Origin of the sequence: Pedomonas sp. V897, from assembly GCF_051304405.1 — a bacterium.
GTDB lineage: Bacteria > Pseudomonadota > Alphaproteobacteria > Sphingomonadales > Sphingomonadaceae > Pedomonas.
The window spans coordinates 345,477-398,962 of the sequence record NZ_JBPPGG010000003.1; the positions used below are offsets into that span (position 1 = coordinate 345,477).

Genomic DNA, 53,486 nt, shown 5'->3' on the forward strand with positions numbered 1-53,486 from the left:
AACGGTTGCGGATGGCTGCGAAGTCACTGCGCTTTGAGCGAGTGTCTCATGTTCATAAAGAAACCCAAGCCTGAGAATTGTCGTTGTAAAGAGAAATATTTTTGAAGTATTTATTTTTGTAAATATCATTTACATGATTCCTTTTTTATTCTTATTGGGGGCCATTAGACTTTATTAGACCCCAATTAAATGATGCAATATCTACAGATACCTTAATTGGGTTAATATAAAACTACGCCCCCTTCGATTAATCTGAGGAAACATTATTTTTTGAGAGAAAAAGGTGCCCTCACTGAAAATAAAGCAATTCAAGCCACAATTATTAGGCAACGTCGACTGGTGATTCCGCAGGATAATTGACATACACCCAATCGACCCTGAGGGCCGGCAGCCTACAAATATAATATTAGGACGATAAGAATTAAAACAAACATGAATTATAGATCAATGTCTTACAATGCACTGGAGGGATAGGCCAATTATGAATATACCTACATAAAAACGTCAATACCAAAAATTAAACAATAATCCGAAATTAAAATAACAAAATCACATTACATAAATTAATTGATTTGAAGATGAAAATATTCACCCCTCCCATTGCACTAGAATTTATTTAAGAGACATTTGATCGACTGGCAGCCCTTGTAATTTACTCCGCCATTGGATAATATTAATCACGAACACCTATCCGAAGCGCTAATTAAATGACGTTTTACATGACCTTATCTAAGAATCAATTTACATCAATTGAATTGAAAAACCGATCTATTCCGCGAAGAACCCTTCATCGATGGATTTGATCTCCACTACGTCGCGGACGATAACGCCGACGTTGTGGCGGATCATCAGGCCCGCAAGCCGGTCGCCATCCACAAGCACCACATGCAGGTTTGCATTACGGGCGCTATCTTCCGCTTCCCGCGTGAAGGTAGAGGCGGTGACGAACAGCCCCTTGTTGGCGCGGCGGATGTTCAGCGCGCCGATGAAATCACGAATCTGGCTGGCCCCAACCGTATTGCCGTCCTTGTAGCGTTTGGCCTGAATGTAAACCCGGTCAAGGCCAAGGGCATCCTGATTGATCACGCCATCAATGCCGCCATCGCTGGAGCCGCCCAGCGCTTTCGCCATTTCTTCCTTGCCCAAGCCATACCCCATCTTCACCAGCAGGTGGATGATAAGGCTCTCGAAGTCCCCCGGTGGCATGGCGCGGATGCGCTCCAGCAGGTCGGCCTTCAGGCTGGCCTGCAGTTCGCGCTGTGCCTCGCCAATGCGCTCTTCGGGAGTGGCGGCGCTGACAATGAGGGTTTCTTCATGTGTGCGGCTTGCTGAGGCTGCTACAGGGAAGCTGTTGGAGCCGTTGTCCTGTACAAGCGAAGTGCCAGTGACCCAAGCAATGAACTCAGGGAAACGTTTCAGGGTGCCGTTATCAATCCGCTGCGGATTTTCCGCCAGCAAGGCGCGGCCACGTTCCGTGATCTGCTGATGGCCGCGTTTGGGCAGTTCAATCAGCCCTGCTCGGGTCAGGTATGTCTTCGCCCAATGCAGGCGGTTGTGAAACAGGCTCTGGCGGCCGCTCGGCAGCCGCTCGGCCAAGTCATCTTCGGTCATACCGAACTCAGCCGCAATGGCATCCGCAATGTCCCCGATCCGCACCGGCGCGCTCGCGAGCGCGACGTGGCGCAGCACAGGTAGCATCAGTGTTTGGTAGTCGGGAACTGCCATCCTCAAGCCTCCAGTTTCGCCGCCACGCTGCGGAATTTCTCCAACGCCAGTTCCAGACTGTCCACAATCTCGGCGGCGATTTCGGCGGGCGGCGGCAGGCTGTCCGGGTCGGTGGCGCTGTCGTCCTTCAGCCAAAAGATGTCGAGATTGAGCTTGTCGCGCTTCTCCAGCTCGGCATAGGTGAACTTGCGGAAGCGCTCGGTCTCCTCCCGCTCATGCATCGTCGTGCGGGTCTTATAGCAGGAAACGAAGTCATCCAGGTCCGCCCGCCGCAACGGGCGCTCCTTCAGGGTGAAGCGCTGGTTGGTGCGAAGGTCGTAAACCCACAGCGCCTCGGTCGCCACCTGCTCGCCGCCGGGTGCCCTGTCGAAGAACAGCACGTTCGCCTTCACGCCCTGGCTGTAGAAAATGCCGGTGGGCAGGCGCAGCAGGGTGTGGAAGTTGAAGTCCTTCAGCAGTTTCCGGCGCAGGGTCTCGCCTGCCCCTCCCTCGAACAGCACGTTGTCGGGCATCACCACCGCCGCAGAGCCGCCCACGCGGAGGATAGACATGATGTGTTGCAGGAAGTTCAGCTGCTTGTTCCCCGTGGTGACCACGAAGTCGTCACGCACATATTCCTGCCGCTCGGTTTCAATGCCGCCTTCGCTGTTGACGATGCGGAAGGACTGCTTTTTGCCGAACGGCGGGTTGGCCAGCACCAGATCATAGTGCCTTTCATCTTTATTCAGCAGCGCGTCGGCCTGTTTGACGAGAGGTTTGTCTCCGCCAAGACCGTGCAGGTAGAGGTTCATGGCGCACAGGCGCACCACCTCGGCCACGATGTCAGTGCCGAAGAAGCTCTCTTCCCGCATCTTCCTGGACATCTTGATGTCCTGAGCGGTCGCATGCTTGCACATGTGTTCATAGGCAGCCAGCAGGAAGCCGCCGGTGCCAACGGCCGGATCACACACGGTCTCGCCCGGCTGCGGGTCCACCACGTCCACAATGGCCTGAATGACCGGGCGCGGCGTAAAGTACTGGCCCGCGCCGGATTTCACCTCGGCGGCGTTGCGCTCCAGCAGGCCTTCGTAAATGGCCCCCTTCACGTCCACGTTCACACCCATCCAGGTCTCACCGTCGATGAGGGTGACGAGGCGTTGCAGCTTGGCGGGGTCGTTGATCTTGCTTTCCGCCTTCAGGAACAGCGTGCCGATCAGACCCCCTTTGCGGGAGAGCTTGCTGAGGATCTCTTTGTAATGCGCTTCCAGCGCTTCGCCGGTGAGGCGGCGCAGGGAGTCCCACCGGCACTCCTCCGGCAGCATGGACGGCTCGCCCAGATGCTTGGTGCGCTCCTCATCCATCTTGAGGAAGAGCAGGAAGCTGATCTGACCCAGATAATCGCCGTAGGAGACGCCGTCATCCCGCAGCACATGGGCATAGTTCCAGACCTTACCAACGAGTGTCTGTGCGTTCATTGGACCAGTTCACCCTTAAAAGCGGCTGCGAGAATGGATTGGCGGAGGCGTGCCCCTGCGTCGCCACAGCGGGCTAGAATTGCAAGAGTAGTATCTGCCTCGGCTGATAAAGAAGTTATAGTCTCAACTATTTGCTGCATCTCCTCGCGTGGGGGTAGCGGCATGCATATTGACTGGACCCGCTCCTTGTTAAGAGCAGGCTGATTGCCTCCAGACCCATCGGTCCGGGTTCGCTCGTACCGGTGTCGCAAGTAGTTGAAAACAAATTCTGGCGGGACTGGAGTGTCTGGGACACGGATTGATGCACAATTCTGATTATGGGTTGCGGCGATGCGCAAGATGGCAGCCTGCCCACGAGTTTTGCCTTCTCCGATCATCCCGAGCATCACAGTTCCTGGTGGCAATATTCTCTCGTTGCTTCCTTTGATTGCCAGTGGGCTGATGCATTCACGAGTTTCGTAGATATTGTTAAATGCAACTTCCCCGCTGCTCACCCAAGGAATAGATCCTGCCCAGAGTGCTGGATTCTTCCGCGAAGGAGTGGAGCCTACAAAGACTGGAAACAATTGACCCAGGGATGCCCACGTCCAGCCTTCCGGCAGTTCAGGCAGGTCTGATGTGTCCGGGGCGGCGGGTTCCTTGTAACGCTTGCCCTTGTTCTTGGGGTCGGCTTCCCAGCGGGCGCGGCGCTCGGCGAGGATGCGCTGGAGGAGTTGCTCTCCGGTTTCCGTGCAGGGATTGGCGGCGCGCCAGTCCGCCGTCAGCTCGCCGGTTACGGCTGCCTTCAGTAGAGCCTTGCGATAGACCTCCAGATCCTCCCGGGCGCGGGTCAGCGCCGTCTCGCCATCTTCCAGCTCGGAGAACAGCTCATCAATCCGCGCCACAATCCGCCGCTGGGTCTCCAGAGGGGGGACGGGAACCGGGTAAGCAGACATGGTCTTGAAATCGATCCGGGGACGGTCTCCGGTTACCGCGTGGCTTGCAAATGACACAAAACCTGAGTGGTGCAATATCCAGCGCAGGTAAGCGGGTTCAATGTCCGCCGCACAATTCAGTACAATGAACTCGCCTGAGCAGGCTCCGTCGCGGTCAGCCAGCCAAACCTTGTTCAAGTAGGGTCGTAGGCGGCCATAAAGGATTTGCCCGGCCGAGAAGGCGTTGGCGGCGCTTCTCATCTCGCTGAATTGTGAAACTCCCTCCAGTCGGATTGAGTGTGGGGCAATGCTATCAAGGCCCACGAATGGCAGAGAACTCTTCGGGTCGGGTTGGTATTTGCCCTTACTAGGCGTGGCAATGTTCCCAAGCCGCTCCCACCGCCAGCCCTCGGGAAGCTCCCACGGCCCTTCAACCGGCGCATTCAGCACCGCTGCCTTTTCTCGCCCCCGTGCCACTTTGTTTCCTTACGCCACCAGTGCCTGCGTTACGTCGTCAATTACGGCCTTCAGCTGGCCGCCAAAGGCCTTCTGGGCGGCGATGACCCCGCCCCGGCTGGTGAATTGGGGCAATTGCTGCATGTCTGGCAAGCTGATTTCGATATTTGCGGCCAGGTGGTCGCGGATGGCTTCCAGCCAGCCCAGCTGTTCCTGATTGTATTCGCGCCCGGCCTTCTTCTCGCGGCCCAGCCACAGGTTGAAGCGCTGCTGCACTTCCGCCGAGAAGGGGGCCAGGCTGTCCGTCGCGCCGATGGCGAAGCGCACCAGCGCCACAATGTCCGTCAGCACCTTGGCCGGATTGGAGCGAACCTTGTCCCCCTGCAAGCGCTTGTAGGCTGCCCACAGCTGGATCGGCTCCAGCAGCCACGGCGGCTGCATCATCAGCGCTTTCAGCTCCTCAAGGCTTTCGTAGGTCAGCCGCTCCTGAACCTTGGGCTTGCCATAGAGGATGGAGAGGGCAATCACCTCGTCCTGCTTCTCGTCCAGCAACTGCTTGAAGCGATCCACCATCGCTTGCGCCGCCTTCTGGTCAAAGCCGGTGGAGATGACCACATCCTGCGAATACGGGTCGATGACCACTTCGCTGGCCTTCTTCAGCTCCATCAGCAGGTTGCGGAGTTCCGGCGCGTTGAACGGCTCCAGCGCCTCTTCCCGCAGCATCTCGGCGGTGGCGTCTCGCTCCTCCGGCGAGGGGCTGCGCTGGCGGATGATGTCTTCATCCAGCGAGTCCAGCAGCTTGCCCGCCAGCATGTTGAGCGACAGGCCGTGGGTGGCCTCTTCAATCCGCTCCTTCTGCTCGGGAGACAGCTTACGGTCCAGCGCGGCCAGCCGCCCGGCAAGGGTTGAGACAACGTCTTCGTCATTGCGGCCGCTGGCCACCTGCTCCAGCAGCTTGTCGAAGGAGACGGTGCGTTCCCGCTCCAACGGCTTGGCGATGATCTTCTCGCTTTCGGTCACGCCCACCGCGTCGATGAGGATGAAACGCTCCTTGGTGGTGGCGTCCGGCGTCACCTTGCGAAGATCATCAGGGCTGACCGTCCGCACGCCGCGCCCACGCATCTGCTCGAAATACAGCGCAGAGCGCACGTCGCGCATGAAGATCAGCACCTCCAGCGGCTTCACGTCAGTGCCGGTTGCAATCATGTCCACCGTCACCGCAATGCGCGGGTTATAGTCATTGCGGAACTGATTGATGAGCTGCTCGGGGTTCACGCCGCTCACCCGGTAGGTGATCTTCTTGGCGAAGTCGTTGCCCTTGCCGAACACCTCGCGGGCAATCTTCACAATCTCTTCGGCGTGGTTGTCGTCCTTGGCGAAGATGAGCGTTTTCGGCACCTCCTTGCGGCCGGGAAACAGCTCGGTCGAGAGGGTGTCCCGATAGGTCTCCAGCACCGTGCGGATCTGGTTGGGCGCGATAACCGTGCGGTCAAGGTCTGAGCCTGCATAGATCAGGTCATCATCCAGCAGCTCAAGCCGCTCCCGCCGGGTGTGGCGGTCTCGCCGGGGAACGGTAAAGCCGGCAGGCACCTTGCTGCCGTATTCGCCAATCTGGGTGCGGATGCGGAAAATCTCGCCGTCCACGTTCACTCCGTCGATGACGGAGCGCTCATAAGGGTATTCCGCCACCACGTTCTGGTTGAAGAAGCCGTAGGTGTGCGGCGAGGGCGTCGCCGTCAGGCCGATGATGTGGGCGTCGAAGTAATCCAGCACCTGCCGCCAGGTGCCGTAGATGGAGCGGTGGCATTCATCGACAATGACGATGTCGAACGTCTCGGGCGGAAAATCCGGGTTGTAGCTGACCAGCTTGGTGGTGAGCGGCGCTGTGTCCTGCTCGTAGGCGCTGGCTTCCTCGTCCTCCTCGCTCAGTTCCGTGCCGCTCAGCTGGGCGAACACCCGCTGGATGGTGGAGATGACCACCTGTGCATTGGGGTCCAGCCCTGCGGCCCCAAGGCGCTGGGCGTTGTAAATTTCGGTGAACAGGCGGTTGGTGCCGTAGGGGCGGAAGCCCTGAAACTCCTTGAGCGTCTGACGGCCAAGGTTGTTGCGATCCACCAGGAACAGGATGCGGCGGGCCTTGGCATGAGCCAGCAGTCGGTAGCAGATGTTGGCGGCGGTGAAGGTCTTGCCCGCGCCCGTTGCCATATGGATGAGCGAGCGGGGCCGGTCCTCCGCCAGAGACTCTTCCAGCCCGGTGATGGCTTCCACCTGACAGTCGCGCAGCCCCTCGGGATTGAGCGGCGGCGGGGTTTGCAGGCGGGCGCGCAAGGATGAGCCATCCTTTAGCCACCCCAGCAGGGTTTCCGGCCGGTGAAACGAGAACACGCGCCGCGAGCGGGCATCCGGGTCCGCCCGGTCCAGAAACTGGGTTTCCAGCCCGCTGGCCTCGTAAGTGAAGCGCAAGGGTTCGCCCCAGGTCTTGAGCGGGGCGGGAGGGGCCGCGATGTACCGCGCCGATTGCTCGGCCACCCCAACAAGGGGCGTGCCTTGCTTCTTCGCCTCGATAACGCCGCAAGCCTTGCCGTCAATGAACAGCAGGTAATCGCAAGGGCCGGTCGCCATCGGGTATTCCCGAACGGCGACCCCAAGGCCCGCCTTGCGGTTCAGCTCCGCCCGGTCCTGTACGATCCACCCCGCTGCCTCCAGCTGGGCGTCGATCAGGGTCCGGGCGCGTTCTTCTGGCTTGCTCATACAAATGTTATGGCAAGCGGAATGAATCAGGGCAAGCAGGTGCTCTTGCACTGAACACAGCGGATCCAAGGCCGTATTGATTTTGGCGACCGGTGATGCCAATTGCGTGCCCGCAGTTAAGCTGATGCGATGTGGCCAGTCACCCCGGTCCGATGCCAGGTTCCCTCCGCGTTCTTCATCGGCGGCATAAGACCCTTGAGGTGCAGATATTGGGCCTGTGAAGGCTTGCCGCCGACATTACGGGTTGTACCTCGCTCGGCGGTTACCGGATTTCGCCAATGTTGAACAGAGGCCAGGTTTCCGGATCAGCCGGGAGCAAATTTACATTGCACAACGCACAGCTGAAACGGCGGGCTGACGGTCGGTGGTCCATCTGGATATCTAAACGCAGGCGTTGCCTGGATGACAAACGACGGCTGGTGAGCACCTCGGTACGGGCGGCATCCGGGGCGATACAGCGCCTGTCGGGCGCGTGAGCGTCAGTGATTCCTGAAAACGGTGCTGACGCCTCAATAATCGCCACGAAAATCGCCCTCAGTGGTCTCCGTCCTCATCCGGTGACCAGATGGTGTGCGCGTCGATCTGGATCTTGAGCAGGGCGCGGCTGGCGTCTGACCGTGCCATGATTTCAGCCCGGCGGGCGTCGTTGGCGAGGCGGCGGGCGTAGAGCAGATCAGCAAGATCGATCTGGCCCAGTTGATAGCCGCGCTCGGTCCTTCCAACCGCTTCAGCCGCGCTTTGCGCCGCCGCCTGCGCACGCTGCCACGCCTTCAGCCGGGTCCGGGCATTGGAGAGGTCCGCATCGGCAACCGCGGTGACGGAGCGCATGACATTTTCCAGTTCAAGCCGCGCGGCGTTGGCTTCGGCCGACGCCATATCCGCAGCGGCGCGCCGGTGGCCGCCGCCCAGCGGCACGGAGACGACCACACCCGCCCCCTTTTCCATGCCGCTGCGCTCGCTGAACATGCGCACGCCGAACGAGGGATCGGCAAACCTGTCGGCCCCGACCCGCCGGGAGACGACCCCCAGGCGCTCTGCCTCGCGGGCAGCGGCGCGGATCTCGTGACTGTGTTCGATCACAAGCTCCCGCAAGGCTTCCAGACCCTGCGGCGGGGACTCAGGAAGCACCAGCTCGGGCGGCTCCGGCGGCAGCGGAATTTCGGGGAAACTTGCGCTCAAGGTCACGCGCGCTTCCTCCCGCGCCGCGAGCGAGGCGGCGGCCTGGGCCTCGGCCTGCGCCAGCGCGGCCATCGCCTGATCAACCTCAAGCTCGGAGGCATCGCGCAGGGCCACCCGTCGCTGGAGCGAGGACAGCTCGGCTTCCAGCCAGCGCACGGTCTCGAGATCAATGCGATACAGGCTGGCGGCGGTCAGCCAGTCATGCCACAGGCCGGACAAGTCCAGCGCGACCTGGTGCCGAACATCCGCCATCCGGTTTTCCGCCACCTCGATTTCAAGCGCGCCGGCCTTGCGATCGAGCGCGGCCTTGCCCGGCAGCCGGAAGGGACGGGTAATGCTGACGTCAAACTCGTCAAACTCGCCCTCGTAATCCACGCTCCGGCGCACGTAGCCGCCCTCAACCGTCACCTCATGGGGCCCGCGCGCCAGCATGTCGCGGCTGGCGCGGGCCGCCTCGACACGCGCAGCGGCGGCCTTGACGGCGGGGTGATTGTCGAGCACTTCGATCACCGTCTCCGGGGGCGGCAGATCGGCCCGCTGCGCCAGGGCAGGCGCCGCCGCAAGAAACACGGAGAGCATCAGGAGTGGACGAAGCCGCCTCATGCGATCCTCCCGCGGGCGAGGACAGGCACCGCATGCCAGCGCACCGGCAACTGACGGGCGGCCCGGGTGACGGCATCGACCAGTTCCGCCATTTTTGCTTCCTCGACGATCAGTTCGAGCGCATTGCGCTGGAGACGCCCGGCGACCTGTTCGGCCGTGCTGGCGTCGGCGAAATCGATGCCGGAGACCTGTTTCGCCGTAATATGAACGGGCGCGTCCGAAACCGAGCGGATCGCCGCGACAAGGATATCCGTGTCGCGGGCGGCGCAGTGGAAGGTGAGCAGAATATCAGACATTGTCGGCTTCCCCGGCACCTTCCCCGAAGCGCTCGAACAGGATGGGCAGAAGGACCAGCGTCAGCAGCGTCGAGGTGACGAGCCCGCCGATCACCACGATCGCCAGCGGCCGCTGAATCTCCGAGCCGGGCCCGGTGGCGAAGAGCAGCGGAACCAGGCCGAAGGCGGTGATGCTGGCGGTCATCAGCACCGGCCGCAGCCGGCGCTCCGCGCCGAGCCGCACGGCCTCGGCCATGCTGTAGCCTTCGGCGCGCAGCTGCCGGAAGTACGCAACCAGCACCAGTCCGTTGAGGACGGCGATGCCCAGCAGCGCAATGAACCCGACCGAGGCCGGGACCGAGAGATACTGGCCCGACGCCCAGAGCGAGACAATGCCGCCCACCATGGCGAAGGGGATGTTGAGCAGAATGAGAACCGAAGCGCGCAGCGACCGCAGCGTTGCCAGCAGCACGAAGAAGATCAGCACCAGGGCAATCGGAATCACCAGCATCAGCCGGGCCGAGGCCCGCTGCTGGTTCTCGAACTGTCCGCCCCAGACAATGTGATATCCGGCCGGCAGCTTGACGTGCGCCTCGACCGCCGCCCGGGCTTCGTCCACATAGCCCACAAGATCGCGCCCCGAGACAAACGCCTGCACCAGCGCGAAACGGGAGCCGTTTTCGTGCTCCAGTTTCACCGGCCCCTGGGTCCGCTCGACCCGCGCCATGTCGCTGACCCGGGCGAGAATGCCTTCCGGCGTGTGCAGCTGAAGATCGGCGAACCGCGCGGGATCGGCGCGCAGGCTTTCGTCGCCGCGAATGACGATCGGCACCCGCTTCTGGCCATCGGCGACGACGCCGGCCCGGATGCCTTCCACCTGGGCGCGCAGGGCTTCTTCGAGATGGTCAACTGGCATGCCGAACCGGCCGGCCGCAGCGCGATCAATGTCCAGCTGGAGATAGTCCACACTGTCGTTGGCGACCGTGATCACTTCCGTTGCGCCGCGCACGCCGGTCAGAACATGCTGGATCTGCCCGGCAAGGTCGGACAGCATCGCAAGATCCGGTCCGAAGATCTTGACCACGAGATCGCCCCGCGCCCCGGTCAACATCTCGGACACGCGCATCTCGATCGGCTGGGTGAACGTCGGCTGGATGCCGGGCAGGTCGTCGAGCGCCTTGCGGATTTCCTCGACGATGAAATCCTTGTCGCCGCGCCATTCGGAGTGAGGTTTTAGCCTGAGAAAAATGTCTGTCTCGTTCGGCCCCATCGGGTCGAGGCCCAGTTCGTCGGAGCCGACGCGGGCGACCACGTCCTGCACTTCCGGCACGGACAGCATGGCACGCTCCGCCGCCATGTCGCCCTGGATCGACTGCTCCAGGTTGATCGAGGGCAGCTTGGCCAGCTGGACGATCACCGACCCCTCATCCATGGTCGGCATGAACGTCTTGCCGACGGTGGCATAGGCAATCCCGGCGATCAGCAGACCGGCCGCCGACAATCCGTAGACCAGACGCTTGTGTGCGAACGCGCCTGCGAGAAGCCGCTGATAGCGGGGCCCGAGCTGCCGCATGATCCAGGGTTCGCCCTGATGGCCGCCCTTGAGGAAATAGGACGACAGCACCGGCACGAGCGTCAGCGCCAGCAGCAGCGAGCCAATCAGGGCGAAAATGATGGTCAGTGCGACCGGCGAGAACAGCTTGCCCTCCAGCCCCTGCAAGGACAGCAGCGGCAGAAACACCAGCGCGATGATGATGATGCCCGCCGACACCGGCGCGATCACTTCGCCCGCCGCCTGGAACACCAGATTGAGGCGCGGCTGGCCCGCCCCGTGCGCCCGCCCCAGACGCTCGACGATGTTCTCGACCACAACCACAGCGCCATCGACCAGCATACCGATGGCGATCGCAAGCCCGCCCAGGCTCATGAGATTGGCGGAAAGATCCATGCCGCTCATGAAGAGGAAGGTGATGAGCGCCGCCATCGGCAGGGTCACGGCGACAATCGCCGCCGCGCGCCAGTCCCCGAGAAACAGGATCAGCAGCACCACCACGAGGATGGTCGCCTCGAGGAGCGCCTTCTCGACCGTGCCGACCGCACGCTCGATGAGGTCGGACCGGTCGTAGAAAACATCGATATGCGTACCCGCAGGCAGCGTTTTCTCCACATCCGCCAGCCGGGCGCGCACGCCCTCCACCACCTGCCGCGCGTCCGCCCCGCGCAGGGCGATCACCAGACCCTCAACCGCCTCCGCCGTGCCGTTCTTGGTGACGGCGCCATAGCGGGTGAGGCTGCCTGTCCCGACGCTTGCCACATCGCCGAGCCGCACAATGCGGCCATCCCGGCTGGTGATGACCAGGGATTGAAGATCCTCGACGGTGCGAATGGCGCCCACCGCACGCACGATCAGGGCCTCCTCGCCGCTGGTGAGGCGGCCCGCGCCATCGTTGCGGTTGCCGCTCTCGATCGCGTCGCGCAACTCCGCCACGGACAGCCTGGCGCTCGCAAGCGCAACCGGGTCCGGCCGGACCTCGAACGTGCGGACGTAGCCGCCGAGCGCATTGACATCGGCAACGCCCGGCACGGTGCGCAGCGCGGGCCGGATCGTCCAGTCCAGCAGCTCCCGCTTTTCCTGAAGGGAGAGCGGCCCCTCGATCGTGAACATGTAGACATCGGAGAGCGGCGTCGAAATCGGCGCCAGCCCGCCGCTAACCGTGTCCGGCAGCTCGTCCATGACCCCGGACAGGCGCTCCGCCACCTGCTGGCGCGCCCAGTAGATGTCCGTTCCATCGGTGAAGTCGATGGTCACGTCTGCAATCGCGTATTTTGCGGTCGAGCGCAGCACCGTCTGGTTGGGGATGCCGAGCATCTCCATCTCGATCGGCGTGATGACGCGGCTTTCCACTTCCTCGGGCGTCATGCCCGGAGCCTTGAGGATGAGCTTCACCTGCGTCGGCGCGATATTGGGATAGGCATCCACCGGCAGGTTGAGAAAGGCCCAGGCCCCCAGCACGGCGGTGACCAGCGCCAGCGCGAGAACCAGCAGGCGATAGGAAAGCGCCTTGGCGACGAGAGAGCGCAGCATGGGCGTTACTGCGACAAGGCCAGCGCCTTGAGGGCGCTCGTTCCGGCAATCACGACCTGCTCGCCCGGCGTCACGCCCGCCAGCAGCACCGTGCGGTCTCCGCTGCCGTTGGCGCCCGTCACTTCGCGCATGGCAAAGCCGGACCGGACTGCGACGAACACCACGGCCTTGCCGTCGATCATCGTCACGGCCGCCGTCGGCACGCTCACCGCCCCCTCCGGCGCGGGGCCGAAGACGGACAGGCTGGTGGCCTTGCCCGCGATAATGCCCGGCGCAGCGGGGATCTCGGCCTTGAGCGTGGCGGAACGGGTCATCGGATCGATGGCCGCCCCGACCGCCGTCACGCGACCGGCGATGTCAGGGCCCATCCGCACCGCCATGCCGGGCCGGACCATGCCCACCAGACGCTCGGGCAGCTGGCCCTCGACCTCGTACCGGTCGACCGCGTCGATCACATAGGGCGCGGTGGTGCCATCGACCGGGTCCCCCGCCTGAAGGGCCGCGGTCGTCACCCGCCCGGCGATGGGGGCGGTCAGCGTATAGGTGCCGTTTGCACCGTCGGCGTTGGCCATGCGCAGGATGCGCGCCTTCTCGGCAACGTCTGCGCGGGCTTCGGCGGCCAGCGCCTCGGCTTCGTCGGCGCGCGCAGCCGCGATGATGCCCTCGCGGCTGAGCTGCATCATCCGCGCGGCGTTGGCTTCCGCCACATCCCGCCGCGCGCTCGCACGGGCGAGATCCGCGCCGATCGTCAGAACGTCGCGGCTGGATATAACCGCCAGCGGCTGCCCTTTGCGGACGCTGTCACCCTCCACCACCAGCGTCCGCACCACGACGCCGGGAAAGGTTGCCGCCACCGCGACGCGGGCATTGGCAGGCGGCTGGATCAGGGCCGGAATGGTGGCAAGCAATGTTTCGTTTGCCGCCTCGGCGGGCGCAAGGCGGATGCCGAGCTGCTCGGCCTGCTTGCTGTCGACCGGGAGAATGCCCTGCTCCGCCGCCGGTTGGGCGTCAGAGGTTTCCGGGTCAGGCGACGGGGCCGTACCGGGCCCGGCCAGCCACCAGGCAGCGGCAAGCGTCAGCAGAAGGACGGGAACGCCGACAAGGACATGATTTCGCTTCAACACACGCACGGCCCAAACAAATGCGACTGACAGAACTCCGGCGCCGCGCGACAGATGTTCTTGTCTCGGCCCCGTAATCTAGCAGGGGAAAAAGCAATCACAATTCCCATCTGGGAAAATCCGCCTCAAGCAGCCCTGCAAGAATGGTTATAATCCAATACTCATCAGCGTTTTGGATGATCTCTGGACGGGACTCACTCGATGATGCCGGATGGTATGGACCTTGCCCCCGCGCTTTGCAGGAACAATTCAGTCATCGCGTGCGGGTCCACGGCCTTCGAAAACAGATACCCCTGCGCCAGCAAGCCGCCGTAGGCCCGCAACTGCTCCAGTTGGGACGGACGCTCGATGCCTTCGGCCACCACATCAATTCCGAGCTTGCGCGCGATCGCAAGCAGCCCGTCGACGATCACACTGCTTGGCGCTCCGGGTTCCAGACTTCCGATGAAAGACTTGTCGATCTTGATGATGTCGACGGGAACCGTCAGCAGATGGGTCAGCGACGCATATCCCGTACCGAAATCGTCCAGCGCCAGGCGAATGCCGAGCGCGCGCATGGCGGCGACCTCCCGGGCAATCACGTGGTCATGCCGGTCGATATAGACATTCTCGGTGATCTCGATGACCAACCGGTCCAGAGGGACGTTCCCCTTCGCAAACGTGTCGGCAAGACGCGCCCCCAGGTTGCCGCGCTGAATATCAGCGTAGGAGATGTTGATACCCAGGTGCCGGAAGCGGATGCCCATATCGAGCCATTGCCGCATGTCCGAGACAACCTGCGCGAGGACATACTCCGTCAGGGCATAGGCCACATGGGCATCCAGGGTCGCCTCGCAGAATTCGGCAGCGGAGACCACCTCGCCGGTTTCCGTAATCAGCCGGCACAAGGCCTCGGCCCCCACGATGTCGCCTGTGTCGAGCGCCACAACCGGCTGATAGTAGACGCGGATGCGCCCATCGCGCAGCGCTGCGTTGACATCCTTGATCGCGGTCAGACGTTTGGTGATCGCCGTACCGATCCCGGGCTGATAGCGAACGAATCCGCCGCGGCACACTTCCTTGGCATGATAGAGGGCAAAATCCGCCTTCTGCCGAACGCTCTCGGCTGTAGGATCATCGGCGGACAGGATCGCGCCGCCGATGGTCGCACGCGGGTGCACATAGTGTCCGTTGCACGTCACGGGTTGGTCGAGCGAGGCCAGGATGCGCTGGGCAATGGCGTCGAGATCGCCGTGCGGGTCGGGCAGACGGACGATGACCGCGAACTCGTCGCCTCCGAGCCGGAAGGCCATGTCCATGCCGGACATGCGCACCACACGCTTGGCAACCTCCTTCAGAAGCTCGTCGCCAGCCAGATGGCCGAAGGTGTCGTTCGTGACCTTGAGATTGTCGAGATCGATGACGAGAAGCGCCCAGGAGCCGGGGACGCTGCACGGCAAGGTCGCCAGCACCCGGTTGAAGGAGGCGCGATTGCCGAGGCCTGTCAGCGCGTCCTTGTTGGCCAGACGGTCGCTTTCCAGCCCACGTTCATGACGCTCCAGAGCAATCATGCAAAGGTGGACACAGGCGGCGACCGTCGCCTCTTCCTGTTCCGTCGGCCCCCTCTCCTCGCGGAAATAGAATGCGAACGTGCCGAGCACGCGTCCATCCGCGCCCAGGATCGGGCTGGACCAGCAACTGCGCAATCCCAGCGGCACGATATAGTGTTCGAAGCCGGACCATCGCGGGTCCGTCGCCACATCCGTCACGGTCACGGGAATGCGGCGATGGGCGGCGGAACCGCAGGAGCCCACGTTCGGCCCGATGGGCAGGCCATCCAGCGCCTCGCAGTAGGCTTTCGGCAGGCTGGGTGCGGCCAGGGGATGAAGCAATCCCTCCTGGTCTACCCGCAGCACCGAACAGATGACCTCGGGCAGAACGGCCTGCACCTCCCGGCAGAGACGGTCCATCGTCACATCAAGCGGACGACCGGTCGCGACCATCTCCAGAATCAGTTTCTGGAGATGCAGCATGTCCATAATCCGCATGTGAATACCCCTGCCGCTTCGCGGGAAAGCCTAATGAACCGTTAGATGAATGCCAAGTTGAACCTGCCCCGAATCTGCCACAATCACATTGATGCGGCAGAAAACCTCAGGTAAAGTATGGACATATCACAGCGGAACATCACTTTTACTACTCTCTTGCAACTAGTCGATTAGTCCCACAACAGCCAGAAATCTGTGTGCTGCTGATGGAATGCCGCATTTTCGAGAGTATTTTTTTCCCGGACTCAGCGCTTTGACCTGACGCAGTTCGCGTGTCCGTCTTCCAGCCATTTTTATTGAACCACATCCGGGCCATGCGGCGCAGGCTGACAGAACGCTGCCGTCCTTCGGCGATCGCCCGGACGATGGTGCGGAAATTATCGTCCAAGCGGCACGATGGCGGCGACGTCCGCCTCCGTCAGCCCAACGTCCGGCGCCGGAAGGTCGGGAAGCCGGTGAACAGGAACGGAGCGGCCTGTCACAGCGCACCTCCAATCCGGGAGAACGTCCGGCAAGGGATACCCCTGCCCTTCGAGGAAAACGGCTCGCGACACAACGCGTTCGCGGGCGTCTGTCATCCGCCGGAGTGACAGATGCCCAGGACCACGGGGCCAATCCTGCATGGGCCCGCGGCTTGTCCGTCAAGAGTGGATCACTGTCGAAATTTCTTACGGACGCGGAACATCCATGGCGTCTGCAGCCCTGGCTCCCGGCCGGTAACGATATGAATATATTACAAACATTTTATTTGGCGCGGCTAATTGTTTGTGGCGGCACGGTTTTTGCCTCGGGCCACGTCGAGAGGCCTCTGGATTCGATTGCGCAATGAATGGGGCTGATCAGGGTTCGAACTACAGGGGATAATCAACATGAGTATTAAAAAACACCTGCGCGCAGCCGTGACGGCAGCGTTCTGTGCCGTGATGCCGGCTGCCGGAGCCCTGGCCGCTCCATACAGCGGTTCGGTGGAGGTCACTGAATACTGCGACTTGGGAATTTGCTGGCCGACGGCAGGCAGCTTCTCCCTCCAGCTGACCGGGACCCCGACCGCTGCTGTTGGTCCCGGCACCCTGACCGTCGAGTGGTATGGAGAATCCGACCAAGTTATAGAGTGGCTTCTCATTTCCATCGAAGGCATCTCGCTGGGGCGGCTGGCCAATGGCGACCCGTCGGACGACCGATTTGGGGGTGTCGGCAATCACGGCCCGGATGGGTGGGACATGATGTATGACGAAGGCGTAGACCCGTTGATCTCCGTGACAGCCACGCTGACCGAAGCTGAACTTCTCGCCATCCTGAGTGATGGTGTCGTCAATTTCTTTGGCGTTTTCGGCTATGACGTCGACGATTACGGCGTCGGCGAATATGTGCGCCTGACGCTTCGTTTCGAAGCGCCGGAGGCCGCGTCTGTGCCGGAGCCGGGCAGGCTTGCGCTGACCGGGATTGCCCTGGCAGGGTGCGCCTTTGCCCGCCGTCGCCGCGCAAAGGCATCGGCCGGTATGGAGCGCTGACGGTCTGGAAAGGGCAGCCGAACGCGGCCGTGTGGCCGCCTTTACCGCAAACAAGAACAGCCCCGGCTTTATGCGCCGGGGCTGTTTTGCATCGGTGGTTGCGGTTACTGGATTTGCTGTTTTTTGGAATTGAGCTGGGGGCCGGATTTACCGCTCGCTTTGCTCGCGTTGACCTTCGGCGCTGACGCGCCTTGGTCCGAACCGGTCGGCTCATTCACCGAGCCCTCACGTCCAAAAACGCCAAAAGCCAGCCCTTGGGGCTGGCTTTTATCGTTTTGGTTGCGGGGGCCGGATTTGACCTATGTCGAACAAGGCTCAGACTACCTGCTGGCTAAACAGATCAATGGCAAATCAGGCGGCTTTGTGCCTGCAGAGAAGCTGGAAGTAGCACGTTGTCGATGGCCCATACCGTTCCCTGATCTCGAACCCGGCAGCCCCCCGAGCGGAACGGCCAAAGAATACCATTGACCACCCGACGCCCATCGATCCGCGGAACTCCCCGCAGTTTATTGGGAAGCAAGGGCGCGATAATCGACCACTCCTTGTCCGCCTGCGCATATCAACGTCGTGCCATCAACCTCTCCAGTCCTAAAGGAGCATGAATCACGTCCCGGCTCCAGCTTAACCTATCCCGGTCCAATGGTATTCTTACGTACACGGCCAATGACGAGGACCTACCAACTTCGTTGCGCTGTTACCGGGAACCCCAGAATGCGGAAACTGCACTCACGCAGCCGTGAGTGCAGCCTAATCCCCGCCGCTGAACAATCTGGTTTATGGGCTCGCTGTCTGCCGTGACCAGACGCTGTCACGCGGACCATGCTTGCTACGCCGCGCGGCAGGCACAAGCGACACCATCAACGCGGCTGCCAACGTGATGGCAACGGCATCGACAATCGGCAGAACCGGTGGGTGAGAGTTCATGGTCAGCAGGGTGGCAGCGGGAATGCACAGCATGGCGACAATGCAGCCAACCGTCAGTTCAAGGCTTGCGCGCGGCGCGCCGCGCAGCAAAGCCCAGCCGACAAAGACGAGAAAGACCGCGTAATAAATGGCGCTGTGCATCCCCTCGGTAGCGCCAAGGCCCAGCGGCTTTGCGGCGGCAACCGTCACCGAAATGCCGGCCATGCAGCCCAGCGGCACGCCGATGGTCAGAGCCGCGAGCATCCGGGTGGATCTGGTTTGCTCCGGCAAGCCATCCTTGCGCTCACGCTTGCGGCGCGATTCCACCCACAGCAGATTGCCGGTGTAGAACAGGAAAGCCCCGGCCAGCCCCATGAGGAAATAGGACCAGCGGATCGGCGTGCCGCCATAGCTGCCGAAATGCAGGGCGAAGAAGCTGGCGATCGTTGCGCCCCAGCCATCCTGATGGCCCGGCATATAATCCGTTGACGTGAACGCGCCGCTTGCCGGGTCCAGCTCCACCAGGCCGAAGGTCGGCCCGCGCAGGCCATAACGCGGATCGCGGCCCGTAACGCGCAGCGACGGCTGCTCGGCACGATCCACGCCATAGGAAATCTGCTGCACTGTGAAGCCCGGCGCCTGCTCCGCAACCCGGCGCAGCACCTCCGTTGGCGCCAGCGTCTGGCCTCCGGCTTCAGGCGGCGCGACACTGACCGGCGGGCGGCGATCTTTCCCGCCGAACAGCGCGCCTTGTGCATCATAAAATTGGTCATGGAAGGCAAAGACGATGGCCGTCAGTGCCATGATGAGATGGAACGGCAGGCTGAACAACCCGAGCACGTTATGAACATCCAGCCACATGCGCTTGACGTTCTTGCCGATGCGCAGCGCGAACAGATCGCTCACAAGGCTCGGCAGCAGCACGATCAGGCCGGACACAATCGCAATGGTATAGAGCAGCGCGATCGCGCCCATGATCGGCATGGAAATCTCATGCTCGAACGGCAAGCCCACCTGTTGATGCAGCACATCCACGAACTGCGCGACCGGTGACGGGCCTTCGCGCTCCACCTGCAAGCCGCCGTCCGGCGCGAGCGAGGCATAAAATGTCTCGCGCGGTGCATGGCCATCGCCGCCCGGGGTTCTGACTTCCCACGACATGCGAGCTGGTCGATCGGGACCGGTTTCGACGTGGATATCATAGTCCGTCGCGGCTTCAGGGTGGGCGGCAATGACCTTGGCGACCAGTTCGTCCGTGCGGTCCAGCGGCGGCGGTGGAGCCAGCCGCGTCGGGGCCGAGGCCCAGCGCTGAAGCGGCTCCTCGAACATGGTGATCGCCCCGGCATAGAAGGCGATGAACAGGGCAAGACCGGAGATGATGCCGACCCAGCCGTGAATTTCCTTGTACATCTTGACGATGTCGGTGCGGATTTTCATAGCGCGATTCCCCCCAGCGCCCACAAGGCTCCCCACAGCAGAAGGTTGGCGAGCCCAAGCCAGCCCCAAGCACGCGCGGGCGACCCGAACAGGAAACAGAAGCTCAGGATGAGGCCCCAGATCGGCGAGATCATCCACATGGAGAACTGACCCTTGAGGGAGAAGAATGCTTCCTCCACGCCATTGGCCAGCTTGAACAGGCCAGACAGCCCGAGGGCAAGGAGAAACCCGAGGATCAGTCCCGCGCTCGACTTCCCCAACCAGTCCTGGCTCGACAGCGGTTTCATTCGCCAGCCTCCGTTGACGAACGCAGCCAGGCAATGCCTAGCGGCACCACCGTCCACACCAGCATGGCCAGCGTTAATGCAATAAAAACCGCCGTGGCCGGACCTGCCCATTGCAGCAGCAGGACGAGCCCTTGCGCAAAGGCGGCAACGCCGAGATACGCAAGCCCCGAGACCCACCGTCTGACGCGGGTCAACTTCTGGTTTGGCGAGGCTGCATAAAGCAGCAACGCCGCGACGCAGACAAACAGCCCTCCCATCCAGGCGATCATTCGGACCTCTCCCCTCCAAAGGCCAGGCGCACGATATCCATCATCGCGGCCAGCATGGTGGTTCCATGCGTGTGCCCCTCAAGCAGACCGAACCGCGCGTCAGCACCGCCTTCCCGCAGTTCAGCCGCCAAATGCTCCCCGTGCTCAAGAACCCCGTTGGCCGGGCCCCCTTCGCGCGAACCGGCAAGGATTACGGTCCTGGCCGTCGCCGGCCGCTCGCGCGGCAGCGCCTTGCCATCTGCAAACCACAGCGACGGGCTGATCGCCGCATAGGCATCGAAGTTCCCGTGACGGCGCAGGTCATACAGTGCGAGAATACCGCCAAAGCTGTGCCCCGCCAGCGTCTCGCGTGCCGTGTTGATCGGCCAGCGTGCGGCAATGTGCGGGCGCACCTTTGTCTCGATGAAAGACAGGAAGGCTTCGGCTCCGCCGGTTTTCTGGCCATGCGCTGGCCGTCCTTCCGGAATGGCATAGCCCGGCACGGCAGGCGTATAGTCCAGAATGCGCCGCGCAATCGGCCCGGAATCGATGGCCACGATCAGCCCATGCTTCAGCGCTTCCCTCGGGTGCCCACGGGTGAGACGCCGCGCAGTCTGCACAGCGAGGGCGAAGTTGTCCTCGCCATCCAGCATCCACAGCACCGGCCAGCCCGCGGCGGGTGGCTCGCCCTCCGGCCAGGCCACCAGCACGCGGTAAACGTGTCCATCCCCTGCCGCCATCTCGATGACGTCGGATCGCGGCAACTCCCATGGCGCAGCCCAGGCAGGCTGCGCCATCAGCAGCAGGACTGAGAGAAAAAGGCCCGCCAGCCTTACCACTTGTATTGCACCCGCGCCGTCACGCTGCGGCCCTGACCGTAGTAGCAGGCCGCAACCCCCGTGCAGGTCGCCACATAGCGCTTGTCGGCAATGTTGCGCCCGTTGATCGAAACGGACATACCCGAAAGCGACGGGTTCAGAGCGCCAAGGTCATACCGCACGAACAGATCGAACAGCGTGTAGTCGGGGATCTTCAGCGTATTGTTGCTGTCGCCGTAGCTCTTGCCGGTGTAGCGGATGCCGCCGCCGAACCCGAGTCCGGTCAGCGGCCCGGAGGTCAGGCTCTGGTTAAGGAACAGCGAGGCCATCCAGTCCGGCACCTGCGGCAGTTCCTTGCCCTGCTGCTCGGGCGTGGTGGTCTTGGTCACCTTGCTGTCGCTGTGGGTCAGCGTTGCAATGACAGCCATGCCCCACGGCAGGCTGGCCTTGCCTTCCAGTTCGATGCCGCGAATACGTCCCTCGCCGGTCTGCACGAGGCAGGTCGAAGTGCCGCACAGCGTCCCGTTGGGATCGGGCGTCGTCATGTTCTGCTGGGTGATCTGGTAGCCGCCCAGCGTCACGTAAATGTTGTTGCCCCGCTGGAATCGGATACCCGCTTCGTACTGCTGGCCCGTTGTCGGATCAAACGGCTCGCCGTTGAGGCTGGACGACAGATCGGTCACCTGCGGCTGGAAGCTCTCGGCATAGCTGAAATACGGGGCAAGGCCATTGTCGAACAGGTAAACCGCGCCTGCGCGCCACGTAAAGGCATCGCTCTTGGTGATGAAGCGCTCACCAGTAACCGGATTATAGGTATTGTCCTTCGCCCAGTCCTGACGGCCGCCGATGGTCATGCGCAGATTTCCAACCTCGATCTGGTCCTGCACATAGACGCCGGACTGGCGGCTGACCGTTTCCTTATAGATCTGCGGGCTCAGGTTGTCCTTATAGGTGGCAGAGCCCCGCGGCACCGGGTTGAAGAAGTCGAGCAACGGCAGCACCTGCGAACCTGCCACCAGATCCCGATAATGCTCCCAATCCGTGTGGAAATAGTCGAAGCCGCCCAGCAGCGTGTGCTGTACCGCACCGGTCGAGAATTTCGCCTCCAGCTGGGTGTCGGTTGCAAAGCCGTCGCTTTCGCCCACGCCCTGCACTGCGCGCCGGCCGATCGTCTGCCCCGGAATGCAGCCGACAATGTTGGCCGGGCACGTGGTCAGCGTATTTCCTGACAGCACCACGACGCGATACAGCGTCTCCAGATGCGTGTAGCGCGTGTTGTTGCGAAGCGTGATGTTCTCGCCAAACCGGTGGGACAGGAACGAGCCGATCAGGAACTGATCCCGGTCGAAGTCATTCCAGTCGGGCTCGCCAAGGTTGTCATCGTTGGCGATATAGCGGCCGTTGGTCGGTCTCAGCGTGCCGAGTTCCGGCATGAACTGGAATGTCGAGCCGCCTTCATCGCGCTGATACTGGGCCAGCATGGTCCAGGTTGTGTTGTCGCCTGGCGTCCATGTGACAGATGGCGAGACATAATAACGGCCGATCTTCACATCCTTGACCTGCGTATTGCCGTCACGGGCGAGCGCCACCAGCCGGACGGAGAGCGTATCGGAGACCGGGCCGCCCACATCCGCTGCCGCCTGATAATTCCACCGGCCAAGCGAGGTGGTGCCAATGCCCTGAAGCAGCACCTCCCCATGGAAGCGGTCCGTTGCCCGCTTCGTCACGATGTTGACGACGCCGCCCGGAGCCGTCTGACCATAGAGTGCACCAGAGGGGCCCTTCAGCACTTCGATCTGCTCAACCGCAAACGTATCGAAACCGGGCCGTGTCCACTGCCCGCCGGAGGGAAGGCGCAGGCCATCCACAAAGTTGTTGTTCGAGGAGAAACCGCCCGCGCCGAAGCCACGCACCGACACCTCATCGACACGGCTGTCGATGCCAAAGGCCTCAGCCTGAACGCCCGACGTGTAGCTGAGAGCGTCGGCGATTGTGGGCGAGGCCCGCAGATCGATCTCATCCCGGTTGATGACGGCGATCGACTGCGGCGATTCAATAATCGGCGTGTCGGTCTTGGTGGTGCTGGTGGCCGAGGAACGACCCGTCGCCGTGACGATGATCTCGCGGCTGCCTTGAGCCGCATCGTTATCTGCAACGTCGTTTGCAAGAGCCGGCCAGGCGACTGCCGTCATAAGGTAGAGGCTGATGGTGCGCTTGATCATGGGAACCCCCAAACATGTGTTGGAGGCAGTGCTAGTGCGAGTCGTTATCATTTGCAATACGAAAGTATCGGATCCTCTCTCCGCTTGTTTGCGGAAGGTCTGACGCCCAAACGGCTGGAAAAACAGAGAGGAAGAGTTGACCGGCCAGTTCCGGGCCGTACAGACCGCGCTCGCCGGACCCGGAGGATACGGGCATCTCCGAAGCATTTTTTACAGGAGTTGCTAGGCCGGATTTACCGACACGGCGCTGTCGCGCCTTCACATTGCGTTCGGTCGGACCTTGCCCTCCCTTCGGCTGAACCGGTCGGCTCATTTACCGTGGCCAGAACCTGGCCTGACAGCAGCTTGCTTCCGGCTATACCATCGGCAACAGAACCTCAAGCCGTTGATTATAAGACTTTTGGAGACCGCGGCGATCAACGAGATCAGTCCAATGCGGGTCCGGTTTGGCCAGAATTTGCCTTTCAAAAAAACTTGACGGGCACACACCAATCCGTCATCCCGCCTCGCTCCGCTTACCGAGGGCGGTAGACCCCAGCCCGGCCAGACGAACATGTTCAGTCAAACGACAGGACCGAACAACGAACCGGATCACGTGCGCATTCGCAGCATTGTAAGCCAAGTCCGCACGGAAACCGCTGCTGAGATATGCGTAAGCGTAGCAGGAGACCTTCCCCTCGGACTGAAGGTTCATGCCGGCGATCGCGATGCCACGCTCAAGCGACTGATGAAGCAATCCGGCGCCGTCATCGTGCGGACTGCGCGAGAGTGCGCGTTTCCCCTGGCTATGGCGAACCATGCAGAGAAACTGCGTGATGCCATCGTGCAAAAGCTTTCCGCCATCGCGCAGAAACCCTTAAGCCCGCGGCAAGTTAAAAAAATCCTGTCAATCAGCCCGGCCGAGCGGCTGCGCTGGAGCAAGGATGGCCGACTGCGCCAGTCGGGAACCGCCCAGATCCTGCGGGGCTCCACGATCCGGCTCTCCACCTATCCGCCCCAGGAAATAGAGCGGCTCCTTTCAAAACCAGAGATCATCACTGCCTGGCGACAGGTCGATTGCGAGCAACCCTGACGTGGTCTTGACTTGCCTCTCCGCCCAGCGTTCGAGCGATTTTATCGACTGTCGGGTGTTCCTCAGGCGCGCAAAACGCTGTATTGAAATTATCAAACAAGCCGCTATGAACTGAGCCTGGTTGATTCGCTTGCCGGATCAACCGCTGATCGCGCCGGTGCCCTTTGGGCATAATATGGGAATGTGGTGCGAACATACGCCGGGCAACCGACGCCTGTTCAATTCCACAGCTGTCCCTGCAACTGTAAGCGGTGAGCGAGATGGACACGCCTCTCCCGTCCAAAGGAGGGGCAGCCACTGGGCGGTGCCAAGCACCACAAGCCTGGGAAGGCCGACCATCAAGCGATGACCCGCGAGCCAGGAGACCTGCCGGCGTTAGGTCGCTCTTGCTTTGATCCAGGGGATGGTCGAGGCACGGTATTTCTCCGTCTGAGCGACGAACAAAGTGGCGGGAGCCACTGTGCGCGCGGCAGAGGGAGACAGGCGTCCTCCATTTTTCGCGTGCAATGCCGTTCGTCTATCCGCTGCTAATGGCGGAGGCTCGCGCATGTTCCCGCCGTCCCGAATCTGCTCGGACGCCGGAAGACCAGACGTATGAAATTCGTTTTCTCAACCCTGATGGCAACGACAGCCCTCAGCCTGCTTCCAACCCTTGCGCACGCGGACAGCGCGGCCGATGATGCTGGCACGATCGTGGTTTCTGCCAGCCGCCTGCCGCTTGAAGCGCGTGAGATCGGCAGCGCCTACACCGTTGTCAGCCGCGAAGACCTCAACCTTGGCCAGATCACCTTTGCCAAGGAGGTCTTTCAGGATCTGGCGGGCGTTCAGGTCACCACCGACCGCCCCGGCGATAACGTCAACATCAGCGTGCGCGGCTCGGATAACGACCAGGTTCTGTTCCTGATCGACGGCATTGAGCTTGGGGATCCCAGTTCCACCAGCACCCAGTATCAGGCCGACCACCTCATCACGGCCGACATCGAGCGTATCGAACTGCTGCGCGGCAATCAAAGCTCCCTTTATGGTTCGGACGCCATCGGCGGCGTTGTGAACATCATCACCCGCCGTGCAACGGAAGACGGCGTGCGTCTCAGCGCCCAGGGCGAATATGGCGCGCACAACACCTGGAACGGCGGCGCGTCGTTGCTCGGCAAGCACGGCAAGCTGGATTATCGCATCACCGCCACCGGCTATAGCCACGATGGCCCCTCGCTGGCCGACCCGCGAACCGGACCGGCAACGGAAAGGGATTCCTACTGGCGCTATGGCATTTCCGGCCGTACCGGCTACCAGCTCTCCGATACGGTTGAGTTGCAGGCCATCGGCTTCTGGCAGAAGGCCGATTCCGACCTCGACAACACGGGGTCTGACAACAGCAACACCGTCACCAAGACGGAGTACGCCTTTGCTGGTCAGGCGCGCTATAAAAGCCGGGATGGTCGCCTGAATGCGGATGCAACCGCAAGCCGCTATGTCGCCGAGCGCCTGTATTATGGCCCCTCCTATTCTGATGATGGCGACCTTTACCGCGGCACCAAAGACAGCGCCTCGGCCAATGTTAACTACAAGCTGAACGACGTGATCAGCCTGGCTGTCGGCGGCAATATCGAGCGTGAAAAAACCAAGCAGGTGACGCTCTACAGCGGTGACTTCTATGCTCACGTCACCACCAAATCGATCTATGGCGAGTTGGCCGTACGCCCGCTGGAAAACCTCACCTTCACGGGCGCAGCGCGCATTGATGACAATAGCCGCTTCGGCACGTTTGACACCTATCGCGTCACCGGCGCCTATGTGATCGAAGACGCGGTCGGCGGCAGCCAGATCAAGCTGCGGGCCAGCTATGGCACGGGTGCCAAAGCGCCGGGCCTCTATCAGCTGTTTGACCCGACCTATGGCAATCCGGATCTGGATGTCGAAACCAGCAAGGGCGGCGATGTCGGCATCGACTGGTCGTTCGGCGACACGGTCACGGCGCAGGTCAGCTATTTCTTCAGCCATACCCGCAATGAAATCGTCTGGGATTCCGGCGTCGGCCAGTGGGGCGGCTACACCCAGTATGGCCGCACCCGCAAGTCTGGCGTAGAGCTTGCTCTCCAACTCCGCCCGACCGACTGGCTGAGCGTTCAGCAAACATACACTTACCTGACCGCAGAAGAAGACAGCGACGAAAACGGCAGCTACTTCGACATGGGCCGCCCGAAGAACAGCGGCAGCACCATGGTCACGCTGACGCCGATCGAGGATGTGAGCGTCAGCGTGCGCGCCCGCTACCGCAGCCGCAATGCCTCCAGCTATGGCGGTGCGACCGACGGTTACACCGTGTTTGACCTGATGTCGTCCTGGCAACTGAACGACCGGCTGGAGGTCTATGGCCGCGTCGTGAACGTCTTCGACAAGCACTATCAGGTCAGCTGGGGCAAGAACACGCTCGGGGCGAGCGTTTATGGCGGTCTCCGGGTCAACTTCTGATCCGGGCATTTGAGAAGCGGGGGGGTGCCAATGCACTGCCCCGCATCCCCCTCCCTTTCTGAATCTTGGAGATGCCCGCCATGACTTCTCCCGACTTTCCGGCAGCCCGACAGCCCATATTGATGCAGGAGCGCCGTGCCCCTGACGGGCGCGTGCGCGCCCATGTATGGCCCCTGCCTCTTGCGCAGGACTGGCTCGAGGCCCTGTTCCGCGACCTGTTTGAAAATCACTGGGACAAACTGATCTTCGGCCCGATGATTGAAGGCGGCGCGTATGAGTTGCGCTGCCCGGGCAAGCCCAGGTCGATCAACGTCGGCGGCGGCTATTTTACCGTACACTGGGGCCGGGGCGGCCACTTTCACTTGTGTATCGGCGAGAACAAGGGGTCGCCGGAATTTCCGACCCCGCCCGAGCTTGTGGCCCATCGCCGCCCCGGCTCTGCGGAACTCGTTCGCTGCCTCGACAAGAACGGTCACCCGGTCACCTGGTCGCTGCAAATGAAGAACGGCCACGGCGAGTCAACACTGTCGATTTATTTCCCCAACCCGTTCCTGACCGATGAGGACGGAATTGCCGATACGCCGGACTTCTCGCGTCTGGCGCTCTGGCATTATGTGCTGGATGCTTATGCAGGCGTTCAGCCTGACGGTCTGGATCGCCTTGGCAAGGGCTTCCGCGCCGGATGACGCGCGCCCGCCTCTGGAGAAGCGCAGTGGCGGTCCTGCTTGTGACCGCCGCTGTGGCTCCGGCCACGGCGGCGGTGCCGCGCGTCGCCTCATACGGCCTGTGCGCAGACCAGATGGCGCTAATGCTGGCCGACCGCGACCAGATCGTGGCCGTCTCCGATCAGGCGACAGGCCCCCTCTCCCACTATGCCGCCCGGGCCAAAGGTCTGCCTGTGACACGGGGGAGCGCCGAAGAAATTATCGCCAGCGGCGCGCAGGTGTTCCTGACCAGCGACAACCTCAATCCCTACACCGCCAAAGCGCTGGCCCAGACGAACATCACAGTTCTCACCCTGCCCCTTGCCAATTCGTGGGCCGATGTGGAAGACCTGACCCGCAGTGTTGCCCGTGCGTTGCAACAATCCCGGCGCGGCGAGGCCATTCTTGCGGACATGCACCGGCGGCTTGAGCGGCTGGCGCGGGACAAACCGGCAACCCTTCCGCGCGTTGTCTACTATCGTCCCGATGGCGGCGGGGCAGGACGAGGCACCTTCGTGGACATCGCCATTGAAGCTGCCGGCTTTGCCAACCTGCAACGCGAAATCGGCATTGACGGCTGGCGCGGCGTGCCCCTTGAGAAGGTGGTTCTCAGCCCGCCCGATGCGTTCATCACCAGCTATTTCGACACGAACCGGCGCAACGCCAATTTCCTCCGGCGCAACCCGGTCCTCTGGGGAACCGCACGGCTCCGGCCGACCATCGACGTGCCAGGAAAATACTGGAATTGCGGCACCCCGCTCCTGGTCCTGGCCGCCGAGACCATGGCCAACGAGCGCAAGCGCCTGTTCCCTGCAACACCTGCAAGGGAGGCGCGACCATGACCGCCACGGTTGCCGCAAAAGACACGGGAAGCCGCTTCCTGCTGCGGCCCCGCACCCTGTCTCTGCTGCTCGGTCTTGCCATTGCCTGCATGATGCTGGCGTCGCTGCGGATCGGTTACACGCCCTTGTCCACCGCAACCCTGCTCAAGGCGGCTGTCGGCCAGTCTGAAGCTGCCTATAACACCATCGTCCAGCATCTGCGCCTGCCGCGAACCCTGCTGGCGGTTTTGGTCGGCGCCGCTCTGGGCGGCTCGGGCGCTTTGTTGCAAGGCCTGTTGCGCAATCCGCTGGCCGAGGCCGGCACCCTCGGCATTGGCAGCGCCGCTGGCCTCGGCGCGGTGATTGCGCTCTATTTCGGCTTCGCCAGCCTATCGCCCGTCCTGCTGCCGCTCTTCGCCATGACGGGCTCCATCGTTTGCATGGGGCTACTGCTGGTCGTCTCGCGACGCGCCAACACAACGCTCACCCTTGTGCTGGTCGGCATCGCCATCAGCAGCTTGTGCGTGGCGCTCACCTCTCTGGCAATGAACCTGTCGGCATCGCCATGGGCGGTTGCGGAAATCGCCATGTGGCTGATGGGCTCGCTGCGCGATCGCACCATGGCCGAAGTGAGCCTTGCCGCGCCCTTCATTCTGCCCGGCCTTGCCCTGATGCTTCTGGCGGCACCACGCCTCGACACCCTCTCCCTTGGCGAGGACACCGCGCGCAGCCTCGGCCAGAATATCGATCGCACGCGCTGGCTCATCATCGCCGGCACCAGCCTTGCGGTTGGCGCCAGCGTCTCCGTCTCCGGCAGCATCAGCTTTGTCGGCCTGATTGTGCCTCACATGATCCGCCCACTCTTGGGTCACCTGCCGGGGCGCGCCGTTCTGCCGTCCATGCTGGGCGGTGCGCTCATCGTCCTGACGGCCGACACGCTTGTGCGCGTCATCGCCGTCGGCCCGGAATTGCGGCTGGGCGTGGTGACTGCGCTCGTCGGCAGTCCGTTGTTTCTGCGCATGGTGTTCCGCCTGCACCGGAGGCCGGAATGACTGGGCATACAACCCTGATTGCAGAAAGCCTGAGCTTGCATCACGCCGGTGGCGGAGGTGTTAGGAACCTTTCCTTCTCCGCTGCGGGAGGTGCGCTTGTCGGTCTGATCGGCTCCAATGGCGCGGGCAAAACCACTCTCTTGCGGTTGCTTGCCGGTCTTTCCCGGCCCGATGCCGGGCGCGTAATGCTGGAGGGGATACCTCTGGCGACGCTGCCCGAGCGCACCCGCGCCCGGCGGCTGGCTTATCTGGCGCAAAGCACCACGGTGCATTGGCCGGTCTCTGCCCGAACCGTAGTTGAGATGGGCCGGGTGCCGCACGCGGGCACTCTTGATCGCCTCAAGCCAGCTGATCACGATGTCGTCGCGCAGGTTATCGCGCGCACCCGCATCGAGGCACTGGCAGACCGGTCCGTTGACACCCTGTCCGGGGGCGAGCGGGCGCGCGTCCTGCTGGCCCGGGCGCTTGCGGTTGAGGCGGACGTCCTGCTGGTCGATGAGCCGCTGGCAGCACTTGACCCGCACCATGCTCTTGCCACCCTGCAACTGCTGCGCCGCGAAGCGGAACGGGGGCGGCTGGTCATCGTCGTCTTGCACGACCTCAGCCTCGCCAGCCGCTGGTGCGAACGGGTGTTGCTGCTCAGTCACGGCAAGCTGGTTGCCGACGGCGCACCGCAGACCGTCTGCACGCCGGACAATCTTGCGCGTCACTACGACATCACCGCGTTTCATGGCCGCCATGAAGGGCATTCCTTCGTGGTGCCCTGGGCCACCACTGCGACCGCCGCCCCCCGCGGCCAATCCGGAGACCGTCAATGAAGAAAGTTCCAGCAACCGTCATCACCGGCTTTCTGGGCGCCGGCAAAACCACCCTCATCCGCCACGTGCTGCAAAATGCCGGGGGACGGCGCCTCGCCCTCATCATCAACGAGTTCGGCGATATTGGCGTCGATGCGGATCTGGTGCGCGGCTGCAATGACGAAGCCTGCCCGGCCGACCGGATTGTGGAACTGGCAAACGGCTGCATCTGCTGCACCGTGGCCGACGATTTTCTGCCCACCATGCAGATGCTGCTGGATCGGGACGATCGCCCCGACCACATCATTATCGAGACCTCCGGCCTTGCCCTGCCCAAGCCGCTGATCCAGGCGTTCCAGTGGCCCGACATCCGCACCCGCGCCACCGTCGATGGCGTGATCGCCGTAATCGATGCCGAGGCTGTGGCCGCCGGACGCTTCGCATCCGATGAAGAAGCCATCGCCGAGGCCCGCAAGGCGGACCCCGAACTCGATCACGACAATCCGCTCGAAGAGCTGTTCGAGGATCAGCTCATCTGCGCGGATTTGGTGCTCCTCAACAAATGCGATCTGGTCGATGTCCCTGCCCTGATGGCGGTTCAGTCCCGCGTGGCAGCCTCTGCCCGATCCGAGGTCAAGGCGATCCCGGTCCAGAACGGGCAGATCGATCCGGGCGTCCTGCTGGGGCTGGGCGTTGCGGCGGAAGACGACCTTGCTGCGCGCCCCTCGCACCATGACACCGAAGAGGATCATGACCACGAGGATTTTGACTCCTTTGTCCTTGAGGCCGGCGATATTGCTGACCTGAACGGCTTTGCGGCGAAGCTGGCCCCGATCATCAACGCCCACGACATTTTCCGCATCAAGGGCATGGTCAGCGTTGCGGAGCGACCGGTGCGCGCCGTGTTGCAGGGGGTTGGCCCGCGCTTGCAGCATTATTTCGACCGGCCATGGCAGCCAGAGGAAACCCGCGCCACCCGCCTCGTCGTCATCGGGCGGCATGGCATGGATCGTGCGGCCATTGAAGCGGCTATTCTGAAGATCGCCTGCTGATATGCACCTGCTCGCCGTCACGCCCGGACAGATCTCGGATGGTGAAGAGGCGGTTGATCTCGGCCAGTCGCCGGGAGACATCCTTATCCTCACCACTGCCGACAGTGAACTGACCTGCTTTGCCCGCGCCGCTTCCCAGTGCGCGGCAGCCGGGGTGACGGTGCGGCTGGCGAACTTGCTGCAACTGCGCCATCCCTATTCGGTTGACCTCTATCTCGATCAGGTCATCGCTCACGCCCGCTTCGTTGCCGTCGTGCTGCTGGGCGGCCGGTCCTACTGGCCCTACGGCATCGACCGGATTGCCGAGATGGCGCGCGAGCGGGGCATTGTTTTTGCCGCCTTGTCAGGCGATGCGGAGGATGACCCGGACCTGAGCCGGGCCTCGACCCTGCCGCGCGAAAGCCGCCGTCTGATGCAGGCGTGTCTGCGCCATGGCGGCGTCGGCAATGCCGCGCTCTTTCTGCACGAGGCGATGCATCTCATTGGCAGAAGAGATGCCCATGCGCGCATGCCGGAGGCTCTTTCCGATGTGGGCCTTCATGCTCCGACCGACTGCGCGCCGACACTGGAGGACATCCGGAAAACATGGGATCCGGACAAGCCCACGGCCCTTTTCGTATTCTATCGCGCCCTGGCCGCCGCCGGCACGCTGGAGGCAGTCGATGCGATGATTGCCGCGCTTGAGGCGCGCAGCTTCAATGTCTTGCCGGTCTATGTGAGGGGGCTGCGCGAAGCCAAGGTCATCGACTGGCTGCGCGCAACGCTTGAGGAAGTGCGGCCAGACGTTATTCTCAATGCCACCTCCTTTGCCGCCTCCAGCCTTGGCGAGCCGCGGACCGGCAGCGTACTGGAGGAGGCCGACTGCCCCATTCTGCAAACCTGCCTTGCGGCTGTGCGCGAGGAAGACTGGCAGCAGAGCAGCGTTGGCCTTGGCGCACGCGACCTTGCCATGAACGTTGCCCTGCCGGAGGTGGACGGGCGCATCTTCACCCGCGCCTATGCCTTCAAGAGCAAGGCCCGGTTCGATCCATTAACCGAATGCACATTGGTCGAGCCGCAGATCGCGCCCGACCGCGCAGAATTCATTGCCGCCTTTGCCGCCAACTGGGCACGGCTGAGGCGCCTGCCGCCCGCCGGGCGCCGGGTCGCGCTGGTGCTGGCCAACTACCCCAACCAGAACGGGCGGATCGGCAATGGCGTCGGTCTCGACACCCCGGCGGCCTGCCTTGAAATTCTGAACGCACTGGCGGTTGCTGGCTATGCGATTGCCGACATGCCCTCTGACGGGCAGGCCCTGATGTCGCGCCTTGTCTCAGGCGTAACCAATGCCATCGGCAGCGCACAGATCGGCAGCGAGGCCACCTTGCCGGTTTCGGATTACAAGGCATGGTTCGCATGCCTGCCCGCTGAGGTGCAAGAGACAGTCACGCAGCGTTGGGGACTGCCTGAAACCGACACCTTCGTATGCGACGGCCAGTTCCAGCTGCCCATCCATTGCTTCGGATCCGTCGTTGTCGGCATCCAGCCGGCTCGCGGCTATAACATTGATCCCAAGTCCAGCTGTCACGACCCGGATCTGCCGCCCACCCATGGCTATCTGGCGTTCTATTGCTGGCTGCGCACACGCTTTGACTGCCATGCCATGGTCCATGTCGGCAAGCACGGCACCGCCGAGTGGCTGCCGGGCAAGGCGCTCTGCCTTTCCGCCGCCTGTTTTCCCGAAGTCGTGGCTGGCCCGGTGCCGCAGATCTACCCGTTCATCGTCAACGATCCGGGCGAAGGCACTCAGGCCAAGCGGCGCATCGGCGCGGTTATTCTCGACCATTTAACGCCTCCCCTCACCCGCGCCGAAAGCCATGGCCCGCTGCGCCAACTGGAAGCCCTGATCGATGAATATTATCAGGCCATGAGCATGGATGCGCGCCGCCTGCCCGGCCTGAAGCGCGACATTCTCGACCTTGCGCACCGCAACGGCCTTGCCGTTGATGCAGGCGTTGGCACGAATGACGATGATACCCTTGCGAACCTCGACAATTACCTGTGCGACCTGAAGGAACTTCAGATCCGCAACGGGCTGCATATTTTCGGCCGCAGCCCGGAGGGGCAGTTGCGGCTGGACCTGCTGATCTCTCTGGCCCGCACGCCGCGCCACGGCAGATCGGCAGATGACCCCGGCGCGCAATCGCTTTTGCGGGCGCTGGCCGATGATTTCCAACTGGGATTTGACCCGCTCGATTGCGTGCTGAATGCGCCTTGGCACGGCCCGCGCCCGGAGGCGCTCGCCCGCGTTTGCAGCGATTTATGGCGCACCACGGGCGATACGATCGAGCGGCTGGAGGAATTTTCCCTGCACCTCGTCAGCGGCAAGGCTCAGCCGCCCGGCCCGGCATCTGCCGCAGTTTTGAACGCCATTGAAACGGACCTTGCCCCTCGGGTGGATGCCTGCGGTCCCGCCGAGAGGGTAGCCTTGCTGACCGCGCTCGATGGCCGCTTCGTTGCGCCCGGCCCGTCCGGCGCGCCGACGCGCGGCCGACCCGATGTTCTGCCGACCGGACGCAACTTCTATTCGGTCGACACGCGCAGCGTACCGACGCCCATGGCCTGGCGGCTGGGCGAGCAGTCCGCCCGGCTGCTGGTGGAGGATTACCTCCAGCGCGAAGGCGTGTGGCCCAAGGCCATGGCGGTGACCGCGTGGGGCACCTCCAACATGCGCACGGGCGGCGATGACATCGCGCAAGCTTTGGCGCTGATGGGCGTGCGTCCGCGCTGGGAGTGGAGCAGCGGACGCGTGACCGGCTTCGAGGTGATCAGCATCGCTGAACTCGGCCGTCCGCGCGTTGATGTCACGTTCCGCATCTCCGGTTTTTTCCGCGATGCTTTTCCTGAGCAGATCGCCCTTCTCGACAGCGCGGCGCGCGCCGTCATGGTCATGGAGGAAAATGAAGACGACAATCCCGCCGCCGCCCGCTTCCGCGCGGAACAGCACAAACTGGAAGCCGCGGGAGTATCGCCCGAACAGGCGGCGCTGCGCGCCGGCAACCGGGTTTACGGATCGCGCCCCGGCGCCTATGGCGCAGGCCTGCAAACCCTGATCGACGAGCGGATCTGGGAGACCCGCGCTGATCTGGGAAAAATGTATCTCGAATGGGGCAGCTATGCCTACGGCGGCGGTCAGGATGGCATCAGCGACCTTCCCGGATTTTCCGCCCGGCTGTCGCAGGTTGATGCGAGCGTCCACAATCAGGACAACCGGGAACATGATCTGCTCGACAGCGATGACTATTACCAGTTCGAGGGCGGCATCGCCGCTGCCATCGAACATCTGACCGGACGGGCGCCCCTGTCCTATCACCTTGACCACAGCCGCCCCGAAAAGCCGGTCGTGCGCACGCTCGATCAGGAAGTGGCGCGGATCGTCCGTGGTCGCCTGACCAACCCCAAGTGGATCGAGGGCGTGATGCGCCACGGTTACAAGGGCGCGTTCGAGATTGCCGCCAGCATCGACTATCTATTCGGCTTTGCCGCCGCCACCAATGCCGTGCGCGATCACCATTTCGACGCGGTCTTCAGCGCTTATATCGAGGATGAGCGCGTGCGGGCGTTCCTCAAGGACCACAATCCCGATGCCCTTCAGGAAATCATGGCGCGCCTTGCCGAGGCGCTGGAGCGCGGGCTGTGGCAGCCCCGCTCCAACAGCACCGCCATAAGCCTGCAGGACCTGCGCAACACCCTTGCAAACCGTCCCCCGGAAGGAGAGATCCCATGACCGAGACACCGGCCGCCACCGGCAAAGTGCGCACCGAGGAAGAGCATGCCGCGCGCATGAAGAAAAAGCAGGCGGCGCGCGCCAAGATCGAGGCGACCAAGACCCGCGAGAAGGGCCTGCTCATCGTCCACACCGGCAAGGGCAAAGGCAAGACGACGGCCGCCATGGGCATGGTGCTGCGCTGCATCGGCCATGGCAAGAAGGCCGGCGTCGTACAGTTCGTCAAAGGCGCGTTGCAGACCGGCGAGAAGGTGGTGTTTGACGCCTTTCCCGACCTCGTCGAATTCCGCCCCATGGGCGAAGGCTTCACCTGGAACACGCAAAACCGCGTCCGGGATATGGAGATGGCACGTCAGGCCTGGGAAGAGGTCAAGCGGATGATCAACGACCCCACCTACCATCTGGTGCTGGCGGATGAGCTGAACATCGTCCTGCGGTTCGACTACCTGCCGATTGACGAAGTGCTTGAAGTGCTGGCGGCAAGGCCAGAGATGAAGCACGTGGTCGTGACCGGCCGCAATGCGCCGCAAGCGCTCATGGACATGGCGGATCTGGTCACGGAAATGACCGAGATCAAACACCCTTACCGGGCAGGCATCAAGGGTCAGCCCGGCATCGAGTTCTAACGCTTATGTGCAATGCCTGCCCTGCCCGCACTGGCCTGCCTGTCGTGCGCCTCGATCTGCTGAACGAGCTGGCGGACCGCCTCGACGTAGGTCGGCCCGCCGCAGACCGTCAGCGACTGGGGCAGCACAAGGCGAGGAATATGGGCAAGGGCCGGGTGCTGAAGCATTTCCGTTCCCTGATCCGTCACCCGCAGCGCATCCGCCTCGACGATCAGGAAGTCGGGGCGGGCTGCAACGATTTCCTCAAGGCTGATCTGGGCCAGCACCGGCTTGCCCAAGCGCTCTGCAAGGTTTTCAAGGCCCGCCCGGCGCATCATCTCATCGACCAGCGTGCCGGTTCCGGTCATGAATCCGCGACGCTGGTAATAAGCTGCCACACGCCCCCGGCCCGCCGGGTGAATATCTGCAAGGCTCGCCTCCATTTGGCGGATGAGCGCCTCGCCGCGTTCGGTATGGCCGACAGCGGAAGCAACATCCCGGATTTGTGCCTTGATGTCCTCGTAGCTGTTTGCCGTATGGACAGGCTGTATCGGAATGTTCTGCGCCGCCACATGCGCGGCAACGCCCACGCGCCGCTGGCTGGAGGCAATCACGAGATCCGGTTTCAGTTTCAGCACTTCCTCAACCGTTCCGCCCGTGTACGGCAAGGCCGCTGCCTCCCGGCTGACCGCCGACATGACCGGATCCCGGGCAAATCGCGTCAGGGCTGCAATCTGCCCTTTGTCCGCCAGCGCGACGAGGTACTGATCCGCACACATGTTGAGCGAGACGATGCGCGCAGGCGCGGCCTGCGCCACGGTCGCCGAAAATACAAGGGCATGGAGCGCAACGCTACACATCGCCCAGACCCTCCATCCCTGCTTCATGTTCGCACCAACCCCGGATAAATCCTGACTGGCTGCCGACATGAGACATTTCCACCCGGGACACAAGTGTGACGGGACGACCGATCGAAGCCGAGGTCATTTGTGAAGACGCCAGAAAACGAAACATCGCGGAAAAATCTGATAAGCCTGCTCTTGATCCTGATTGCAGGAACGGCGGCAACCTCTCTGTTGTTTGGTCCCGTCAATCTCTCCTTTGGCGAACTCTGGGCCGCACTTCTGGCCAAGGGCGATCCGGTTGACCAGATTATTCTCTGGCAACTGCGCCTGCCGCGCACGGTGCTGGCGTTGCTGGTTGGCGGCATGCTGGGCCTCGCCGGTGCGGTCCTGCAGGGATATCTGCGCAATCCTTTGGCCGAACCCTCCGTGCTTGGCGTTTCCAATGCGGCAGCGCTCGGGGCCGTCATCGCCCTTTATTTCGGGCTGGCGGAGCTGAATGATTTCCTCCTGCCGCTCCTGTCGATTGCCGGCGGGCTTGGCGCGCTGGCACTCCTGTTCGGACTGGCCGCCCGCCGCGACACGATCCTCAGCCTCATCCTCGGCGGCATCGCCATCGGCACGCTGGCAGGCGCGGCCATCAGCCTTGCGCTCAATCTGTCGCCCAATCCATTTGCCGCCATGGAAATCACCACTTGGCTGCTCGGATCCCTTGAGAACCGCTCCCTCACCCATATCTGGATTGCCCTTCCCTGCATTCTGTTCGGCGCAGGGCTGCTGCTGCGCACAGGTCCGGCCCTTGATGCCTTGTCGCTCGGCGAAGACTGCGCCGTCAGCCTTGGCGTTGATCTTCGGCGTTTGCGCCTTTTCATCGGCATCGGCGTTGCGCTTGGCGTGGGCGGTGCGGTTGCCGTCTCAGGCGCCATCGGCTTCATCGGCCTGATCGTGCCGCATCTGGTCCGCCCGCTGACCAGCCGCAATCCATCGGCAGTTCTGCTGCCCTCGTTTCTGGGCGGTGCTGCGCTGCTGACCGGAGCCGATGTGCTGGTGCGGCTGATCCCTTCCACCAATGAGTTGAAGTTGGGAGTCGTCACCGCATTTCTCGGTATCCCTGTGTTCGTCTACCAGCTGCTGCGGGAGCGTCGGATATGAACGGGTTGCGCATACACTCGCTTGAGGTGCAATTGGGCAACCGGCTGGCTCTCAGCGATATAAAGGCCGAGTTTTTGCCGGGCCGCCTCCATGCCATTCTCGGCCCCAATGGCGCGGGCAAATCGACCCTGCTGCGGGCGCTTGTTGGAATCGAACCTGCTATCCGCAGCGAGATCTTTCTGGACGGCCAGCCCTTGAGCGCCCTCTCGCGCCGCCAGCGCGCCCAAAGCATGGCCTATCTGCCGCAAAGTCCGGTGGTGCATTGGGGCATGACCGCACGGCGCGTCGTGGCATTGGGACGCCTGCCCTACACCCATGGCCACACGCGCCTCAGCGGCGGGGATGAGGACGCCATCACCCGCGCCATGACGGAAACGGATACGCTTGGCTTTGCGAACCGGCCGATCGACCAGCTTTCAGGCGGTGAGCGTGCCCGCGTGCTGCTGGCCCGCGCCCTGGCGGTCGAGGCACCGATCCTGCTTGCCGACGAGCCGCTCGCCGCTTTGGATCCTGGGCACCAGATCGATGTGATGCGCTTGCTGCTGGATCAGGCGCGACGCGGCAAGACAGTCATCACGGTGCTGCACGATCTGACGCTGGCCAGCCGCTACTGCGACACGGTGCTGGTGTTGGACAATGGCCGCGTAGCAGGCGCGGGAGCGTCCGATATCGTGCTAACACCAGAGCTGCTCGCCCGCGTTTACGGCATCACTGCGCTGCGCCAAACGGAGGACGGGCGGACTATTCTCTATCCGAGGGGTCGTGCGGGTTGATGGAGAAGACGCAAGTCATCCGGCGTTGCCGCGTCTGAGAACATACTCTGCGAACAAACGGAGCAAACGGGCCGCCTCTGGCGTGTCAGGCGCATCTTCCGGATACGCCCCCGGGGCGAGACGGGCCTGATAAGCCTGAATAGCCGTGGCGGAAAACTCCGGATGGAATTGCACGCCCCAGGCGCAATCGCCAAAGCGAAACGCCTGACACGGCTCCTGCGAACTCCAGGCAAGGCGGACCGCACCCGGCGGCAGAGCAAGGACGGACTGCTCATGCACCACATGGGCGGGAAACACCTGCGGCATGTGTTGGAACAGCGGATCGGATTGCCCGACTTCCAGCTGATGCACCATAATGGTTCCCAACTCCCGCCCGTCAGCCCGGTATCCCACAACGCCGCCAAGCGCATGGGCAAGCAATTGGTGCCCAAAGCAGATGCCAAGCACCGGAACCCTGGCCTCCACGCAGCGGAGCAGCCATTGGCCGAGTTGCTCGCTCCACGGTGCCCTGTCGCTGACCATGGCATGCGACCCTGTCACCACCACGCCGGCAACCGAGGCCGGCTCTGGCAAGTCAGGCGCTTCGCGCGCATCCACATGCGAGACATCGCACGTCAGGCCCAGACCTTCAGCAATCCAGTCATGAAAATCACCGATCCGGGTACGTAGGTCTGCAAAGGTCTCGCCAGCGCGAACGATGATAAGGGCTCTGGACATGGCAACGCTCCTGACAGGGCCGATCAGACAGGTCGAACAGGCCTCTTGCGCCAGGATAGCAAACCTGAAAAGAAGCAATAATCGCCGCCGAACTGCAAAGACTTGTTCCTCATGCGCATAAATCATGATGTCGCGCTGTTGCCCGATATGGCCCTGTTCGCCCAAGTGGTGGAGGCGAGCAGTTTCTCCGAAGTCGCCAGAAAGCGCGGCATGACACCCTCTGCCGTCAGCCGCTCGATCGCGCGGCTTGAGCGCGCCACCGGCACCCGCCTGCTGCATCGCACAACCCGAAAGCTGAGCCTGAGCGAAGCGGGCACAGAGATGTACCAGCATTGCCGCGACATGCTGGATGCCGCCCGCTCGGCTTTGCAGGTCGCGCACCAGCGCGAGATGCGACCTGCCGGAAAACTGCGCGTGAGCAGTCCGCGTGCCCTTGGGCGCTTTTTTGTCCATCCCCACATCGCCCCGTTTCTGCGCACCTATCCAGACGTTGATGTCGAGCTGCGGCTGGATGACCGCCCTCTCGACCTTTATGATGGCGATATTGACCTGGCGTTTCGGGTGACGGATGATCCGCCGGCCAGTCTGATGGGCCGCAAGCTGTTCCGGATCGAACATGTCATCTGTGCAACGCCGGCCTATCTCGACCAACACGGCCGCCCACAGCACCCTCGAGACCTGAAAGGTCATAGCTGCATTGCCTTAAGTCGGGCCGTTGACGACTCCCGCTGGCGATTCACCCGGGCCGGCAAGACGATCAGCGTGGATATTGAGGGTCGTTATACAGTCAATCACGCCGGTGTCCGGCTTGATGCGGTCTTGAGCGGGATAGGCTTCGGCAGCCTGTCGTTCTTCATGGCCAGGGACGCGTTAGAAGCAGGCCTGATCGAACAGGTATTGCCCGCCTGGGCCTTCAAGACCAACTATCACGGCGACGTCTGGTTGCTGTATCCGCCGACCCGCTATCTCCCTGCCAAAGCGCGATGCTTTATCGACTTCATTGCTGAGCGCCTTCAGGCCTGACCTTCGCAAGAAAACCCAACCGGCCTGCCGCACAAATCCGCGTAGAACGGCCAAACGGGTTGACGGCAAAGCGGCAATATTCATATGACCCCACGTGCAACAGGTTTCCCCTTTGGGGAATGAAAACGGGAACGGGGTGTAAATCCCCGGCTGTCCCTGCAACTGTGAGCGGCGAGTCTGCGGTCATGAAGCCATTGGGAATTTCTCCCGAGAAGGCGACCGGCACGGCGATGACCCGCAAGCCAGGAGACCTGCCTGTTGTCGTCGTCTATCGGCCGGCCAGGGACTGCCGGACGAACGGGACCTCCCCGCATGACGGCATGAGCGCCCTTTGACCTGCTGCCACGTGCAGCAGCGCGAGGGGCATCTGTTGTGAACCATGGCCTGCGCTCTCCCGCAGGCCGACGGGAGAGGCAATATGCTCACCCCAGTTGATGATGTGGCGGCCGTTGTCGTGTGCAACACCTGCCGCTTCGCCAAGGATCAGCCATCCGACGCTGCTGGCCGCCGCGGCGGGCGGGTGCTGGCAGACACCTTGCGCGGCGTCCAGCAAACACGTCCCGAATACGCCGCTGTCGCCATTCAGGAAATGCCCTGCCTGTTCGCCTGCAGCGAGCATTGCACCGTGCATCTGCGGGCGCCGGGCAAGATCGGCTATGTGCTTGGGCGCTTCAACCCAACGGCCGAGGATGCCGCCGCCATTCTCGACTATGCCGTCCGCTACGCCGCCAGCCCCGAGGGCGTGGTGCCCTACAAGGACTGGCCCGAAGGCGTCAAAGGCCATTTCATCACCCGCATGCCTCCAGCCGGATTTGTTGCAGAATGACCCTGTTTCCTGATCGCGCCGCGTTCGACGCCGCGCTGGCCGCGCTTCCTGAACCGGCTGCAATGGCCATTGAGAGCGCGCGTGCGCACCAGAAAAGTCTGTGCAAGCCGGAAGGCTCGCTCGGACGTCTTGAAGACATCGCCGTGTTCATGGCGGGCTGGCAGGGAACGCCGCACCCCAGGCTGCGCCGCGGCCAGACCATCGTCTTTGCCGGCAATCATGGCATTGCACGCTATGGCGTCAGCGCCTTTCCGCCCGAACTCACCTGCGGCATGGTCGAGAACTTCGAGCGCGGCGGTGCTGCCATCAATGCGCTCTCCTTGACGGCAGGGCTCGACTTTAAGGTGGTGGCGCTCGACCTTGACCGCCCGACGAGCGACTTCACCACCGGCCCTGCCATGAGCGAATCCGAGACGCTGGCTGCGCTGTCGGCAGGCGCTGCGGCGGTTGAGGACGATCTCGACCTGCTCGTCATCGGCGAGATGGGCATCGCCAATACCACTACCGCCGCCGCGCTCGCCTGTCTGGTTTATGGAGGCGAACCGGCCGAATGGGTCGGGCGTGGCACCGGCATCGACACGGCAGGTGTTGCGCGCAAGACCGACGTGGTCGAGCGGGCCATGGCAGTGCATCGCGAGACGCCGCGCACGGCGCTCGACCTGCTGGCGGCAGTGGGCGGACGCGAACTGGCCGCCATGGCGGGCGCTGTGCTGGGCGCGCGGCTGAAGCGCATTCCGGTCGTTCTCGACGGCTTCATCTGCTGCACCTCGATCGCGCCGCTGGTTATGCAGAATTCTGACATTCTTCATCACTGCATTGCCGGGCACCAGTCGGAGGAGCCGGGGCATGGCCGGGTGCTGAAACACTTTGGTCTGTCGCCCCTCCTGCGCCTGAACATGCGGCTGGGCGAGGCGAGCGGCGCTGCTGTTGCGACTCTCCTGATCCGAGCAGCGCTCGCCACGCATACGCAAATGGCAACCATCGAGGAGGCCCTCGCCGGTGCTGCGCCGCGCCCGCGGGTTGCCGAGCCGGCCGAATGACCGCAGCGCCATCCGGTGCCTGTTCTCCCTGGCCGCTCTGGCTGCTGCGCCATGGCACGCCGGTTGAAACCGGTGTGCTGCTCGGCTGGACCGACGTCCCCCTGTCCGGCAAGGGGGCGCAGGCGGCCGAGGCGCAAGCCGGGCGGCTGGCGCAACAGGGCATCCAGCGGATCATCACATCCGACCTGACCCGGTGCCGGGAAACGGCAGCGGTCGTGGGAAAGCACCTTGGCCTGCCGGTGATGGACGATGTGCGCTGGCGCGAGGTGAACTTCGGCCTGTGGGACGGGATGGCCCCCAACGCGCTCCCGCAGGACAGCCTCTCACGGTTCCAGACGGACCCGGACCTCCACCCGCCGCCTGGCGGGGAGCGCTGGCAGGATTTACGACTGCGCGTGGGCGAAGCACTGGAGGCGTTGGAGCCGCAGGCGACGCTTATTGTTGCTCACGGCGGCAGCATGAGGGCCGCGCTTTCGATCCTCCTCGACTGGCCGCTCGATCACTGCTGGGCAGTTGATCTGCCCTATGGGATTCTGGTCCGCCTTAACCTGTGGGAGACGTGCCCGCGCACCGCCCAGCTGACCGGGCTTTTTCGGGTGGAGGATGGGCTGTGACAGCAAGTGCCCCGACAAGTACGGGTATCAAGCTTCATCTGAAGCAGGCGATGCTGGCCATTCAGTTCATGACGCGCGTGCCCCTGCCCGCGCTTGACGTCTCCGCCGCTGATTTTCAGGCGGCCATCCGCTGGTTTCCGCTGGCGGGTCTCGTCGTCGGCAGCGCCGTCGCCCTCGCCTTTACACTGGGAAATCTCATCAGCCCGTGGCTCGCCGCCCTTGCAGGCGTTGCCGCATGGGTGTGGGTGACAGGCGCGCTCCATCTGGATGGCCTTGGCGATCTGGTGGACGGCCTGGCGGCAAGCCATGGCGACCCAGACAAGCTGCGCGCCGTCATGAAGGATCCGCATATCGGCAGCCTCGGGGTCAGCGCTTTGGTCCTGCAACTGCTGGCCAAGACGATCCTGCTGCACGAGGTGGCGCTTGCCCCGTACCCGCACGCCGCCATGCTGATGGCGGTGTTGCTCATCCCGGCCCTGGCCAGGATCGGGCCGCTGCTGTGGACGCTGTGGCTTCCGCCCCTGCACGCAGGCCTCGGCTCAACGTTTCGCGCAGGCGCAGGCCCGCTCTGCCTTGCGCTCTGGACCATCGGGCTCCTGGCGCCAGCCCTTCTCATCGCGCCCGCACTTTGGGCAACCGTGGGGCTGCTCGTACTCTGGGGCGTCTGGCTTAAACGCAAGCTGGGCGGCGTTTCGGGCGACTGCCACGGCGCAGGCATCGAACTGTGCGAGACCGGACTGTTACTTGCCCTGATAATTGCCAGCACGCTCTGACAGCGCAATCAGCGCGTCTACGTCCACATGCTGTTCAAGCCTTTCGGCAATGGCATCAAGCGCTTCATCCACCACAGCTGCGTGATCCGCCCCGCCTGCAACAGGACTGCCCCCAAGCAGCCGCACCCATGCGCTGCGCTGCGCGGCCTTGTTGAACAGCCCATGCACATAGGTCCCCATGATCCGCCCGTTTGCGGACATGGCGCCATCCGGCCTGCCATCCTCCAGCAGCGCCATCGGCCGCGCGGTGTCAGGGCCAATGGTCGTGCCGATGTGCATCTCGTAGCCATCAAACGCCGCATCAAGCGCCGTGCCCGCAACGGTGCGCAGCGCCTTGACACCAGCCAGCACCGTATCGACCGCCAAGAGCCCAAGTCCATTGACCTCGCCCGCCGGACCTTCGACACCGCTCGGATCAGCGATGGTGCGGCCCAGCATCTGGTATCCGCCGCAGATGCCCAGCACGCGCCCGCCGCGCCGCACATGAGCCAGGAGGTCGATATCCCAGCCTTCGGCCCGCAGGAATTCAAGGTCGGCAATCGTCGCCTTGGATCCGGCCAGCACCACAAGGTCTGCATCAACGGGCAGCGGTGTGCCGGGGCGGATCATCCGCACCTCTACGCCCTCGGTCTGGGCCAAGGGATCAAGGTCATCAAAGTTGGAGAGACGCGGCGTGATCGGACAGGCGATGACGAGCGGCTTGTCCTCGGCCACCGTTACCGGCGCGCGCTCCAGCACCACCGCATCTTCACTCGGCAGCCGGGCGACCTCGGCCAGCCATGGCACCACCCCGAAGCCGCACCAGCCGGACAGCGCCTCAATCTGGCGGTAGCCATCCTCGAACAGGGCGGGGTCGCCCCGGAACTTGTTGATGAGGAAACCCGCGATCATCCGAGCATCGGCCGGATCGATAACCGTCTTCGTGCCGACGATCGAGGCGATAACTCCGCCCCGGTCGATATCGCCCACCAGAACAACCGGCACGTCGGCGGCGCGGGCAAACCCCATGTTGGCGATGTCCCCTGCGCGCAGGTTAATCTCGGCGGGCGAGCCTGCGCCTTCCACAACGACAATGTCAGCCGACACCTGCAACCGCGCATAGCTGGCCATCACGTCGTTCAGCAAAGCGGCGCGCGCTTCCCGATAATTGCCCGCGCGCAAACGTCCGCGCACCCGGCCATGCACCACAAGCTGGGAGGTGCGATCCGCCTGCGGCTTGAGCAACACCGGGTTCATTTCGACTGTCGGCAGCACCCGGCAGGCTTGCGCCTGCAATGCCTGCGCCCGGCCGATCTCGCCGCCATCGACCGTCACGGCCGCATTGTTCGACATGTTCTGCGGCTTGAAGGGGAGAACCTTGAGGCCGCGATTGACCAGCGCCCGGCAGAGCCCGGCCACCAGCACCGACTTGCCCACATCCGAGCCTGTGCCCTGAAACATCACAGCAGCCATGCCAGCCCTCCGATCAGAACCACCGCCAAGCCGCAGGCCCGGCGATACAGCCGCAGCGCGGCATCAATATCCTGGCTCCCCAGATCCGCACGACCACTGCCGATCCAGGGCTTTGCGTGGCGCACGCCATCATAGACCACCGGGCCTGCAAGTTTGAGATCGAGCGCCCCGGCCATTGCCGCCTCCGGCCAGCCGGCGTTGGGCGAGGCATGATTGCGGCTATCCCGCCACATCACCCGCCAGCCACGGCCTGCGGCCAGACACACCAGAACCCCTGCCAGCCGCGCCGGAATGTAGTTTGCAACATCATCCAGACGCGCTGCCGTCCAGCCGAACGCGCGCCAGCGCAGCTCCTTGTGCCCAATGAGGCTGTCCGCCGTATTCAGCGCCTTGTAAACCCACAGCCCCGGCAGGCCCGCCACCGTCAACCAGAACAGCGGGGCCATGACGCCGTCGCAAAAACTCTCGGCCAGGCTCTCAACCGCCGCGCGGGCAACGCCCGGCGCATCCAGTGTTTCCGGATCGCGCCCGACGATCATGCCGACTGCTCTGCGCGCTCCCTCAAGGTCACCTGCAGCCAGCGCACGGGCAACCGGCACCACATGATCGTGCAGGCTCCGCACCGCCAGCCCCGGCCAGGCCAGCACGGCAACACCAAGCCAAGCCCAGCCGCCGAGGAAATTCACGAGTAACAACTGGATCAGCCAGGCTGCACCACCTGCACCGCCCAGGAGGATAGCAACGCAAAGCACCCCCAGCCCTCGCCGCGCTCCGTCAGTCAAATCCGTGCGGTTCCACGCCGTCTCGCAGCCAGTGATCAGCCGAGCGAATAACCCGACCGGATGGCCGATGCGCCGGTAGAGCCAGTCCGGCCAGCCAAGGCTCGCGTCGATCAAAAACGCCGCGACAGCCACCAGTGGCAGAGACAGACCCGTCATGCCGTCCGCCAGACCGTCAGAGCGGCCTCAAGCCGCGCATAGTCTGCCGCGCTGGCAGGCAGGCCGAGACGCAACCAGCGGGGATTGTAGCTGAACGGACGGGTGAGAATGCCATAACCGGCCAGATGCTCGAAGAGCCTTATGGCCCCGCCACGCTCCTCATCCACCTCAACCAGCTGAAACAGGGGACTGTTCCCCTGCGGATGCAACCCATGGCCTTGAAGCAGCGCCTTCAGGCGGGACGCCTCCTCTTGGAGTCGATCCCGCTCCTGCGCCTGCCATGCCGCATCCGCGTAGGCGCGACACCCTATCTCAACAGCAGCGGCATTGACGGGCCAGCTGCCGAGCAATGCCTTCATTTGGATCACAATGTCTCGTGGCCCGATCAGGAACCCCAGCCGCAGCCCCGGCAGCCCGAAGAACTTGCCGAAGGAGCGCAGCACAACGACCGGCAATTCGTCCCGGTTCCGGCGGCCTCCCCACACCTTCGAGGCAATGCTTGCTTCAGGATAAGCGTCGATGAAGGCTTCATCGACCACAAGCCAACTCCCTGCCTGCTGTTTGGCCGCTGCAATCTCGAGAAGCTGGGATGCCGTCAGCAACCGGCCATCGGGATTGTTGGGGTTGGCCAGCAACAACGTGCCCGGATCGCCCGCCCTTTCGGCAAGTTCATCGGGTGCCGCCAGGCGGCACCCCGGCAGCCCTTCTGCGTGTGTCCGGTACGCTGGCCACAGGCACGTGAAGGGAGCAGGCAATCCGGCATGAGCCAGCAGGCGCAGGCAAAGCTCGCTGCCCGGCGTTGCGCAAACATGGGGCGCGTCCACCCCGAAATATTGCGCGGCCGTTGCTTCCAGTTCAGCGAGGTGCTGCGGATCAGGCAACCGCGTCCAGTCAACGGCAGGCACCTGATCAACCGGCCAGGGGCGCGGATTGATCCCCGTTGATAAATCGACCCACGGCGTTAGAGCGTCCGGAAAACGTGCCATGGCGCAAGACACTGCGCCGCCATGGACCACCCACTGATCTGTCACGGTCTTTCCAATCTTCCAAACTGTCGGCTAAGCAGAACACCAGTTCCGGTTGGATACCCTCTATAATGTCAAGGCAGCAGTAAATGACCCTCTCATCTGTGCAAATCCTTTTTGTGCTGGGCGGCGCCAGATCCGGCAAAAGCCGTTATGCGCAGGCGCGCGCCGAGGCCATCTCTGGCCGCCGCATTTACATTGCCACGGCGCAGGCGTTCGATGTGGAAATGGAGGAGCGTATTGCCAAACATCAGGCTGAGCGTGGTGAAGGCTGGGAGACGCTTGAGGCCCCGCTTGATCTGCCGGAAGCCATTGTCGCCAGCGCGGCGCCGGACCGCGTTGTGCTGGTCGATTGCCTGACGCTCTGGGCCTCCAATCTACTCTTGGCAGATCAGGACACCGAGGCACAAACCGAGCGCCTCATCCAGGCTCTTGGCAGGGTGACAGGGCCGGTCGTTCTGGTGGCCAACGAGGTGGGTCTTGGCATTGTGCCGGACAATGCGCTAGCCCGCCGCTTCCGCGACATTGCCGGACGGATCAATCAGGCAACCGCTGCCGCTGCGAACGAATGCGTCGTTCTGTTTGCAGGTCTCCCTATGGTGCTGAAAGGCGGGAAATAGGCACGACCTGCAGCTTCGACACCGCTCAAAGCATGAAGCAACGACAGCACTCTTCGGAAATGCAGGTCACTATTCATGAAATATTCACATGATACCGGGCCTGATAGCTGAAGGCTGCAGGTCGATCCCCGCTGTTTTCTAATCGCTCAAGCGCCGCCCGCAACTTGGGCGACAGAAACAGATCAGCATACGGCACGACACCATCAGCGCCTCGGGCGAGCGTTGCCAAGTGTGCCAGATTCCTTGTCCAGTGCCGCGACAGTGAGCGCCTCGCCTCGCTTTCGCTACGCGCCAACACAGCTGCGAAGTAGACTGTCAGCCCCTCTCCCGTGGCATCATCCGTCACTGTCGCCAAATAAATACCCTTTGGGCCACTCACCTCTGGCTCCTCCTGCTCCCAAGGGAAGGCCTCAGGCTGCACCTCAGGGATCACCAGTTCCGGATCATCCAGCAAGCGCAGTGCCTCATCGACCACAAGTTGAAGTCGCTCCGCGTTCTCCCTACCCAGGCTGGCGAGGTGTCGCGCCAGCCGTTGGATTTGATCGGGGTTGGACTGGTTCATGCCACACCTCCCTCTGTCACAAGCGCCTGCCAGGCAGCCCAACACTCTTCCTGCCCTCGGTCAGAACAAAGCCCCTTGTCAGTGGCCCCAAACCCATTGGCCGTGAGCTGACGCGCCGGAACAATCACATGGATGTGCGGTGCGTTGCCTGACCCGGCGATCCCCGGATTGTGCAGCACGATCACAGCAGCAAGACCCCGCTCGCCCGCAAGATACTCCAAGGCAAAGGCGCGCACGCGCTCCCAGCCGACATGGAGCGGCTCATCTCCCGGCAGAGTAAACTTCATCTGTACAAAGGCATGCTGTTCATACGACGGCAGCGTTCGGTCAAAGCGATCAAGCAGGAACGCCAGATTCATGTAATCGCCAGACGCAGTTTTCGGCAGGACAAGGCCCGCCCGCAATGCCTGCCCGAACTCTGGATCGTTGCCGGGTTTCAGCTTCTTCTGAACCCACGGCGCAATGCCCGGCCTATTGTCGCTGGAGGCCCACCAATAGCGGGTAAAGTCAAAGTTCGGGTACACGCCGCCACCATTGATGAACGAGCGCAGCTCAGCCGCCGTGTCCGAGGCAGCAGAAACAAGTGCAGTCATGGAGGTCATGCGTTCCCTCCTTCCGCATGGGCAAGAGCGGTGCCGTTAAATGCGGGCGGCACAGTTTCCGCCACGCCAGCGGTTGAAAGGCTCAGATGCAGCTGGTCGCTCTTTGGTGGCACGAGAAGCCGACCATCAGGACCGCTCTCCAGCCTGTAATTGCAAAGCCAGCCAGTGTGGTGGGCAAGGCGGATATCAACGCTCACGCCGCGATCGACATCCATGCGAACCAGCAGGACAGAGACACCCATCGACGCGGCCGCCTCAGCGGCCTCCGGCCGGAGCAACGGCGCATGGCATGCTGTCCCCACCAGCAGGACACCGCAGTGCGGCAGCAACACACAAGCGGCCAGCTGCTCCTGGGTGTTGCGAGGGGCAGAGACCTCCTGCCCCTGGATCATAGCCACAATCTGCAACAAGGCATTGCGGACCTGAGGGCGAGTGGGCGGCAGCCGACCTGCACTCACGGCCACGTGCATCAAAACTTCAGTCATGTATCGAATCCCAACAAGCGGTCCCGCGCAGTTGAACGGAGCGAGGGCCACACTTTTCATTTCTCTTTGTCCAACCACCTTGGGTTGAACCAGGCTTCAAACAGTCAGACGGAGCGAACCTCAGTCCTGCTCCGCCATCTGCAACAGCAGGTCGTCGCCGCTGCGTACACCGGACCTCCATTCGGCCTCGCTGTTCCAGGGGACAGCACCTTGCCTCAGCCAACCTCGCTCAAGGCAAAGCGCTTCCGGCTCCAGCGGGCAGGATACTGGATTGGTCACAAACCAGATCCTGTCATCCGTGGCGATGAAAAGCCTGAGGCCGCTGTACCAGATCAGATGTCCTTGCGAACAACGCCCGATCATGAACTGCCAGGTAAGGTTTCCGGTCGTCGTGAAGCTGGGCACCACGAGGATTGCCGTACAGCGCGTCTCGTTCAGGATCGATACCAGTCCGCGAGGCATGGCCCAGGCAACCGGGATCAGAACCATGTGAGCATCGGGGTCATACGGATATATACTGATCGGCCCCAGAAGCAGTTCGGGATGCGGGGCAAAACGCCAGCCCGCGATGCGTGTGAGCGCACGCGCGCCCTTCTCCGCCAGCCTCTGGCGATAGTCTGTTCTCTTCTGCATGTTGAAACTTCCTTGCCGGTGGGGCGGCTGCCTTCCCCTGCCGGGAGTCATTTTTTTCATTTTCTTATTTCAGCCACTTCACCTTCTTTCCCACCTCAGAGACCGTGCGGGCGGCGCGAGCTTATCCCTACTAAGCAATCGTCGGGCCGTGCCGACCATCACCTGCCACGGCCATTCTGGCGTTGCCATTGCCAGAGTTGCACCAGATCCACCCCCTCTTCAGGAGCCGCGTCTGCGCGATCGATCTCCGCCTCTTGCCGGGGTACCTCAGCTGGTTTCTGAACGGGAGCTGGGCTGGTGGCGGGCACAGGAACTGAAACGGGTGTCTGTGGAACAGTTCGAACCGTTTCTGTTCGGACCGTGCGGCCTCGCTGAACTGGCGGCACCAGGGGCTGGTTGTCGACGCCCACCAACTGGATTTTCTCCCTTTCTGCAATCTGTGCACAGAGTTCCAGAAACCGGGGCGAGCCTTCGGCCCGCACAACATCCCAGCGCCGCGCTGCAAGCGTCAGTGCCAGCCGCACCGAAACCGGATCGACCGAATGCACGATGATCACGCTGCGGTAGTCCGTCACCATGAGCGCGCGGTTGGTGTCGTTATGATACTGCGTGGCAAAGCCCCGCCGCCGCGCAGAAATCGCCTTGTCATCGAGGCGCACGCTTGCCGGACGTTCTGGCATCTGAGCGCCTGCCGGAATGAAGAGCGAGGGCAGCTGGACAGCAGGCGCAGCGATCGGACTGGAGGCTGCCAGCCATTGGGCAGGATCGAGACGGGCCTGGGCAAAGGCGTCGATCGCTTTGGCAAAGGCACTGCTCAGTGCACGGCGTGCTGAAGCAAACTCTGCGTTGACTGCAGCTTTCAGCGCCTGAAACATCTCTGGCGGCAAGGAACCAGGCAGAGAAGCCAGGGTTGCCTGACGATGCGCCTCAAGGCGTTTGAACTGCTCGGATCGCAGCTGACGAATACGGGCAAGTTCCGTGCGGCAGGCTTGCTTGTAAGCTTCATATCCAAGGCTTGGCGGACGCTGATCTGGAACATAAGGCCCAAGCCGCTTTTCCATGGCCTTGAGCGATGCGTGTCTTCCCAGAGTACTGGCCTTGATCTCCTCCCGGCCCAAACGAACGACCGCGCCGCTGCCCTTGCGTTCGTAAGCTGCTTCGAGTTCGGCAAGCCGCCCGTGCAAGTCCTGCCAGTCAGCAGCATCGCGCAAGGCCTCGAGCAGCGCAGCCCGTTGCTCTGAAGGCAACCGGCCGTCTTGCCTGCCCTCCACCTCCTGTCTGCGTTTCCCCCTGCCCTGCTTATCGACAGGTCTATTGGTACGGGCGTCAAAGAGGCGGCCTTGCCGCGCAAAGTACAGCGCCCCTTCTTCCTGCTTCCATCCCTGACGGTCCTCGATCAGGGCGATCGCCCGGTGCGCTGCATCAATGTCCCAGCCATCGCCAGCCTGCAACGCCTTGCCTGTTGCCGGGTCAATCCGGTTGACCATGATGTGAATGTGATCGTTGTCGGTGTTGGCATGGAGCGCCCAGATGGCCTGACATCGCTCAAGCCCGAGGGTCTCCAGAAACAGCCCGACCGCCTCTTTCGCCTGCTGCGGATCAGGGTGCTCGTCCTCCTGCCAGGAGAGGACATAATGCTCGATCGGATTGCGCGAGCGCGGCGCACGCGCGGCCACGGCCAGCATCTCCATCTGCCATTCCGGCAACGCCGGCCCCACCAGGCTGAGGCTGCCATAAGCCTCGACCTTTTCTCCGGCGAGAATACCATCAGCAGTATCGCCCATGTCGAGGACATAACCGGACAGAGCCGCGACACGGGCGGACTGGCGCAGCTGGTCGACATCAGCATCAACGATGTAATTGGAGAGCGCCAGCACGCGGGCGGCAAGCTGCCGCGTGGAGCCTCGAAGCTCCCTCACCTGCGATCGGATGCGCTTGACGATCACAGGACCAATTCCTGGCGAACCAACCTCAGGAGTTCCTGCAAGGCGGCCTTGAGATCAGCCTCAGTAACAGGATCTAACTTCTCTTGTCCGATAATTGTCCGCTCGATCGCAATCAGACTCCCCAAGGCCGCCAAGGCGACATGAACCGGACGCTCCCGGCCAAACAGTCTGTCAGCAATGAGAGTCGATACCGTGATATGACGCACAGCCGCCTCCACTGCCAGCTGATCGGCTTTTTCGGCAGAGAGCCGAACCGACACAGTGCGTGTCGCACCCTTGTCCTTTTTCTGTCGAACCGTCATTTGCAGCTCCCCACACCCTGCGAGAAGCTCCTGCGCCGAGCACAAAACCGGACATGTTTACATGTCCCATCCTGCATCAATTTTCCTTCACGACAGCCGACAGACGTCGGCCGGTCATTGGACAAGACCTGACAACATACCGATCGGACAAGAATCATACGCAGGGAATTTTTCATGTGATCTTCTGTCTGGACAGTGATGGACAATTTTTAAGCGGGTGAAGGTGCCTGTGTCGGTCTCAAAGTGGTTCCAAGTGGTTTCAAGTGGTTCCAGCCTCACTCGCGGCTCTGGCCAATAGAAAATTGCCGTGCCCATCTGGCTTGGCATTCGACACAGTGGAGACAAACAATGCAAAAGACACACACTCCCGACAAAATTGCCGAGCGCCTGCGCGTGCAGCCGAGCCGGCACAATCGCAAGCAGACAACTGCTGCACTTGTGCGAACCTATTACGAAGAAATCCGTGCCGCCCGTTCTGCACCAGGCCATTTGGCTAAAACCTGGCCTGAGATTGCCCAGGATTTATCAACCGAAAAGCCCATTCTCGCCGGAACCGTGTCCCGCGCTTACAACCGTGTCAGAAGTGAACGCGGCAGGGCTGGAACCCCGAGCCAGTCATCACAACGACGTGCCTCGACCGTGGCAGACGCGAAGAAGACAAGCGACCTGTTCAGCACAACTGAGACCGCCTCTACGCACCCGACAGAAGAACGACGCAGTCCATTCGGACACCGCATCGACACGATTGGAATGACCAACAGCAAGACTGAGGAGGCGTAAGCATGCGGCAAGTCAACGTGATCATCACTCAAAGCGAAAAGGGCGGTTGCGGCAAAACCACGATTGCCGATGCGATCTCTGCCGGACTACGAGCAGCAGGGCGTACCGTCCTGAATATCGATGCCGACGACGGCAACCGGGGGCTCGTGCGCCGCACTGGCAAATCCTCCGCGCAAGTTCTGGCATGGCAGACACCGGCACAGGAAGTCGATGACTGGCTAGAACAGAATCTTGGCGATCACGAGGTTCTTCTGATTGATTGCGGTGCCAATCTGCTGGCCAGCAGAGCCCCTCTCACCTGCTTTCTGGATCGACTGGTGAACCGTGTCCTTGAGCACGGCGGAGTCATTCACCCCTTGGCAATTGCTTCCACCAACTGCCCCGGCACCGACCGTCTCACGCGCAATATGCGCGACGCATTCGAGGACTATGGCAATGTTCGTCTGATCTTGAACAACCAGGATGGCTCAAATGCCTTTGAGCTGTCTCCGATCGTTCTCGGCATCAAATCTGCAACATTTCCGCATATTCCCGGAGGTATCATGGCCGCCCGCTTGCTGTCTGCGCGGCCGCTCATCGAAGTTCTGCAGAACCCGCCCGAGGGATACACGTTCGCGATGAGCTGGATTGCGCGCATCGTCTCTGGCTTTCTGAAGCAACCCATTATTGCCGAGATCGTTGGAAGCAACGCCAGCGATCTGATCAGCAGATTGGCAACAACCAGCTGCGGACCTCTCTGGTTTAACGTCAAGACGCTCCAATTGGCGTCGGATGAAGCCCTCCTGGCCAACACAAACGTACACGCTGCACAGCAAAACCTTCGCCATCTGAGCATTACGTATGATGGCGATTCCGAACGTCTGGCTCAGGCAGCACTGGCGTGGACCACAGCTGAGAAAGCGTTCTACAACTTTGTCTAGCCTGACCATCATGGACGCGGGGGGGGGGGGGGGGGGGGGGGGGGGGGGGGGGGGGGGGGGGGGGAGAGGAGGGTTTCCTCTCCCGTTCTTTTTTTTTTTTTTGC

At 62.6% G+C, this 53,486-nt stretch carries 46 protein-coding genes, 1 pseudogene and 2 riboswitches (1 of these 49 only partly in view); of the genes and pseudogenes, 20 read left to right on the plus strand and 27 right to left on the minus strand.

The window, feature by feature from the left end; all coding sequences use genetic code 11:
* The 10 genes from ACSJJU_RS10470 to ACSJJU_RS10515 all read right to left on the minus strand — a co-directional run.
* Nucleotides 1-129 carry the 5' end (the start) of a TonB-dependent receptor plug domain-containing protein gene (locus tag ACSJJU_RS10470; RefSeq protein ID WP_435915372.1) on the minus strand. The gene continues 2,709 nt to the left of window position 1, outside the view, so 129 of the gene's 2,838 nt are visible here — the first part of the coding sequence; the start codon lies at nt 127-129; its stop codon lies beyond the left edge, outside the window.
* 639 nt (nt 130-768) lie between these two features.
* Nucleotides 769-1,725 (minus strand): restriction endonuclease, encoded by a 957-nt coding sequence (locus ACSJJU_RS10475; RefSeq protein WP_435915373.1) that lies wholly within the window; start codon nt 1,723-1,725, stop codon nt 769-771.
* Nucleotides 1,726-1,727: 2 nt separating this feature from the next.
* Nucleotides 1,728-3,179 carry an N-6 DNA methylase gene (locus ACSJJU_RS10480; protein WP_435915374.1) on the minus strand — a complete coding sequence of 484 codons (1,452 nt, stop codon included), beginning with the start codon at nt 3,177-3,179 and terminating at the stop codon, nt 1,728-1,730.
* Entirely contained in the window at nt 3,176-4,570 is a 1,395-nt protein-coding gene (locus ACSJJU_RS10485) for a restriction endonuclease subunit S (RefSeq protein ID WP_435915375.1), read from the minus strand. The genes ACSJJU_RS10480 and ACSJJU_RS10485 overlap by 4 nt, the downstream gene beginning before the upstream one ends.
* A gap of 9 nt (nt 4,571-4,579) precedes the next feature.
* Nucleotides 4,580-7,300 (minus strand): DEAD/DEAH box helicase family protein, encoded by a 2,721-nt coding sequence (locus tag ACSJJU_RS10490; protein ID WP_435915376.1) that lies wholly within the window; start codon nt 7,298-7,300, stop codon nt 4,580-4,582.
* Between the two features lie 534 nt (nt 7,301-7,834).
* Entirely contained in the window at nt 7,835-9,082 is a 1,248-nt protein-coding gene (locus tag ACSJJU_RS10495; protein ID WP_435915377.1) for a TolC family protein, read from the minus strand.
* Complete coding sequence (locus ACSJJU_RS10500; protein ID WP_435915378.1) at nt 9,079-9,378, minus strand: DUF3240 family protein; 300 nt, start codon at nt 9,376-9,378, stop codon at nt 9,079-9,081. The genes ACSJJU_RS10495 and ACSJJU_RS10500 overlap by 4 nt, the downstream gene beginning before the upstream one ends.
* A complete protein-coding gene (locus ACSJJU_RS10505) occupies nt 9,371-12,442 on the minus strand; it encodes an efflux RND transporter permease subunit (protein WP_435915379.1) in 3,072 nt (1,023 codons plus the stop codon). The genes ACSJJU_RS10500 and ACSJJU_RS10505 overlap by 8 nt, the downstream gene beginning before the upstream one ends.
* A gap of 5 nt (nt 12,443-12,447) precedes the next feature.
* Nucleotides 12,448-13,566, minus strand: coding sequence for an efflux RND transporter periplasmic adaptor subunit (locus tag ACSJJU_RS10510; protein WP_435915380.1), 1,119 nt, complete (start codon nt 13,564-13,566; stop codon nt 12,448-12,450).
* A gap of 191 nt (nt 13,567-13,757) precedes the next feature.
* Nucleotides 13,758-15,590, minus strand: coding sequence for a bifunctional diguanylate cyclase/phosphodiesterase (locus ACSJJU_RS10515; protein ID WP_435915381.1), 1,833 nt, complete (start codon nt 15,588-15,590; stop codon nt 13,758-13,760).
* Between the two features lie 869 nt (nt 15,591-16,459).
* Here ACSJJU_RS10515 and ACSJJU_RS10520 point away from each other — a divergent pair.
* The gene (locus ACSJJU_RS10520; protein WP_435915382.1) at nt 16,460-17,101 is read left to right on the plus strand and encodes a PEP-CTERM sorting domain-containing protein; all 642 of its coding nucleotides are present in this window, start codon (nt 16,460-16,462) and stop codon (nt 17,099-17,101) included.
* Between the two features lie 340 nt (nt 17,102-17,441).
* On the opposite strand, the pseudogene ACSJJU_RS10525 reads toward ACSJJU_RS10520, so the two are convergent.
* The 6 genes and pseudogenes from ACSJJU_RS10525 to ACSJJU_RS10550 form a co-directional block, all read right to left on the minus strand.
* Nucleotides 17,442-17,636 (minus strand): annotated as a pseudogene (locus ACSJJU_RS10525) (hypothetical protein); the annotation flags it as partial.
* A gap of 239 nt (nt 17,637-17,875) precedes the next feature.
* Entirely contained in the window at nt 17,876-19,441 is a 1,566-nt protein-coding gene (locus tag ACSJJU_RS10530; protein ID WP_435915383.1) for a PepSY-associated TM helix domain-containing protein, read from the minus strand.
* Nucleotides 19,438-19,728 (minus strand): hypothetical protein, encoded by a 291-nt coding sequence (locus ACSJJU_RS10535; RefSeq protein ID WP_435915384.1) that lies wholly within the window; start codon nt 19,726-19,728, stop codon nt 19,438-19,440. The genes ACSJJU_RS10530 and ACSJJU_RS10535 overlap by 4 nt, the downstream gene beginning before the upstream one ends.
* A complete protein-coding gene (locus tag ACSJJU_RS10540) occupies nt 19,725-19,997 on the minus strand; it encodes a hypothetical protein (protein WP_435915386.1) in 273 nt (90 codons plus the stop codon). The genes ACSJJU_RS10535 and ACSJJU_RS10540 overlap by 4 nt, the downstream gene beginning before the upstream one ends.
* Entirely contained in the window at nt 19,994-20,815 is an 822-nt protein-coding gene (locus ACSJJU_RS10545; protein ID WP_435915388.1) for an alpha/beta hydrolase, read from the minus strand. Before ACSJJU_RS10545 ends, ACSJJU_RS10540 begins: the two co-directional genes overlap by 4 nt.
* Nucleotides 20,809-23,016, minus strand: a complete 2,208-nt coding sequence (locus tag ACSJJU_RS10550; RefSeq protein WP_435915389.1) for a TonB-dependent siderophore receptor — start codon at nt 23,014-23,016, stop codon at nt 20,809-20,811. Before ACSJJU_RS10550 ends, ACSJJU_RS10545 begins: the two co-directional genes overlap by 7 nt.
* A 553-nt stretch (nt 23,017-23,569) precedes the next feature.
* Between ACSJJU_RS10550 and ACSJJU_RS10555 the strand changes: the two genes are divergently transcribed.
* From ACSJJU_RS10555 to cobO, 9 genes are all read left to right on the plus strand, one after another.
* Nucleotides 23,570-24,088 (plus strand): hypothetical protein, encoded by a 519-nt coding sequence (locus ACSJJU_RS10555; protein WP_435915390.1) that lies wholly within the window; start codon nt 23,570-23,572, stop codon nt 24,086-24,088.
* A 138-nt stretch (nt 24,089-24,226) separates the two neighbouring features.
* Nucleotides 24,227-24,476: riboswitch (cobalamin riboswitch) on the plus strand.
* A gap of 206 nt (nt 24,477-24,682) precedes the next feature.
* Complete coding sequence (locus tag ACSJJU_RS10560; RefSeq protein ID WP_435915391.1) at nt 24,683-26,560, plus strand: TonB-dependent receptor plug domain-containing protein; 1,878 nt, start codon at nt 24,683-24,685, stop codon at nt 26,558-26,560.
* 80 nt (nt 26,561-26,640) lie between these two features.
* The gene (locus ACSJJU_RS10565; RefSeq protein WP_435915392.1) at nt 26,641-27,246 is read left to right on the plus strand and encodes a DUF7676 family protein; all 606 of its coding nucleotides are present in this window, start codon (nt 26,641-26,643) and stop codon (nt 27,244-27,246) included.
* A gap of 26 nt (nt 27,247-27,272) precedes the next feature.
* Nucleotides 27,273-28,106 (plus strand): ABC transporter substrate-binding protein, encoded by an 834-nt coding sequence (locus tag ACSJJU_RS10570; RefSeq protein WP_435915393.1) that lies wholly within the window; start codon nt 27,273-27,275, stop codon nt 28,104-28,106.
* Entirely contained in the window at nt 28,103-29,137 is a 1,035-nt protein-coding gene (locus ACSJJU_RS10575; protein WP_435915394.1) for a FecCD family ABC transporter permease, read from the plus strand. The genes ACSJJU_RS10570 and ACSJJU_RS10575 overlap by 4 nt, the downstream gene beginning before the upstream one ends.
* Nucleotides 29,134-29,955 (plus strand): ABC transporter ATP-binding protein, encoded by an 822-nt coding sequence (locus ACSJJU_RS10580; protein ID WP_435915395.1) that lies wholly within the window; start codon nt 29,134-29,136, stop codon nt 29,953-29,955. Before ACSJJU_RS10575 ends, ACSJJU_RS10580 begins: the two co-directional genes overlap by 4 nt.
* The gene (gene cobW, locus ACSJJU_RS10585) at nt 29,952-30,986 is read left to right on the plus strand and encodes a cobalamin biosynthesis protein CobW (RefSeq protein ID WP_435915396.1); all 1,035 of its coding nucleotides are present in this window, start codon (nt 29,952-29,954) and stop codon (nt 30,984-30,986) included. The genes ACSJJU_RS10580 and cobW overlap by 4 nt, the downstream gene beginning before the upstream one ends.
* 1 nt (nt 30,987) lies before the next feature.
* Nucleotides 30,988-34,752, plus strand: a complete 3,765-nt coding sequence (gene cobN / locus ACSJJU_RS10590; RefSeq protein WP_435915397.1) for a cobaltochelatase subunit CobN — start codon at nt 30,988-30,990, stop codon at nt 34,750-34,752.
* Entirely contained in the window at nt 34,749-35,378 is a 630-nt protein-coding gene (gene cobO, locus ACSJJU_RS10595) for a cob(I)yrinic acid a,c-diamide adenosyltransferase (RefSeq protein WP_435915399.1), read from the plus strand. Before cobN ends, cobO begins: the two co-directional genes overlap by 4 nt.
* On the opposite strand, the gene ACSJJU_RS10600 is transcribed toward cobO, so the two are convergent.
* Entirely contained in the window at nt 35,375-36,286 is a 912-nt protein-coding gene (locus tag ACSJJU_RS10600) for an ABC transporter substrate-binding protein (RefSeq protein ID WP_435915401.1), read from the minus strand. The genes cobO and ACSJJU_RS10600 overlap by 4 nt on opposite strands.
* Before the next feature lie 60 nt (nt 36,287-36,346).
* Between ACSJJU_RS10600 and ACSJJU_RS10605 the strand changes: the two genes are divergently transcribed.
* Together ACSJJU_RS10605 and ACSJJU_RS10610 are read left to right on the plus strand one after the other, a co-directional pair.
* Entirely contained in the window at nt 36,347-37,351 is a 1,005-nt protein-coding gene (locus ACSJJU_RS10605) for a FecCD family ABC transporter permease (RefSeq protein WP_435915402.1), read from the plus strand.
* Nucleotides 37,348-38,124, plus strand: coding sequence for an ABC transporter ATP-binding protein (locus ACSJJU_RS10610; RefSeq protein ID WP_435915404.1), 777 nt, complete (start codon nt 37,348-37,350; stop codon nt 38,122-38,124). The genes ACSJJU_RS10605 and ACSJJU_RS10610 overlap by 4 nt, the downstream gene beginning before the upstream one ends.
* Nucleotides 38,125-38,139: 15 nt before the next feature.
* Here the strand turns inward: ACSJJU_RS10610 and ACSJJU_RS10615 are convergent, their stop codons facing one another.
* Nucleotides 38,140-38,841, minus strand: coding sequence for a glutamine amidotransferase (locus tag ACSJJU_RS10615; RefSeq protein ID WP_435915405.1), 702 nt, complete (start codon nt 38,839-38,841; stop codon nt 38,140-38,142).
* A 111-nt stretch (nt 38,842-38,952) separates the two neighbouring features.
* Here ACSJJU_RS10615 and ACSJJU_RS10620 point away from each other — a divergent pair, with 111 nt between their 5' ends.
* The 5 genes from ACSJJU_RS10620 (at nt 38,953) to cobS (ending at nt 43,117) form a co-directional block, all read left to right on the plus strand.
* Nucleotides 38,953-39,864, plus strand: coding sequence for a LysR family transcriptional regulator (locus tag ACSJJU_RS10620; RefSeq protein ID WP_435915406.1), 912 nt, complete (start codon nt 38,953-38,955; stop codon nt 39,862-39,864).
* 84 nt (nt 39,865-39,948) lie between these two features.
* Nucleotides 39,949-40,137, plus strand: a riboswitch (cobalamin riboswitch).
* Between the two features lie 145 nt (nt 40,138-40,282).
* Nucleotides 40,283-40,690: a DUF1636 domain-containing protein gene (locus tag ACSJJU_RS10625; protein ID WP_435915407.1), complete on the plus strand. Its 408-nt coding sequence runs from the start codon at nt 40,283-40,285 to the stop codon at nt 40,688-40,690.
* Nucleotides 40,687-41,730 (plus strand): nicotinate-nucleotide--dimethylbenzimidazole phosphoribosyltransferase, encoded by a 1,044-nt coding sequence (cobT, locus tag ACSJJU_RS10630; RefSeq protein WP_435915408.1) that lies wholly within the window; start codon nt 40,687-40,689, stop codon nt 41,728-41,730. The genes ACSJJU_RS10625 and cobT overlap by 4 nt, the downstream gene beginning before the upstream one ends.
* Nucleotides 41,727-42,344 carry a histidine phosphatase family protein gene (locus ACSJJU_RS10635; protein WP_435915410.1) on the plus strand — a complete coding sequence of 206 codons (618 nt, stop codon included), beginning with the start codon at nt 41,727-41,729 and terminating at the stop codon, nt 42,342-42,344. The genes cobT and ACSJJU_RS10635 overlap by 4 nt, the downstream gene beginning before the upstream one ends.
* Entirely contained in the window at nt 42,341-43,117 is a 777-nt protein-coding gene (gene cobS, locus ACSJJU_RS10640) for an adenosylcobinamide-GDP ribazoletransferase (RefSeq protein WP_435915411.1), read from the plus strand. The genes ACSJJU_RS10635 and cobS overlap by 4 nt, the downstream gene beginning before the upstream one ends.
* On the opposite strand, the gene ACSJJU_RS10645 is transcribed toward cobS, so the two are convergent.
* From ACSJJU_RS10645 to ACSJJU_RS10655, 3 genes are read right to left on the minus strand one after another with little or no spacing between them, the layout of a single operon-like run.
* On the minus strand, nt 43,085-44,569 hold the full coding sequence (locus ACSJJU_RS10645) for a cobyric acid synthase (RefSeq protein ID WP_435915412.1): 1,485 nt from the start codon (nt 44,567-44,569) through the stop codon (nt 43,085-43,087). The two genes, cobS and ACSJJU_RS10645, sit on opposite strands and share 33 nt — an antisense overlap.
* A complete protein-coding gene (gene cbiB / locus ACSJJU_RS10650) occupies nt 44,557-45,507 on the minus strand; it encodes an adenosylcobinamide-phosphate synthase CbiB (protein ID WP_435915413.1) in 951 nt (316 codons plus the stop codon). The genes ACSJJU_RS10645 and cbiB overlap by 13 nt, the downstream gene beginning before the upstream one ends.
* The gene (locus ACSJJU_RS10655; protein ID WP_435915414.1) at nt 45,504-46,493 is read right to left on the minus strand and encodes a threonine-phosphate decarboxylase; all 990 of its coding nucleotides are present in this window, start codon (nt 46,491-46,493) and stop codon (nt 45,504-45,506) included. Before ACSJJU_RS10655 ends, cbiB begins: the two co-directional genes overlap by 4 nt.
* A 128-nt stretch (nt 46,494-46,621) precedes the next feature.
* Between ACSJJU_RS10655 and cobU the strand changes: the two genes are divergently transcribed.
* A complete protein-coding gene (gene cobU, locus ACSJJU_RS10660; protein WP_435915415.1) occupies nt 46,622-47,152 on the plus strand; it encodes a bifunctional adenosylcobinamide kinase/adenosylcobinamide-phosphate guanylyltransferase in 531 nt (176 codons plus the stop codon).
* A gap of 73 nt (nt 47,153-47,225) precedes the next feature.
* Here cobU and ACSJJU_RS10665 read toward each other — a convergent pair whose 3' ends face one another.
* The 6 genes from ACSJJU_RS10665 to ACSJJU_RS10690 all read right to left on the minus strand — a co-directional run bounded on the left by ACSJJU_RS10665 (nt 47,226) and on the right by ACSJJU_RS10690 (nt 51,682).
* Nucleotides 47,226-47,714, minus strand: coding sequence for a hypothetical protein (locus ACSJJU_RS10665; RefSeq protein ID WP_435915416.1), 489 nt, complete (start codon nt 47,712-47,714; stop codon nt 47,226-47,228).
* Entirely contained in the window at nt 47,711-48,316 is a 606-nt protein-coding gene (locus tag ACSJJU_RS10670) for a hypothetical protein (protein ID WP_435915417.1), read from the minus strand. The genes ACSJJU_RS10665 and ACSJJU_RS10670 overlap by 4 nt, the downstream gene beginning before the upstream one ends.
* Nucleotides 48,313-48,801 carry a hypothetical protein gene (locus ACSJJU_RS10675; RefSeq protein WP_435915419.1) on the minus strand — a complete coding sequence of 163 codons (489 nt, stop codon included), beginning with the start codon at nt 48,799-48,801 and terminating at the stop codon, nt 48,313-48,315. The genes ACSJJU_RS10670 and ACSJJU_RS10675 overlap by 4 nt, the downstream gene beginning before the upstream one ends.
* Nucleotides 48,802-48,921: 120 nt before the next feature.
* On the minus strand, nt 48,922-49,434 hold the full coding sequence (locus ACSJJU_RS10680; RefSeq protein WP_435915421.1) for a hypothetical protein: 513 nt from the start codon (nt 49,432-49,434) through the stop codon (nt 48,922-48,924).
* Nucleotides 49,435-49,592: 158 nt separating this feature from the next.
* Nucleotides 49,593-51,380, minus strand: a complete 1,788-nt coding sequence (locus tag ACSJJU_RS10685) for a relaxase/mobilization nuclease domain-containing protein (protein ID WP_435915422.1) — start codon at nt 51,378-51,380, stop codon at nt 49,593-49,595.
* Complete coding sequence (locus ACSJJU_RS10690) at nt 51,377-51,682, minus strand: hypothetical protein (RefSeq protein ID WP_435915423.1); 306 nt, start codon at nt 51,680-51,682, stop codon at nt 51,377-51,379. The genes ACSJJU_RS10685 and ACSJJU_RS10690 overlap by 4 nt, the downstream gene beginning before the upstream one ends.
* A 348-nt stretch (nt 51,683-52,030) precedes the next feature.
* On the opposite strand from ACSJJU_RS10690, the gene ACSJJU_RS10695 reads away from it, so the two are divergent.
* Together ACSJJU_RS10695 and ACSJJU_RS10700 are read left to right on the plus strand one after the other, a co-directional pair.
* A complete protein-coding gene (locus tag ACSJJU_RS10695; RefSeq protein WP_435915424.1) occupies nt 52,031-52,462 on the plus strand; it encodes a hypothetical protein in 432 nt (143 codons plus the stop codon).
* A gap of 2 nt (nt 52,463-52,464) precedes the next feature.
* Nucleotides 52,465-53,382 (plus strand): AAA family ATPase, encoded by a 918-nt coding sequence (locus ACSJJU_RS10700; protein ID WP_435915425.1) that lies wholly within the window; start codon nt 52,465-52,467, stop codon nt 53,380-53,382.
* Nucleotides 53,383-53,486 lie beyond the last annotated feature (104 nt).

Excerpts from the sequence above, each read along its gene's own strand:
- ACSJJU_RS10475 (WP_435915373.1), bottom strand. The coding sequence starts at position 1,725 with ATGGCAGTTCCCGACTACCAAACACTGATGCTACCTGTGCTGCGCCAC.
- ACSJJU_RS10480 (WP_435915374.1), bottom strand. The coding sequence starts at position 3,179 with ATGAACGCACAGACACTCGTTGGTAAGGTCTGGAACTATGCCCATGTG.
- ACSJJU_RS10490 (WP_435915376.1), bottom strand. The coding sequence starts at position 7,300 with ATGAGCAAGCCAGAAGAACGCGCCCGGACCCTGATCGACGCCCAGCTG.
- ACSJJU_RS10495 (WP_435915377.1), bottom strand. The coding sequence starts at position 9,082 with ATGAGGCGGCTTCGTCCACTCCTGATGCTCTCCGTGTTTCTTGCGGCG.
- ACSJJU_RS10500 (WP_435915378.1), bottom strand. The coding sequence starts at position 9,378 with ATGTCTGATATTCTGCTCACCTTCCACTGCGCCGCCCGCGACACGGAT.
- ACSJJU_RS10505 (WP_435915379.1), bottom strand. The coding sequence starts at position 12,442 with ATGCTGCGCTCTCTCGTCGCCAAGGCGCTTTCCTATCGCCTGCTGGTT.
- ACSJJU_RS10515 (WP_435915381.1), bottom strand. The coding sequence starts at position 15,590 with ATGCGGATTATGGACATGCTGCATCTCCAGAAACTGATTCTGGAGATG.
- ACSJJU_RS10520 (WP_435915382.1), top strand. The coding sequence starts at position 16,460 with ATGAGTATTAAAAAACACCTGCGCGCAGCCGTGACGGCAGCGTTCTGT.
- ACSJJU_RS10530 (WP_435915383.1), bottom strand. The coding sequence starts at position 19,441 with ATGAAAATCCGCACCGACATCGTCAAGATGTACAAGGAAATTCACGGC.
- ACSJJU_RS10535 (WP_435915384.1), bottom strand. The coding sequence starts at position 19,728 with ATGAAACCGCTGTCGAGCCAGGACTGGTTGGGGAAGTCGAGCGCGGGA.
- ACSJJU_RS10540 (WP_435915386.1), bottom strand. The coding sequence starts at position 19,997 with ATGATCGCCTGGATGGGAGGGCTGTTTGTCTGCGTCGCGGCGTTGCTG.
- ACSJJU_RS10550 (WP_435915389.1), bottom strand. The coding sequence starts at position 23,016 with ATGATCAAGCGCACCATCAGCCTCTACCTTATGACGGCAGTCGCCTGG.
- ACSJJU_RS10555 (WP_435915390.1), top strand. The coding sequence starts at position 23,570 with ATGTTCAGTCAAACGACAGGACCGAACAACGAACCGGATCACGTGCGC.
- ACSJJU_RS10560 (WP_435915391.1), top strand. The coding sequence starts at position 24,683 with ATGAAATTCGTTTTCTCAACCCTGATGGCAACGACAGCCCTCAGCCTG.
- ACSJJU_RS10565 (WP_435915392.1), top strand. The coding sequence starts at position 26,641 with ATGACTTCTCCCGACTTTCCGGCAGCCCGACAGCCCATATTGATGCAG.
- ACSJJU_RS10575 (WP_435915394.1), top strand. The coding sequence starts at position 28,103 with ATGACCGCCACGGTTGCCGCAAAAGACACGGGAAGCCGCTTCCTGCTG.
- ACSJJU_RS10580 (WP_435915395.1), top strand. The coding sequence starts at position 29,134 with ATGACTGGGCATACAACCCTGATTGCAGAAAGCCTGAGCTTGCATCAC.
- cobW (WP_435915396.1), top strand. The coding sequence starts at position 29,952 with ATGAAGAAAGTTCCAGCAACCGTCATCACCGGCTTTCTGGGCGCCGGC.
- cobN (WP_435915397.1), top strand. The coding sequence starts at position 30,988 with ATGCACCTGCTCGCCGTCACGCCCGGACAGATCTCGGATGGTGAAGAG.
- cobO (WP_435915399.1), top strand. The coding sequence starts at position 34,749 with ATGACCGAGACACCGGCCGCCACCGGCAAAGTGCGCACCGAGGAAGAG.
- ACSJJU_RS10600 (WP_435915401.1), bottom strand. The coding sequence starts at position 36,286 with ATGTCGGCAGCCAGTCAGGATTTATCCGGGGTTGGTGCGAACATGAAG.
- ACSJJU_RS10610 (WP_435915404.1), top strand. The coding sequence starts at position 37,348 with ATGAACGGGTTGCGCATACACTCGCTTGAGGTGCAATTGGGCAACCGG.
- ACSJJU_RS10615 (WP_435915405.1), bottom strand. The coding sequence starts at position 38,841 with ATGTCCAGAGCCCTTATCATCGTTCGCGCTGGCGAGACCTTTGCAGAC.
- ACSJJU_RS10620 (WP_435915406.1), top strand. The coding sequence starts at position 38,953 with ATGCGCATAAATCATGATGTCGCGCTGTTGCCCGATATGGCCCTGTTC.
- ACSJJU_RS10625 (WP_435915407.1), top strand. The coding sequence starts at position 40,283 with ATGCTCACCCCAGTTGATGATGTGGCGGCCGTTGTCGTGTGCAACACC.
- cobT (WP_435915408.1), top strand. The coding sequence starts at position 40,687 with ATGACCCTGTTTCCTGATCGCGCCGCGTTCGACGCCGCGCTGGCCGCG.
- ACSJJU_RS10635 (WP_435915410.1), top strand. The coding sequence starts at position 41,727 with ATGACCGCAGCGCCATCCGGTGCCTGTTCTCCCTGGCCGCTCTGGCTG.
- ACSJJU_RS10645 (WP_435915412.1), bottom strand. The coding sequence starts at position 44,569 with ATGGCTGCTGTGATGTTTCAGGGCACAGGCTCGGATGTGGGCAAGTCG.
- cbiB (WP_435915413.1), bottom strand. The coding sequence starts at position 45,507 with ATGACGGGTCTGTCTCTGCCACTGGTGGCTGTCGCGGCGTTTTTGATC.
- ACSJJU_RS10655 (WP_435915414.1), bottom strand. The coding sequence starts at position 46,493 with ATGGCACGTTTTCCGGACGCTCTAACGCCGTGGGTCGATTTATCAACG.
- cobU (WP_435915415.1), top strand. The coding sequence starts at position 46,622 with ATGACCCTCTCATCTGTGCAAATCCTTTTTGTGCTGGGCGGCGCCAGA.
- ACSJJU_RS10665 (WP_435915416.1), bottom strand. The coding sequence starts at position 47,714 with ATGAACCAGTCCAACCCCGATCAAATCCAACGGCTGGCGCGACACCTC.
- ACSJJU_RS10670 (WP_435915417.1), bottom strand. The coding sequence starts at position 48,316 with ATGACCTCCATGACTGCACTTGTTTCTGCTGCCTCGGACACGGCGGCT.
- ACSJJU_RS10675 (WP_435915419.1), bottom strand. The coding sequence starts at position 48,801 with ATGACTGAAGTTTTGATGCACGTGGCCGTGAGTGCAGGTCGGCTGCCG.
- ACSJJU_RS10680 (WP_435915421.1), bottom strand. The coding sequence starts at position 49,434 with ATGCAGAAGAGAACAGACTATCGCCAGAGGCTGGCGGAGAAGGGCGCG.
- ACSJJU_RS10690 (WP_435915423.1), bottom strand. The coding sequence starts at position 51,682 with ATGACGGTTCGACAGAAAAAGGACAAGGGTGCGACACGCACTGTGTCG.
- ACSJJU_RS10695 (WP_435915424.1), top strand. The coding sequence starts at position 52,031 with ATGCAAAAGACACACACTCCCGACAAAATTGCCGAGCGCCTGCGCGTG.
- ACSJJU_RS10700 (WP_435915425.1), top strand. The coding sequence starts at position 52,465 with ATGCGGCAAGTCAACGTGATCATCACTCAAAGCGAAAAGGGCGGTTGC.